Origin of the sequence: Micromonospora sp. NPDC049081 (assembly GCF_040648835.1) — a bacterium.
GTDB lineage: Bacteria > Actinomycetota > Actinomycetes > Mycobacteriales > Micromonosporaceae > Micromonospora > Micromonospora antibiotica.
On record NZ_JBEZEK010000013.1, the window covers coordinates 56,907 to 105,233 of the forward strand.

Below are 48,327 nucleotides of genomic sequence, written 5' to 3' on the forward strand. Positions count from 1 at the left end.
AGCGGGCCGCTGCCGGACCAACGAACACGGCACCGCGACCAGCGGGGCACGACGGGCGTTGCGCCGGTCGGACGGGCGGTTATCCGGGTCGGGCCGGGGGTAGGCAGGGGGACATGGCGGAACTGGGGGCGCTGTGGATCGTCCGGCACGGGGAGAGCACCGCGAACGTCGCCGCCTCGGCGGCCGAGTCGAACGGCGCGGAGCTGATCGACCTGACCCACCGGGACGCCGACGTGCCGCTGTCGGACACCGGCGAGCAGCAGGCACGGGCCACCGCCCGCTGGCTGGCCGGCCTGCCGGCGGACCGCCGACCCGACGTGGCGGTCGTCTCGCCGTACCTGCGGGCCGTGCGGACGGCGGAACTGGCGCTGGCCGACACCGGCATCCCGGCGAGTGTCGACGAACGGCTACGCGACCGTGAACTGGGCATCCTGGACGGATTGACCGGGCACGGGGTGGCCCGCCGGTTCCCCGACGAGGCGGCCCGACGGCACCGGCTCGGCAAGTTCTACTACCGGCCGCCCGGCGGTGAATCCTGGACCGACGTGGCGCTGCGGCTGCGTACCCTCCTCGGCGACCTGCGCCGCGACCACCAGGGGCGGCGGGTGCTGCTGTTCGGGCACGACGCCCTGGTGTTCCTGCTCCGCTACCTGGTGGAGGGGCTGACCGAGGCGGAGCTGATGGGGTTGACCCGGGAACACGTGATCGCCAACTGCTCGGTGACCGGCTGGTCGGCCGACGCCACCGGCCGGCTCACCCCGGACACCTTCAACGACGTCACCCACCTGCACGCGCAGGGCGCCCCACCCACCACGGAGGACGAGATCCATGCCGAACCGGTCTGACACCCGGGTCATCACCCCGGGACTGCTGCGCGACTGGGCCCTGCCGGTGCCGACCGGCGGCAAGGACAACCGGGGCACCGTCCTGGTCGTCGGCGGTTCCCGGTTCACCCCGGGCGCGGTGCTGCTGGCCGGGGTGGCCGCGCTGCGCGCCGGGGCGGGGGTGCTGCAACTGGCCACCGCCGAGTCCACCGCCGCCGCGCTGAGCATCCAGGTGCCCGAGGCGATGGTGGTCGGCCTGCCGGAGACCGCCGACGGCGCGGTCGCCGGAGACCCGGGCGACCGCCTCGGTGAGCTGGTCGAACAGGCCGACGTGGTCACCGTCGGGCCGGGCCTCAACGACATCGACCAGACCCGCGCCCTGCTGCGCCTGGTGCTGTCGGCAGCCGGGCCGCACACCGCACTGGTCTTCGACGCGTACGCGCTGGGCGCGCTCAGCCACGAACCGGACCTGCTGGTCGGCGCGGACCGGAAGGTGGTGCTGACCCCCAACCTCACCGAAGCCCGGCACCTGCTCGGCCGCGACCCCGGCGACGACCTGGACGCCGACTCCCGCGAACTGGCCCACCGGTACGAGGCGGTGGTCTCCCTCTACGGGCACATCGCCACCCCCGACGGCCAGAGCTGGCGGGAGGAGAGCGGCGACGCCGGGCTGGGCACCTCCGGCAGCGGCGACGTGCGGGCGGGGCTGCTCGCCGGGCTGCTCTCCCGGGGTGCGGAGCCGGCCCAGGCGGCCTGCTGGGCAGCCTGGGTGCACGCGGTGAGCGGGCAACGGCTGGTGCCCCGGTTCGGCCGCATCGGGTTCCTCGCCCGGGAACTGCTCGACGAGATCCCGCACACCATCGCCACCGTCTGAGCGTGCCGGACGTTCACCGGCCGCGATCCGTTTGCGCAGTTCGTCCGGGGGTACCGGGATTGCCGTCAGCCGATCAAGGAGGTCTGCCGGTGTCCACCGACGCCATCGTCCTGCTCAAAGAGGACCACAAGGAGATGCGCCGACTCTTCCGCGAGTTCGAAAAGGCGCAGGAGGGCCCGGCCGGTCGCCGCCGCAAGGTGGTCAACGAGATCGTGGCAGCCCTCACCACCCACACCTACCTCGAGAACGAGGTGATGTACCCGCAGGTCCGCAAGCTCCTACCGGACCTGGAGGACGACATCCTGGAGTCGTACGAGGAGCACCACGTCGCCGACGTGCTCTGCGCCGAGCTGTCCGCGATGGACGCCTCCGACGACCACTTCGTCGCCAAGACCACGGTGCTGATCGAGAACGTCGAGCACCACATCGAGGAGGAGGAGCAGGAGTGGTTCCCCAAGGTGCGGGAGGCGCTCGGCCGCAACCCGCTCCAGGAGATCGGTGAGCAGATGATCGCGCTGCGCCCGGACGCGCCCCGCTCCCCCAGCGACCCGAAGGCGATCAAGAGCGCCCGGCACGCCACCACCGCCTGACCCGCCCGTCCGACCCGAACCGCGTCCGAGGGGCCCGACCGTCCGGTCGGGCCCCTCGCCGCGCGCGAGGATGCCTGCGGTTGCGCCCCGGGTGAGGCAGGTCAGCGTGGTCTGGACGACGTCGCGGCGGTGACCGGGTGTCGGGCGGCGGCGAGTTCGGGCTCGTGGCGGACCGCCCAGTCGGCGAGGCCGGACAGCGGGCCGAGCAGGCTCTGCCCGAGCGGGGTGAGCCGGTACTCGACGCTGGGCGGGACGGTGGGATGCACCTCGCGCAGGACCAGGCCGGCCGACTCCAGACCGCGCAGGGTGCGGGTCAGCATGCGTTGGCTGATCCCGCCGATGGCCCGGTGCAGCTCGTTGAAGCGGTACGGCTGACGGCCCAGCAGGACCAGCACCAGCATCGACCACTTGTCACTGAGCAGCCGCAGCAGCCCGGTGACCGGACAGCCGTCGTACTCGTCGGCCGGGACGGGCGTCGGCAGGGCCGCCGCGACCAGGGAACGAACACCCGTGTTCGGTACGGACATGAGACTGCCTTCTTCCGCTGTCGCCGGCCTCCGCGAAGGATTGTGCCGGTCGTGGTCCACGGTCGACGTCCGGTGCCGAACGGGGGCCACCGGGCGGGAAAGGGGGTGGCATGCGGGTCATCGTCATCAGCGGCGGCACCGACGGCATGGGCCGGGCGACACTGGAGGCCCGGATCCGCCGTGGCGACGAGGTCGTCGCGATCGGCAGCAACCCGGCGAAGGGGCGGGCCGTGCGGGCGCGCTCCGGCCGGGTGCACTTCCTCCAGGCGGATCTGCGCTCGGTGGCGCAGACCCGCCGGGTCATCGACACCATCAGGGGTCGGTGGCCGAGGGTGGACGCACTGGCCCTGTTCGCCAACCGGCAGTCGCCCCGGCGGGTGGTCACCGACGAGGGCCTGGAGCAGACCTTCGCGCTGTACTACCTGAGCCGCTACCTGCTCAGCCACGGTCTACGCGAACAGCTCGACGCCGCCGAACGGCCGGTCATCGTCAACGTGGCGGGCGTCGGCACCACCAGGGGGTCGATCCGCTGGGACGACCTCCAGCTCACCCGGAAGTACGGCATGGTCGACGCGCAGTTGCAGGCAGGGCGGGCGAACGACCTGCTCGGGGTGGACTTCGCGCAGCGCTCCGGCTCCCGGGCACGGTACGTGCTCTACCACCCCGGCTTCACCCGCAGCGGTGACCTGTCCACCATGCCGGCGGCGGTCCGCGGGGTGATCCGGGCGGCGTCGGTCGTCGCCCGGCCGGTCGAGAGGTCGATCCGCCCCGTCGTGGAGTGGATCGACGATCCACCGGCGGACGCCCTGACCGCCAGCGACCGGGGCAGACCCGTCCCGCTGTCGGCCACGACGCTCGATCCGGCCGCCGCCCGCCGCCTCGGCACGGTGACCGACGCGCTGCTCACCCGCCTGCACGCCGGCTGAGCCGATGGCTCACCAGAGGGGTGCCGGCGTGCCGGTGGGCGCGGGCAGGATCTGCCGTACCCGCCCGGGGGGCACGCTGCGCTGACGCCACTCCCGGGGGTAGCCCACCGAGACCTCCTCGAACCGCACCCCGTCCTTCCAGGTGGTACGGGGGATGTGCAGGTGCCCGTAGACCACGGTGGTGGCGGCGAACCGGCGGTGCCAGTCGGCGGTCGCCTCCGTCCCGCACCACTGGGCGAAGATCGGGTAGCGCAGCACCTCGGTCGGGTGGCGGTCCAGCGGCCAGTGGTTGACCAGCACGGTGGGCAGCTGCGGGTCGCGGGCGTCCAGGCGACGGGCGGTCTCCGTCAGCCGGGCCGCACACCACTCCTGCCGGCTCGGGTACGGGTCGGGGTGCAGCATGAACTCGTCGGTGCAGACGATCCCGGTCCGGTACGCCTCGGCCAGCGCCGCCTCCCGGGTGTCGAAGCCCGGCGGTCGCCAGCTGTAGTCGTAGAGCAGGAACAGGGGTGCCACCAGCGCCGGGCCGCCCGGCCCTCGCCACACCCGGTAGTCGTCCTCGGGGGTGACCACGCCCAGGTCCCGGCACCGCCGTACCAACAGCTCGTAGCGCTCCACCCCGCGCAGGGTCACCGGGTCGGCCGGCGGGGTCCACAGTTCGTGGTTGCCCGGCGCCCAGATGACGGTGTCGAAGCGTTCGGCGAGCGTGCCGAGCGCCCACTCGATGTCGGCCACGGTGTCCGCCACGTCACCGGCGACGATCAGCCAGTCCCGTGGCGAGGTGGGCCGCAGCGCCTCGACCAGGGCACGATTCTCCGCGTACCCGATGTGCAGGTCGCTGATCGCGACCAGACTGCCCTCGGTGTCCTCCCCCAGCATCCGCCGATCGTACGCAGCCGACCGCCCGGCGTGGGGCCACCGCAACGGCCACCGCAACGGCGGTGGCCGGCCGACCGAGCTGTTACCGGGACACCGGAGCTCCGCACGATCGGAGAACCCGGCCGGCTGCCCGGCACCGGCAGGTACGCACGGGCAGCCCGAACGGCACCCGGTAGGATCGTCGGTGGGCCGTGACTGGCGCGTGGGGATGGAGCACCATCGGGAAGCGGCCCCGTCATGAGGACGCACGCCGAGCGCCTGGGCCTTCCGCACGTCACCTGGAGGTCGCATGTCGCGTAACGCCGAATCCACCGCTTTCCTCAGCGCGCTCGAGGTGATCCGGGCGGTCGAACCCCGGGTGGCCGACGCGATCGGCGCGGAGCTGACCGACCAGCGTGAGTCGTTGAAGCTGATCGCCAGCGAGAACTACGCCTCCCCGGCGACCCTGCTGACCATGGGCAACTGGTTCAGCGACAAGTACGCCGAGGGCACCGTCGGCCGTCGCTTCTACGCCGGCTGCCAGAACGTCGACACCGTCGAGGCGCTCGCCGCCGAGCACGCCAAGGCGCTGTTCGGGGCCTCCCACGCCTACGTGCAGCCGCACTCCGGCATCGACGCCAACCTGGTCGCCTTCTGGGCGATCCTGGCCGACCGGGTCGAGTCCCCCGCCCTCAAGAAGGCCCAGGTACGCCAGGTCAACGACCTGACCGAGGCGGACTGGTTCGCGCTGCGCCGCGAGCTGGGCAACCAGCGGATGCTGGGCATGTCGCTGGATGCCGGCGGGCACCTCACCCACGGTTTCCGACCCAACATCTCCGGCAAGATGTTCGACCAGCGCAGCTACGGCACCGACCCGGCCACCGGCCTGATCGACTACGACCGGGTCGCCGAGGCCGCCCGGGAGTTCAAGCCGCTGATCCTGGTCGCCGGCTACTCGGCGTACCCCCGGAAGGTGAACTTCCGGATCATGCGGGAGATCGCCGACTCGGTCGGGGCCACCTTCATGGTCGACATGGCGCACTTCGCCGGTCTGGTCGCCGGCAAGGTCTTCACCGGCGACTTCGACCCGGTGCCGCACGCGCACATCGTCACCACCACCACCCACAAGTCGCTGCGCGGACCGCGCGGCGGCATGGTGCTCTGCGGCCCGGAGCTGGCCGACCAGGTCGACCGGGGCTGCCCGATGGTGCTCGGCGGTCCGCTGCCGCACGTGATGGCGGCCAAGGCGGTCGCGCTGGCCGAGGCCCGCCGGCCCGACTTCGCCGACTACGCCCAGCGGATCGTCGACAACGCCCAGGCCCTCGCCGAAGGGCTGCTGCGCCGGGGCACCACCCTGGTCACCGGCGGCACCGACAACCACCTGGTGCTGCTCGACGTCTCCGGCTACGGTCTCACCGGCCGGCAGGCCGAGCAGGCGCTGCTCGACTCGGGCATCGTGACCAACCGCAACGCCGTCCCGCAGGACCGCAACGGCGCCTGGTACACCTCCGGCATCCGGATCGGCACCCCGGCGCTGACCACCCGGGGTCTGGGCACCGCCGAGATGGACGTCACCGCCGAGCTGATCCACACCGTGCTCAGCCAGACCACGCCGGGCGCCAACGCCGACGGCACCCCGTCCAAGGCCAAGTACGTCCTCGACCCGGCGGTCGCCGACAAGATCAGCAAGCAGGCCACCGACCTCCTCGCCGCCCACCCCCTCTACCCCACCATCAACCTGGGCTGACTGTAAGGCTGGCCCGGCCCCGCCGGGCCGGGCCCCGCCCCGCCCCGCCCCGCTCCCTCGCGTTGATCAAGAGGTTTAGGTCACGAAAGCCCTCATCAGTGACCCAAACCTCTTGATCACCGACCCTCACCACCGTGCCGACCCCACCACCGTGCCGACCCCACCACCGTGCCAACCCCGACCAGGGACAGCCGGAGGGTGTGGGGGCCCGGGGTGGGGTGCTGGGGTGATCAAGAGGTTTAGGTCAGGAAAGGTGGTTCTGGTGACCTAAACCTCTTGATCAACCGGGAGACCGGGGGTGGGGAGGGGAGGGACGGGGACGGGCGGGCGGGGTGGGGTCAGGGGAGGGGGCGCTTGAGGTGGTAGCGGTGGACTTCGGTGCTGCCCTGGATGTTGTTGACGTCCTCGGCGGCGGAGACCAGCTCCCAGCCCTCCCGACCGACCCGGTTGAGGTGGGCGATGGCGGTGTCGCCGTAGGCCGTGACGTCGGTGCGTGAGCCGTCCGGGCCGTACCAGACGAACGAGACGTGGAACTGGCGTCCCTGCCCCTGGTAGCGGCGGACCAACAGGGCGTACTCCCAAGCGATCATGCGTCCATTATGGCCACCGGCCCATCCGCCGCACAGCACGGGAGGTGGCGGTTCGATGACACGCGGTGCCGGTCGGCGCGGTGACCGGGTCGGCCGGAGCACGGCAACCGCGCGGTCAGCGGAGGCCGGTCAGTTCGTCGGTGATCAGGGCGGCCAACCTGTCCAGCCCGAGGTCGATCTGCTCCGGGGTGACGGCGCTGACCGACAGCCGCAGCGCGTCGACCGGGCGGCCGTCGTCATAGAAGTGCGCCATCGGCGTCCAGAGCACGCCGTACCGCTGCGCGGAGCGCCGCAGCAGCGTGTCGTCGACCGGGAACGGCACGGTGACCACCACGAAGAAGCCGCCGGCCGGGGCGTTCCAGCGCACCGGCGAGCCGGCCGGAAAACGTCGCCGCAGGCCGGCCAGCAGGTGGTCCCGGTTGCGGGTGTACGCCGCCCGTTCCCGCCGGTTCGCGGCCACCAGTGAGCAGGCGTGCTCCAGCAACGCCCCGCCGATCACGGCCTGGGCCAGGGGCGACGTGTTCACCGAGACCATACTCTTGATCTTGGCGAGCTGGTCGGCGAACAACCCCACCGCACCGTCGACCCCGCCGATCCGCTGGTCGGCCACCAGATAGCCGATCCGGGCCCCGGGGAGCACCGTCTTGGCGAACGAGCCGAGGTAGACCACCCGGCGTCGGGTGTCGAGCGCCTTGAGCGTCGGCACCCGGTCGGCGTCCCCGGCCGGGAAGAGGCCGTACGGGTTGTCCTCGATCAGCAGCAGGTCCTCCTCGACGGCCAGGTCGAGCAACCGCCGCCGGTCGGCCACCGGGATGCTGGTGCCTGACGGGTTGGCGAAGTCGGGCATCACGTAGCAGGCCCGGGGCCGCAACCCCTCGTCGCGCGCCCGACGCACCTGGGCCCGCAGGTCGGCCAGGTCGATTCCGGTAGGGCCGGCGGCGACCGGGCGCACCGGCAGGTCCACCAGCCGGGCCGCGCCGGTCAGCCCCACGTACGTCGGGGCGACGGCGAGCAGCACGTCGGTCGGGCCGGCCCGTAACGCCCGCAGCACCAGCAGCATCGCCTCCTGGCAGCCGACGGTCACCACCACCGCCTCGTCGTCGACGTGGACGTCCTCGTCGACGGCGAGGTTGCGGGCGATCAGATGGTGGATGATCCCCTTGGTCCGGCCGTACTGGAACAGGGTGCGGCGGACCTGGTCGGGGCTCTGCCCGAGGTCGTCGGCGAGGTGCCGGCGGAACCGGTCCAGCCAGCGGCCCGGCGCGTCGTCGTCGAAGAACTCCTCGTAGGGTCGCCCGGCGGCCAGCGACACCGCGTCGGGCCAGTGCTGGGACACCTCGTTGAGGAAGTTCATCGAGTTCAGCGCCGGATCGTCGACCGCCGGGTGCAGGGTCGCCAGGTCCAGGTCCACCAGATGCTCCAACGGGTCAGCCTCCGGTCAGGGTACGCAGCCGCCGGGCCTGCCCCGGGTCGGCGCAGCCGGTCAGGGTCAGCGCGTCGCGCAACTCGACGGCGAGCAGGTCGAGGGCGGCCCGCGCGCCGGCCCGGCCACCGGCCGCGAGCGCCCACAGCATCGGGCGGCCGAGCAGCACCCCCGTCGCGCCGAGGGCGAGCGCGCGCAGCACGTCCGTGCCGGACCGTACCCCGCTGTCCAACAGCACCTCGATCCGCTCGCCGACGGCCGCGACCACCTCGGGCAGCATGGTGGCGGTGGCCGGTGCACCGTCGAGCTGCCGGCCGCCGTGGTTGGAGACCACCACGGCGTCCACGCCGACGTCGGCGGCGCGGACCGCGTCACGCGGGTCGAGGATCCCCTTGACCAGCAGCGGCAGCCGGGTGCGTTCCCGCAGCCAGGCCAGGTCCGCCCAGGTCAGCGCGGGGGCGAAGGCGGCTTCGGTGTGCGCGGCGATGGCGGACACCCCGGGCGTGCCGGTGTGGGCCAGGTCGTCGCGGCCGGCAGGCAGGTTGGCGGCCGTCACCTCCGGCGGCAACGCGAAGCCGTTACGCACGTCGCGCAGCCGCCGGCCGAGCGCCGGCACGTCGACGGTGACCATCAGCGCGGCACAGCCGGCAGCCTGCGCCCGGTCGAGCAGATCGGCGACCAGACCCCGGTCGCGTAGCCAGTAGAGCTGGAACCAGACGGGCCCGTCGGTGGCGGCGACGACCTGTTCGATCGGGGTGCTGCTCAACGTGCTCAGCACATAGGGCACCCCCGCTGCGCCGGCCGCCGCCGCGAGCGCCGGTTCGCCGTCGGGATGCAGCAACCGTTGGTACGCCATCGGCGCGACCGCCACCGGCATCGCCTGTTCCCGCCCGAGCAGCACCGTGTCGGTGCGGGGCCGCTCCACCCCGGTCAGCACCCGGGGTAGCACGGCGACCCGGTCCAGGGCGGCCCGGTTGGCGGTGAGGGTGGTCTCGACGCCGCTGCCCCCGTCGAGAAAGTCCCAGACCCCGGGTGAAAGGGTCACCCGGGCCAGGTCGGCGAAGTCCGCCAGGCTGACCGGCGGCCGGTCCGCCCGGCCGGCCCACCCGGCGGTGGCTGACCCGGCACCGACCGACCCGACGGAATCCGAGCCGACGGTGGCCGAGCCGACGGTGGCCGAGCCGACGAGTGCCGAGCCGACGGAATCCGACCCGGCTGCGGCCGACCCGGCGGTGCGGGGGTGCTCCGTCACCGGGCGTCCCCGACCGTGGCGGTGGCCGGGGCATCCGCCGTCGGGGTGGGCAGCCCGAAGACCTCCCGGAGGAAGGCGGCGGCCTCGTCCTGGGCACGCCGACCGGCGTCGAAGACCCCGGGCATGGCGAAGAAGCCGTGGATCATGCCGGAGTAGCGGGTGGCCCGCACCGGCACGCCGGCCTCGCGCAGCCGCTGCGCGTACCGCTCCCCCTCGTCGCACAGCGGGTCGTGTTCGGCGGTGACCACCAGGGCCGGCGGCAGGCCGGACAGGTCGTCGGCGAGCAACGGCGAGGCCAGCGGGTCGGCCGCGTCCGCCGGGTCGGCCAGGTAGTGACCCCGGTACCAGTCGACGGAGTGCCGGTTGAACAGCAGCGGGTCCTGCTCGTCGGCGGCGGCCCGGGGTTCGGCGTCGGTTGCCGGGTCGGCGTCGGTTGCCGGGTCGGTGCCCCGGCCGGGGCGCGGGCGGTCGGCCCGCTGGTCGGTGTTCGGATAGACCAGCAGCTGCCCGGCCAGCCGGGGGCCGCCCTCGGCGCGGGCCAGCAGGGTCACCGCCGCCGCCAGGTTGCCACCGGCGCTGTCCCCGCCCACGACCAGTCGCTCCGGGTCCACCCCGAGGTCGGCGGCGTGCTCGGCCAGCCACCGGGTGGCGGCGTGGCAGTCCAGCACCGCCGCCGGGAACGGGTGCTCCGGGGCCAGCCGGTAGCCGACCGTCACCACCTGGCAGGGCGTGGCGTTGGCCAGCCGGCGGCAGATCCCGTCGGCGGTCTCCACGCTGCCCAGCGTCCAACCGCCACCGAAGAAGTAGACCAGGGTGGGCAGCGGGCCGTCGCCGGCCGGCCGGTGCACCCGGACCCGCAGGTCCCCGGCGGGGCCGGGCACGGTCGTGTCGCGTACCTCGTGGACCGGCTCGACGTCGCCGCCGCCGGCCCGGATCGCGGCGAGGTCGGCGGCGCGGGCCTCGGCGAGGGTCTGGGTGTACAGCGGTGGGGTGCCGGCGGCGGCCCGCGCGGCCCGGTAGGCCACCACCTGGGGATCGAGGGACATGGGATCGGCTCCTATCCGCCGGTGGTGACGAAGAGCTTGTCGATGCCGCGCAGGAACAGGCTCCCGCTGTAGTCGGGCCGCTGGCTGACCGCGAGCCCGGGGAACCGGGCGAACAGCCGGGGCAGGCCGATGCGGCCCTCCAGGCGGGACACCGCCGCGCCGAGGCAGAAGTGCGGGCCGACGCCGAAAGCCAACGACGGGGGGCCGTCGCGGCGCGGGTCGAACCGGTCCGGCTCGGGAAACCGGTGCGGATCCCGGTTGGCCCCGGCGATGATCAGCAGGACGTTCTCGTCCCGGGCGACCGGTACGCCGCCCAACACGGTGTCCCGGGGCGCGGCGCGGGCCAGGAAGTGCACCGGGCTCTGCAGCCGCAGCACCTCGTCCACGCAGCCCTGCGCCAGGGTCTCGTCACCCGGCAGCGCGGCCACGGTCTCCGGGTGGGCCAGCAGCACCGGCAGGCCGTTGCTGAACATGTAGACGGTGGTGACGAAGCTGGCGTTGAACAGCACGATCAGGTTGCTGATCAACTCCTCCTCGGTCAGGTCGACCTCACCGGAGTCCAGCGCCTCGACCAGCCCGGAGATCAGGTCCTCGCCCGGCTGGCGGCGACGGTGCGCGATCAGGTCCCGGTAGAGCGCCCGCAGCTCCTCGGCAGCCTGGTTGGCCAACGCCAGCCGCTCCGGGGTCTTGCCCGCCACGTCGAGGAACTCGTCGATCCAGTCGACCCGCTGCCGGTACCAGGCCAGCTCGCTCTCGGGCAGGCCGATGAACTCGGCCATCACCAGTGCCGGCACCGGGTAGGCGAAGTCCGCGACGAAGTCGACCTCGGAGCCGTCCGCCCCGGCGTCGGCCATCCGGTCCAGCAGGGCGTCGACCACCCGGACGATCACCGGTTCCAGCGCGCCGAGCCGGCGCGGGGTGAACGTACGGGAGAACACACCCCGCATCCGCCCGTGGTCGGGGGCGTTGACGAACATCATCGACGACTGGAAGGTCCGCAGGATCTCCTCGTCCTGCCAGCCCGGTGGGGCCTGCTTGTACCACTCCGGGTCGCGCAGCACCTGGTCGACCAGGTCGTAGCCGACGGCCACCGCGCTGACCGTGCTGTGCTCCGGGCGGTTCGGGATGACGCTGATCGGCCCGTGCTCGTGCAGGGCCGCATACCACGGATAGGGGTCCTGCCGGCCGGCCTCGCTGTAGAGACCGGTCAGGATCTTGTCGACGTCCACGATGGTGCTTCCTCCCCAGGAATGACCGGGGGGCGACGGGGTCACCCCCGCCGCCCCACCGGTGTCACAGACCGAGCAGTCGAAGTGGTACGGCATCCGCCAACGCCTGGTTGCCGGCGTCGTTCGGGTGGATGTGGTCACCGGCGTCGTACGCGGGCAGCAGCCGGCTCGGCTGGGCCGGGTCACGCAGCACCGCGTCGAAGTCGAGCAGCCCGTCGAACTCGGCCGCCCCCGGGCCCCGCAGCCAGGTGTTCACCGCCTGCCGGGTGGTCTCCTTCTCCGGCGTCCACACCCCCGGGTTGCCGTGCCCCTCGTACGGGGTGAGGGTGACGGCGAGGCTGCGCAGGCCGCGCGCCTTGGCCTGCTTGTTGATCTGCCGCAGCGAGGCGATGATCCGGTCGGCGGAGTCGTCGGACATCCAGATGTCGTTGATGCCGAGGTGGGTCACCAGGGTCTTCACACCGGTCTGCGGGAAGACGTCCTCGTTGAGCCGGGCCAACGCGTTCGGACCCAGCTCGTAGTAGCCGGGGAAACCGCCCGCGCCGGGCTCGGTGCCCTCGTGGTTGAGCCGGTTGCCGGCCAGGCTCAGGTTGAGCACCCCCGGGGTACGCACCTCGGGACGGGCGGCGACCAGCCGCCCGGCGAGCAGCTCCGGCCAGCGCTTGTTGGCGTTGACGGTGCTGCCGTTGGCGTCCCCGATCGAGTCGCTGAGCACCACCACCGCACCGGGGTTAGCCGGACGCAGCACGTCGATGCCGGACAGGAACATCCAGCAGCAGTCCGGACGGATGGTGAAGCCGGCGCCGTCGGCGGCGGTGGTCAGGTCGTTCGCCCCGATGAAGGTGGTCACCTTGGACTGGCCGTGGAACGTGACCGGCCCGGTGAGCACCGGGAAGTGCAGGGTGACGACCAGGTCCTCCTGCTCGGCCACCTGGTAGGTCAGCGGGTCGCTGAGCAGCTCGGCGCCCTTGTTCATGGTCGCCGAGGTGGCACCGCCGAACTTCAGCTCCCGCAGGGTGCCGGGCAGGATGTCCGACCGGTCGGTCAGGGTCGCGGTGTTCGGGCGGGCGACGGTGGCGTGCCCGACCTGCACCGCCTGCTCGCCGTAGAGGTTGCTCAGCCGGACCCGCAGCCGCTCCCCGCCCACGGTGGTGCGCACGGTCATCCGGATGCTCTGGTTGTTCAGGCCGGTGTTGGTCAGCCCGGCGGTGTTGCCACGGGTGACCGCCGCGGCCCACGTACCCGCCCACTGCGGCCGGGCGGCTGCCTCGCTGCCGGCGTCGGACGGTCCGGCGCTGGCCACCACCGCCGGGGCGCTCACGACCAGCAACACGGCCGCGGACGCTATGACCTGCCATCTCTTAGGGGTCGACATTGAACCTCCATGTTGGGCCGCCCAGGGCCGGCGCCCATTGACGGCACCGCCCGGACGATGGTCCAGAAACCTAGCGGCGACGTCTGACAGGCGTCAATCAACCCGATAGACATGATCAAAAGTCCATGATGGCCGGTCACTCGCCGTTCGGCTCTGTCCCCCGGCGACACCGTCGGCCTAGGCTCGCTAGCGGCGGCGGTGCGGTCGCCCACTTCCCGCACCCCGTCGCGGGCCGGGCTCTGAACTGCTCGGACGCCATCCCGGCCGGTCGCCACGGCGGGTCCCACCGGGCCGCCGACGACCCGCCGCATCGACCTGGGGGCTGTGCGATGACCGACGGGGCCGACCGATCCACCACCTACGTGCACGACGCGCTGGAGTTGTTCGCCGGGTTCGGCGACCGGGAGGCGCTGGTCGGCGACGGCCGGCGGCTGACCTACCCGCAGGTCGCCGCCGAGGTACGCGGGCTGGCGCACGCCCTCACCCGCCACGGGGTACGCCCCGGCTCGGCGGTGCTGGTGATGCTCGGCAACGCCGTGGAGGGCCCGCTGCTCCAACTCGCCCTGCACCTGCTCGGCTGCCGGACGATGTGGATCGCCCCGGTGACCTCCCGGCGGGAGATCGACGAGTTCGTCCGGCTGGCCCGCCCCGACGTGTTCGTGCACCACGCGTACGCCCCGGACGGGCTGGGTGACCAGATCGCCGCGTCGCTGCCCGGGGTGCCGGTGCTGCGACTGGGCATCGAGCTGACCGCCACCACCCCGCCGGCCGACCCGGACCCCGCCACCACCCCGGAGGTCGGCGTGGGCCTGAGCGCCGACGACCCGTCGGTCGGCCTGCCGGCCGGGGTGCCCGTGCCGGAGTCGTTCCTGCAGACCAGTGGCACCACCGGCACCCCCAAGCTGGTGCACCACCGGGAGAGCTTCTACCGGCAGGTGCTGGCGCTCGCGGCCGACTTCCGGGCCGCCGGCTTCCCCCTGCTGCGGCACCTGTCACACTCCCCGATGTGGCTGGCCAGCGGGCAGATCACCACCCTGTTCAACCTGTTCACCGGCGGCGTGCTCTTCCTGCGCCAGCAGTGGGACCCGGCCGCCTTCATCGCCACCGTGGACGCCGAGCGGCTCACCTCCACCTTCGTCACCCCGCCGATGCTCTACGAGGTGCTCGACCATCCGGCCCTGCCCGGCGCGGACTTCTCCGCCATGTTCATGTTCAACGTGGGTGCCGGGCCGGCCGCGCCCGCCCGGCTGCGCCAGGCCATCGCCCGGTTCGGCCCGTGCCTACGCATCGTGTACGGCCTCAGCGAGGCGGTGGTGATCTGCGCCCAGCCCGGCCTGACCGAGGACCCGGCACACCCGCAGCGGCTCGGTTCCTGCGGCCGGCCGTACGGGGACGTCACCGTGGAGATCCGCGACGCCGACGAGCAGGCGCTGCCGGCCGGCACGGACGGCGAGGTGTGGGTGCGGACGAAACTGAGCTTCCACGGCTACCACGGTCAACCCGAACTGACCGCCGAGACGCTCGTCGACGGCTGGGTACGCACCCGCGACATCGGCCACCTCGACGACGACGGGTTCCTCTACCTGGTCGACCGGTTGCAGGACCGCATCCTCACCCGGCAGCGCAGCTGGCCGATCTACTCCCGGCCGATCGAGGACGTCCTCGCCGGGCATCCGCAGGTACGCGCGGCGGCGGTGATCGGGGTGCCCGACCCGGTCGCCGGGGAGCTGCCGTACGCGTACGTGGTGCGGACGCCGGGGGCGACGGTGACCGGGGCGGAGCTGATCGACCTGGTCACCGCCGAACTGAGCGACACCTGGGCGCCGGGTGCGGTGGAGTTCGTCGACGCGCTCCCCCTGAACAGGTCGGCGAAGGTGGACAAGCGGGCGCTGCGCGAGCGGTACGCCACCGGCGCTCCCGCCGATCCGGTCGGCAGCCCATCGTGACCGCCGACGCCGACACCGGCCCCCGTACGGCCACCCACGCCGCCAGCGACCCGGCCGACGGCGACCCCCGCACTGCCACCCACGCCGACGGCTACCCGGCCGACGGCGACGCCGCCGGGGCTCCCGGCGGGGCGTCGGGCCTGCGGGCGGCAGCCGACCCGACCGGTCCCGGACCGGCCACCGGTGAGGAACACACCGGAGCGGGTGGCACCCAGGCGGGTAAGGCGGGGGCGGGCGACACCGGGTCACTCGCCGCGCCGCCGGGCCCCGAGCGGCGGGCCGCCCGGCGGGAACTGGTCACCCTGGTCGCCGCCGACCTGATCTCCAACCTGGGCAGCCGGATCTCGGTGATCGCGATCCCCTGGCTGGTGCTCACCACCACCGGCAGCCCGGCCAAGATGGGCATCGTCGCGGCAGCCGAGTTCCTGCCGTACATGCTGTCGAGTTCGTTGGCGACGCCGTGGGCGGACCGGTTCGGGGTACGACGTACCTCCATCACGGTGGACGCGGCGAGCGCGGCCGTGATCGCGGTGGTGGCGCTGGCCCCGTGGCTCGGCTTCGGGGCGCTCGTCGCCCTCGTCGCGGTGGCCGGCGGACTGCGCGGCATCGGCGACCGGGTCAAGCACGTGATGTTCCGGCCGGCCGCGCAGCGTGCCGGGGTGGAGCTGATCCGGCTCACCTCCGCCTACGACGGGCTGGCGCGCGGGGTGGCGCTGTTCGGCACGGTCATCGGCGGTCTGCTCATCGACTGGGTGGGGGTGACCCGGGCGATCTGGATCGACGCGGGCACCTTCGCGATCTGTGCGCTGCTGGTCGGGGTGCTGGTACGCCCACCCGCCAGCGACGCGCCCGCCGCACCCCGGGAAGGCTACTTCCAGGCCCTGCGCACCGGGTTCGGCTACCTGCGCACCGACCGGGTGCTGCTGACCATGCTGGTGGTGGTCTCCACGCTGAACATGTTCGCCGCCGCCAACACCGCCGTCTGGGTGCCGCTGTGGGTCCGCGACGAGTTCGGCGACCCGGCCGGGTTCGGCCTGGTGCTCGGGGTGTTCGGCGGTGGCGCGCTGCTCGGCAACGTGGTCTTCACGATGCTCGGCCCCCGGCTGCCCCGGACCCTGATCTTCGCGGCCGGGGCGGCGTTGAGCGGTGCGCCCCGGCTGCTGGTGCTGGCGCTGACCGACCATCTGGTGGTGGTGCTGGTGGTGACGTTCCTGTCCGGGATCGGCATCGCGGCGGTCAACCCGCTGCTCGGTGCGGCCCTCTACGAACGGGTGCCGGACGCGTTGCAGACCCGGGTGCTGGGGATCTCCGGCTCGCTGGCGTTCGTCGGACTGCCGGTGGGGGCGCTGCTCGGCGGCTGGTCGGTGGCGGCCCTCGGGCTGCGGCCGGCGCTGCTGGTGATGGCGGTGGTGTGCGCGGTGCTGACCGTGGCGCCGCTGGTCGCCGGGCCGCTGCGGATGGGGCGGTCCACCCCCGCGCCACCCACCGCCAAGGCCTGACCCGGGCCCAGAGGGTGTACGGCGTCGAGTGCCCGACCCAGGGCCCGGCTGACCGCCGTCGAGAGCCGACCGGGGCACGGGTGACCGCCGTCGAGGGCCGATCCGGGGCAGTGTGACCGCCGTCGAGGCCCCACCGGGGGCACGGGTGACCGGCGTCGACGCGAGTCGGCGCACCGGGACGACCATCAGGCGATCCGCCCGGTCGCAGTGATCGACCAGGCCGGTACGGTCGGCTAGATTGCCGGCCATGTCATCGATGTTGACCGAGGCCACCGATCCGTACTGCCTGCGTGAGGGGGAGAGTGCCGCGCTGCTGCGCGACCATCCGTGGCACCGGTTCGTGGTGCTCGGCGACAGCGTCGCGGAGGGCATGTGTGAGCCGGTCGAGGGGTACCCGGACGTGCAGTGGGCCGACCGGATCGCGGCCGAACTGGCGGCGGTACGCCCCGCGTTGGCGTACCTCAACCTGGGTCGGCGCGGGCTGCGGGCGCAACAGGTCCGGGCGGGCCAGCTGGACCGGGCGCTGGCCTTCTCCCCCGACCTGGCGCTGGTGGTCTGCGGCGGCAACGACGCCTTCCGCACGGCGTTCGACCCGGACGCGGTCGACACCGAGCTGACCGCGATCGTCGGCGCGCTGCGCGACGCCGGGGCCGACGTGATCACGGTGGGCATGTTCGACGTGTCGCACAGCCCGGCGGTCCCGGCGGCGCTGCGGCCCGGCCTCGGTGCCCGGATGCGGCTGCTCTCCTCGCGTACCGGCCGGCTCGCCGACCGGCTGGGCGCGCTGCACGTGAACCTGACCGACCACCCGGCCGGCACCGACCCCTCGATGTACAGCAGCGACGGACGGCACGGCAGCGCCCGCAGCGACGCCATCGCCGCCGCCGAAACCATCCGCCGCCTCGCCACCCACCTCGGCACCCACCCCTGACACCCCACCGCCCGCCAAAGCTCAACCGGCCCGCCGGGGCCAACCGGCCCGCCGAGGCCCGGCCTACCCGCCGGGGCCCAACCGGCATGCCGGGGTCGATCAAGAGGTTTACGTCATCCGAAGCCGCTATCCCGCCCTAAACCTCTTGATCACCGCACCCCAGCCCGGCCAGCGCCGGGTGATCAAGAGATTTGCGTCAACATTCCGCGATCTGGTGACGCAAACCTCTTGATCACCGGGGCCAGGGGGCGAGGGCGGGGCGAGGGGGCGAGGGCGGGGGGCGGGGCAGGCGGGGTGGGTCAGGTGGTGAGGAGGATGCCGGTGAGGAGGACGCCACGGGCCAGGTTGAGGACCTCGTCGCAGCCGGGGAAGCCGACCCGGGCCAGGGCACCCGAGCCGGTACGGCCGAACAGGTACGGGGCGATGCTGTAGGGCACCTCGGCGGTGACCGTCTCACCGGTCTCGATCTGGACGAAGTCCATCTCCACCCGGTCGGCGGGCCAGTACCGCTGGAGGATGTCGCCGCCCCGGTCGAGGGCGGCGCGCAGGCCCTCGGCCCACTCCGCGTCGCCCATCTCCCGGCCGATGAGCACCCCGTGGCCGGCCGAGCCGTCGGCCGGCTTGACGACCAGGTTCTCCCGGTCGGCAAGTGCCCGGTCCAGTTCGGCGGCGGTGAACGCCACGGTGTGCGGCACGTACCGGCGGACCAGGGCCTGGTCGTCGGCGGAGAGCAGGTCCAGGTCTTCGTAGAGCCAGGCGAAGTTGATTTTGTTGCCGAGCAGCCAGGCGGCGGTGCTGACGAACATCGGCAGGGTGCCGGCGTCGAGCGCCCCGGCCACCGCGTCCAGGCCGGCGCTCGGGGTGACCCGGTTGGGCACGAAGAGCCGGAACAGCGCGTCGACCGGTGCGCCGCCGACGACCAGCCGCTTCGCGTCGTCGAGGGTGGCCGTGGCGACCGGGGCGATCACCAGGTCGATGCCGAACCGGCGGGCCTGGTCGATCAGCGGCGAGAGGATCTTGATGAAGTCGTCCGGGGTCTCCAGGCCGGGGTAGTCGGCGTCGAAGTCGAGCAGCAGCGCCACCCGGGCCCCGTCGGGCAGGGACAGCCCGTCGCGGATCGCCACGAACCGCTGGTCCAGCAGGGAATCCGCCGGCCGCACCGGCAGCCCGTCGAGGATGCCCCGCTCCTGGTAGAGCGCCGCGTACCGGCGGACCACCGTGTCGGCGTCGAAACCACCACCCAGGCTGCTGTCGATGTTGTACTCGACGATCCTCGGCACCCCACCGGAGATCAGCACGTCGGGCCGGTAGGCGGCGAGCAGCTCCTCGGACAGCTCCTCGGACTCGTCGAGCAGCCGCGTCGCCCCCGCGGGCACCCCGAGCAGCCGCTGCAGCTCCCCGGCGGTGCGGGCCCGCCGCCGGCAGGCGTCCAGGATGAGCTGGGCGATCCGGTCGCAGACCTCGTTCAGCTCACGGAACGCGTCCGCCGGCATGACCGGGGGCCGGGCCAGCCGCCACTGCTTGTTGTACGTCGCACAGCCGTAGAAGATCTCCCGCCAGGCGGCGGCCCCGCTGGACACCATCGCCGTACGGGCCGGCTCCGGCAGCTCACGCCACGCCTGACCGGGCTCGGGCCAGAGGTAGTTCGGATCGGTCATGATCTGTCCTTCATGGTCAGTTGGATGGCGGCGGTGAGTTGCTCGCGGCCCGGCTGCACGGCCCGGTCGAGCACCGGCGCGAAGGGCAGCACCGCACCGTCCGGCCGGGTGACCCGGCGTGGCGGCGCGACCAGCGGCACCCGCTCCAACACCGAGGTGATGATCTCGGCGGCGATGCCGCAGGACCGGTTGGAGTCGTCGACCACCACCAGCCGGCCGGTGCGGGACACCGAGTCGACCAGGCCGTCGAGGTCGAACGGGTAGATCGTGCGCGGGTCGAACACCTCCACCGACACCTGGTCGGCCAGCTCCTCGGCGACGGCCAGCGCGTCGTGCACCAGGTGCCCGACGGCGACGACGGTGACGTCGTCGCCGGCCCGGCGGACCACCCCGCGCCCCAGCGGCACCGGGGCGAGGGTGGCGAAGTCGACGTCGTCGCGGACCTCCAGCGCGGCGGCCGGGGCGAAGACCACCACCGGGTCGTCGTGCCGGATCGCCGAGGCCAGCAGCCCGTACGCGTCGGCCGGGGTGGCCGGCACCACGGTGACGATCCCGACGTGCGCGAACAGCGAGTACGGGTGGTCGGAGTGCTGCCCCGCCCAGCCGGTACGGGAACCGGAGCCGGGCACCAGGTAGGTGACCGGCACCGAGCACTGCCCGCCGGTCATCATCGGGAACTTGTGCGCGTGGTTGACGATCTGCTCGAAGACCAGGAACAGCAGGGACGGGATCTGGAACTCCACCACCGGCCGCAACCCGGCCAACGCGGCCCCGGTGGCGAAACTGGTGAACGCCTGCTCCGACAGCGGGGTGTCCAGCACCCGGTCCGGTCCGAACCGCTTGAGCAGGCCCGGGGTGACGTTGGACGCGCCCACCCGGATGTCCTCGCCGAGCAGGAACACCGACTCGTCCCGGGTCATCTCGTCGGTCAGCGCCCGGGTGAGCGCCTTGCGGTAGGACAACCGTGGCATCTCAGGAGCCTCCCCGGGCGGTCAGCCCACTGGCGTACAGGTGGTCCAACGCACCGGCCGGGTCCGGTTCGGGGCCGGCCAGGGCGAACGCGACGGCCGCGTCGAGGGTGGTCTCCACCTCGGCGTCAACCGCCTCCCGGTCGGCCGGAGACAGCCGGGCACCCTGGATGTCCACCGGGTCCCGGGACCGGCCGTCGGCCACCTCCTGCGGCGTGCGGTACGCCAGGCGTACCGCGTGTTCGAAGGTGTGGTGGGCGTCGAACCGGTAGGTGCGGGCCTCGACCAGCTCCGGCCCGCCGCCGTCGCGCATCCGCGCGACGGCGGCGGCCGTGACCTGCCGGACCGCCTCCGGGTCCTGCCCGTCGACGACGACGGCCGGGATGCCGAACGCCTCGGCCCGCCCGGTGATGGTGCCGGCGACCGCGCCGGCCACCGGCATGGTGGTGGCGTAGCCGTTGTTCTCGCAGACCAGCAGCACCGGCACCCGCCAGAGCGCGGCCAGGTTGAACGCCTCCAGCAGCATCCCCTCGTTGACCGCGCCGTCACCGAAGAAGCTCGCCCCGACCACGGGGTTGCCGCGCTGCCGGTGCGCCCACACCGCACCGGTGAGGATCGCCGGGGACGCCCCGACGATGGCGTTGGCGCCGAGCACCCCGATGGAGAGGTCCGCGGCGTGCATCGAGCCGCCCCGGCCCCGGTTCAGTCCGGTTTCCCGGCCGCACAGTTCGGCCATCATCCGGGCCGGGTCGGCACCCTTGGCGAGCACATGGCCGTGCCCCCGGTGGGTGCCGGTGACCAGGTCCCCCGCGTCGAGTGCGGCGCACACACCGGCGGCGATCCCCTCCTGACCGAGGTAGGGGTGGATGCCGCCGACGATGTGCCCGGAGCGGACCAGGGCGATGGCCCGCTCCTCGAACCGACGGATCAGCCGTACCGTGCGGTAGAGCCGGGCCGGGTCGGCGTCGGTCACCGGTCGCGGCCCTCCTTGACGGCGGCGAGGATGTCGTCCCAGAGCTGCGCGCGGGCGGTCAGCGCCAGGTTGACCGTGTCGGCGCACTCCTGCCACTTGGTGTCGTCATCGCCGCACAGGTCGGCGAGCATCTGCATCGCCATCGGGGTGTGCTGCTCACCGTCGACCTCGATGTGCCGCTCCAGGTAGTCGACGAAGGTGTGCAGCCGGTTGCTGCGCTCGTTGACGGCGACGACCTGGGTGAACATGTCGGGGATCAGGTCCTCCCGGCCGAACGCGAACGCGGCGGCCTGACAGTGCACCGGCGTCGACTCGATGATCTTCCAGGTGGTGGCGGCGAACGCCCGCGACGGTGCGGGCACACCCGCCTCGACCAGCGCGTCGGTCACCGACGTGCCGGCGCGCAGCAGCTCGACCAGCCGGTCGACGGCGGTGGTGTCGGCGCCCGCCTCGCCCATCCCCCGCACGTACAGCTCGAAGTGGCTGATGAAGCCCTCGCCCAGCTCGTCGCTCTCCTCCACCATGACGATGTCGTTGATCAACCGGCGGCTGCCGGTCGGCCCGGTGGGGATCCACGGCACGTCGACGCAGGTGAGTTGCCGCTGCAACGACTTCAGCAGGGACATGAAGTCCCAGACCGCGAAGACGTGGTGCTCCATGAAGGTGACCAGCGCCTCGTGGGTGTCCAGGTTGGCGTAGAGCGGGTGCTTGACCACCACGTCGCGGCGGTCGGTCACCGCCTTCTCCAGCCGCTCGATGCCCGGGTGTGTCTTGCCCCAGTCGTACCGTGACATGTTTCTAGCCTTCCTGCTGGGCGCGCTCGCGCCAGATGACCGGGCAGTAGTCGGGGTCCGCGTAGTCCGGCCGACCCTCGGGGGTACGGCGGACCAGCACATCGTGGTTGTACGCGGCGAGGGTGCCGTCGGAGAGCGGGAACTCCCGGTGGGCGTTGTCGCCGTCCTGCAGGTGCAGCGAGATCGCCCGGCGCGGGCGTCCGCTGACGTTCGCGCCACTGCCGTGGTAGGTGCGGCAGTGGTGGAAACTCATGTGCCCCTTGGGGATCACCATCGGGATCTTGCGGATCTGTGCGCCGTTGTGCGCCGCGTTCTCGGCCAGCATCTCCTCGAGCTGGTCGCGGTCCCGATCGGCGAAGTGCCGGACCACGGTGTCGTCCGCGCCGATCTCCGACCACCGGTGCGAACCGTCGACCATGGTGATGGTGCCCATCTCCTCCCCGCAGTCGTGGAACGGGATGAACGCGGTGAGCATCCGCTCCGACGACGAGGACGACCAGTAGTGCTTGTCGAAGTGCCAGGGCACGATGTTCGACGGTTCACCCGAGATCGGCGGCTTGTAGATCAGCGTGGACTGGAAGATGCGGATCTCGTCGGCCTGCGCCAGCCGGGCGGCGACCGCGCCGATCAGCGGCTTGCGCAGGATCGCGGCGATCCCGTCGTGCTCGTAGTGGACGTAGTCGTTGTGCCGCTGCACCGGCCCCTTCGACGGGTCCCAGTAGGCCAGCTTCGGCGGACGCACCGGCAGGGTGCGGTCCCGCTCACCGTCGTAGTAGCGGTCGGTGGCCGCGGTCAGGGCGTCCACCTCGGCGTCGGTGAACAGCTTCTTCGTCAGGTACCAGCCGTGCTCGGCGTAGTGCCGCACGTCCTCCGCCGAGGGGAGCAGTGACTCCTCCTCGGCGGTCAACGTCGGATGTGTCGTGGTCATGCCCCTACTCCTCGTGCCGTGCCGACCGCGACGGCGGGGGTCGCCCCCGCCGCGGCCAGCTCCCGTTCCTTGGCCTCGTAGAGCGCCCGGATGTTGCCGCTGCCGAAGGTGCGCGCCCCCCGCCGCTCGATCAGCTCGAGGAACAGGGTCCGGCGGACGTGCATCGACTCGGTGAAGATCTGCAACAGCTGCCCGCCATGGTCGGCGTCGACCAGGATGCTGAGGTCCCGCAGCCGGTCCAGCGGCGCGTCCACCTTGCCGACCCGCTGCTCCAGGGTGTCGTAGTAGGCGGCCGGGGTGCCGGCGAAGCGCACCCCGCGGGCGCCCAGCGCGCCGACCGCGCCGACGATGTCGTCGGTGCGCAGCCCCAGGTGCTGCACCCCGGCCCCGTGGTGCTCGGTGAGGAACTTGTCGATCTGACCGGGCCGCCGACCGGCGTCCGGCTCCAGCAGCACCAGGGTGACCCGCCCGGAGGCGTCCTGCACCACCTTGGAGTTCATCGCCTGCCCGGCGACCTCGATGTGCTCCTCGAAGATCTGTGCGAAGCCGAACACCCGCTCGTAGAGCGCGACGGTGTCGTCGAGCTGACCGGGCGGCACGCAGACCGCCAGGTGGTCGATCTCGGCGAGCAGCTGCGGGTCGGTCCCGCCGGCCGGGGTCGCCTCGATCGCGCCGGGCAGGAAGTCGTCCCGGTCGCCGCGCCGCTCCACCAGCCGGTGCAGCACGTCACCGAAGCCGCCCACCTCGGCGGTCACCACCTCGGCGTCCGCGCCGGTCCAGGTGCGCGGCGGCGTCACCGGCGTCGCACCCCGGGCCACCAGCTCCGCGTACGCCCCGGCGGCGTCGCCGACCTCCACCGCCACCACCGCGATCCCGTCACCGTGCCGGGACACGTACGTCGAGGCGGGATGGTCGGCGGTGAGCCCGGAGGTCAGCACCATCCGGATGTCGGCCTGACCCAGCAGCAGGGAACGCTGCCCGACCAGCCCGGTCTCCGGACCGCCCTGGCCCCGCAGGGTGAAACCGACGGCGGTCCCGAAGTAGAAGGCCGCCTGTCGGGCGTCCCCCACGTACAGTTCAATGTGGTCTATGCCACGAATATCCATCTCTCCAGCCCTTCCCCATGTCCCCCCGTGACTGCCGTCCGGGCGCGTGCGGCCCGGGTCGCAGCGTCGATCACCTCCCCGGCCCGGCGGGCCGGACGCCAGCCCCGGTGGTACGCCGCAGCAGCAGGCTCACGTTCTGCCCGCCGAATCCGAAGGAGTTGGTGAGCGCGAATTCGGCCCGGCTCGCCCGTGGCACGTCGCGGACGTGGTCAGCCGGGCAGTCCGGGTCCGGGTCGTCCAGGTGGTACGTCGGTGGCAGCAGGCCGGCGCGCAACGCCAACGCGCAGGCCGCCGCCTCCACCACCCCGGACGCGCCGAGCAGGTGCCCGGTGAGCGCCTTGGTGGAGCTGACCGGCACCCCGCCGACCCCGAAGACCTTGCCCAGCGCGGTGCTCTCGGCGATGTCACCGAGTTTGGTGCCGGTGCCGTGGGCGTTGACGTAACCGACCTCGGCCGGCGGAACGTCGGCCCGGGCCAGGGCCTGCCGCATGCAGTCGGCCGCCCCCTCGCCGTCGGGCCGGGGCATGGTCGGGTGGTGCGCGTCGGTGGTGCTGCCGTAGCCGGCCACCTCCGCATAGCTGCGGGCGCCCCGGGCGGCGGCGTGCCCGGCCCGTTCCAGCACCAGCAGGGCGGCCCCCTCGGCGAGCACGAACCCGTTGCGTCGCCTGTCGAACGGCCGGCTCGCCTCGCTCGGGTCGGCCCAGCCCCGGGCCAGCGCGCGGGCGTTGCCGAAGGTGTCGGCGAAGGTCGGGAAGAGCGGCGCCTCGCTGGCCCCGCAGAGCACCACGTCGGCCTCACCGGCCCGGATCAACCGGGCCGCGTCGGCGACCGCCTGGGCCCCGGAGGCGCAGGCCGTGCCGACCGACGAGCTGTAACCCCGGATGCCGTGGGCGATGGCGATCCGCGCCGACGCCATGTTGGGCAGGATGCCGGTCAGCAGGTACGGGCTGACCGCCGCCCGGCCCCGCTCGGTGCGGGCGATCACCTGCTGCTCCAGGGTGGACATCCCACCGACCCCGCCGACGATGACGCCGATCCGCGCCGGGTCGACGTCCCGGCCCACCTCGATGCCCGCGTCGGCGAGCGCTTCGGCGGCGGTGATCAGGGCGAACAGCACGACCCGGTCGAGCACCTTGGTCTCCGGGCCGGTGGCGACCGTACGCGGGTCGATCGGCGGGAGCACCCCGGCGACCTCAAGTGACTCCCGGGCCGGGTGTCCCTCGGGTGGCCGGCTCAACCCGGACGTGCCGGTGGTCAACGCGGCGAAGGTGGCGTCCACCCCCCGCCCGACCGGGCTGAACAGGCCCATCCCGGTGATCACGACGGTCATGATGACGACTCGGCGAGGTAGCGTTCGCGCAGCGCCACCTTGCGGACCTTGCCGGTGACGGTGACCGGGATGTCGTCGGCGCTCACCGGCACCACCCGACGCAGGGTGGCTCCCACGTCCGCCCCGAGCGCGGCCCGGATCGCCTCGGTCCGGTCGACGGTCGGGTCCGCCCCGGCGGCCAGTTCCAGCAGCACGTCGGTGGTGACCGTGTCACCGTCGGCGACGATCAGCACCGTGCAGTCGGTGACGTCGGGGCAGGCGGCGAGCACCCGTTCCTCGGACAACGCGGTGAAGTAGCGCCGCCCGTCGGGCAGCGTCACCGAGTCGACCGCTCGGTCCAGGTGGTAGTAGCGGCCGTCGGCGTCGGCGTGGACCAGGTCACCGGTGAGGTACCAGCCGCGCAGCCGGAACCGGTAGCTGGTGACCGAGTCGTTCCAGTAGCCCCGGAACAGCGACGGCGAGTCGATGCCGAGGAAGCCGACCTGACCGGGAGGCAGCTCGTTGCCCTCGGCGTCGAGGACGGCCACCCGGGCGAACCGGTAGGGGCGGCCCACGCAGCGGCCGTACCGGTCGGTGTCGGTGGTGTGCGTGATGTGGAACATCGAGTGCCCCATCTCGCTGGAGCCGAGGCCGTCGATGAACACGGAACCGGGGACCCGGGTGACGCCCTGCCGGGTGAACACGTCCCGCGAGCCGACGGCGACGAGCCGGCGCACGTGCGGCTCGTGCGAGCAGTCGCCGGTGTTGAACCACAGCCGCACCGAGTCCAGGTCGTACCCGCTCAGGTCGAAGCGGGCCAGCTCCGCCCAGGTCATCGAGAAACCGAAGACCCCGTCGGGCCGCCACTGCTGGATGGCGTCGAGGACCCGCTCGCCGCCCTGCTCGGACAGCAGGAACATCTCCGCCTGGTTGCCCAACGCCTGGTTGACCATGAGCACCGTCGCGGTGTGCGGGGCGGGCAGCGCGTTGAGGATCCGCCGGGTGCCCTGCGCCTGCGGCATGGACAGCAGGTGCCGGGTGGCGGCGAAGAGGCTGGCGTGCGAGTGCAGCACCGCCTTCGGTACCCCGGTGGTGCCGGAGGTGTGGGTGATGACGATCGGGTCGTCGGGGTGGTGCCGGTAGTCGGCCGGGGCCTGCGCCGGGTCACCGCTGCCGGCCTCCTGCGGGGTGCCCAGCAGCGGTGCACCGAGGTCGTGCCCGGCCAGCAGCTCGGTGTGCGCGGCGTCGGCGAGCACCCCGGCACCGCGCAGCCGGCGGATGTACTCGGCGGCGATCTCGGGGCGCAGCTTGCCGTTCATCAGCGCCGGGATCGCGCCGAGCCGGGCCAACGCCAGGAAGCTCAGCACCATGTCGGCGGCGGCGGTGGCCCAGACGGCGACCGGGTCACGGGGCCGCACCCCCCGGTCGTGCAGCCAGGCCGCCCGGGCGGCGACCCGCTCGTCGAGCTGACCCAGGGTGAGCGGCTGCCCGGCGGGGTGCCGGTCGACCGGGGTGTCGAAGGTCAGCCCCGGCCCCTGCGGGTCCGCACCGTGGGCCAGCACCCGGGCCAGCACGTTTCCCGCGCCGAGCTGCGGATCGGCGGCGAGCGCACCCCGCAGTCCCTTCGTCCTCATTGACTGTCTCCTCCCCCCAGCAGCACCGCGACCGCACCGGTGGGCGTCGCGTCGGGTGCCTCGTCGATCAGGACCAGCAACGCCTCGTCGGCGTCACCGTCGTACAGCAGCAGTTCCCCCTCGGCGGTGGCGTCGGCCCGGGGGTCACCCGTCGGGCTCAGGCACACCACCGGACCGGTCAGTCCCCAACGGGCGGCGACCTGCCCGGCGACGCTGTTGGGCACCGACTGGAAGAAGAACAGTGGACCGACCCGCCCCCCGGCGGCGACGGTCGACCGGACGTGCAGGGCGCTGGGCCGGTCCCCGGCGGCGCTGACCAGCACCACCGCGCACCGGGAGCCGGCCGGGGCCGGGCTCGGGCGACGTTCCAGGCACCGCCCGGCCGCCGCCGCGACCAGCGGCGCGAACGCCGAGTGCACGAACCCGGGCAGCGGCGGTGGTGGCCCGTCGCCCGGTTCCGGCCAGCGCGCCTGCGCCAGCACCCGGGGTGCGCCGTGGCCGGCCGGACGGCCCGGGACGATCCCGTGCCCCGGGCCGCGCGTGCCGGTCACGGCGCACCCACCAGCAGTGCGGTGTTCGCGCCGCCGAAGGCGGCGTTGAGGCTGAGCGCGTACCGGCTGGTGACCGGGCGGGGCGCGGCGGTGACCACGTCCAGCGGGCAGGCCGGGTCGGGGCCGAGCCAGCCGGCGTTGACCGGCAGTTTCCCGTGCCCCAGCGCCGCCACGGTGACCACCAGTTCGAGCAGGCCGGACGCTTCCAGCGCGTGCCCGTGCAGCGCCTTGGTGGAGCTGACCGGCACCTGCCCGGCCTGCTCGCCCAGGGCCAGTCGCAACGCCGCCGCCTCGGAGGCGTCACTGAAACCGGTGCCGGTGGCGTTCGCGTTGACGTAACCGACCGCCCCGGCGGGCAGGCCGGCCCGGCCCAGCGCCGCTCCGACCGCCCGGGCCAGCCCCGCGCCCTGCGGATCGGGTTGGCAGGGGTGGTGGGCGTCGCCGGCCCGCCCCCATCCGACCAGCGTCGCCACGGGGCTGCCACCCCGGGCGCGCAGCGCGGCGGCGGACTCCAGCACGACCGCGGCCACCCCGTCACCGAGCAGCAACCCCTGCCGTCCGACGCTGAACGGACGTACCGCCCCGTCGGCGGCAAGCGCACGGCCGGTGTCGAAGAGCGCGAACTGGTCCGGTTCCACCAGGTAGCCGGCGGCCACCACGACCCGGTCGGTGTCCCCCCGGTGGATCATCGCGGCGGCGTCGGCCACCGCGCTGCTCGCCGAGACGCAGGCGGTGGTGTAGACCCGGGTGGGGCCGCCGAGGCCGCACCGCCGGGCCAACCGGACGGCCAGTGTGGGCAGCTCCGGCCAGGCCGGACCGGCGTCGTCGCGTTCCCCGTCGGCCCACCACGGGTCGTCGGTGTCCGCGACCGGCCGGTCGTCGGTGTACGGGCCGGCCAGGGTGGCCGGGCCGCCGTGGGTGGCCAGCAACAGCGCCGCACCGGCCCGCTGTGCCGGGTCGAGCCCGGCGGTGACGCAGGCCGCGTCGACGGCGTCGGCCAGCTCCTGCGGCAGGGTCGCCACGTCGGGCCGGGTGGCCGCGACGGTCACCCGGCGACCGGTGGTGGCGAAGCGGCCCACCGGCCGGAACGCCGGTACGCCGGACAGGACCCCGGCCAGCAGCGCGTCCACGCCCCTACCGAAGGCGCTGACCGCGTACGTGCCGGAGATCGTGACGGGTGCCCGCTCAACCATCGGCGGGGGCGGGTAGGTAGGTGTGGAACACGGTCAACGCGTCGTCGACGGTACGGATACCGGCGAGCTGGTCGTCGGTGAGGTCCAGCTGGGTGCCGTAACGCTGTTCGACGAGGTGCACCAGCCACGCCAGTTCCATCGAGCCGACCCGGTGCGGGACCTGCTCGACGGGTTTGCCGGTGAGTTCGGCGAGCATGCTCACCAGGTCAGCTCGCCCCAGGTCGGGCTGACCGGACATCAGCGGTTGTCGGTGGTCGCCCCGGCGACCCGGTCGGCGACCATGGTGGTGAACTCCCCCACCGTCATCAGGGCCAGCTTCTCCGACTCGTCGTCGGCGAACCGCAGCCCGTACCGGTCCTCCACCCGGACGGACAGGTCGGACAGGGCGAGGGATTCCAGGTCCACCCCGGACGGGCCGAGGGTGGTGTCGTCGTCGATCCCGTCGACGTCGTAGTTCATGTCCTGGAGCTGCTCGATGACGAAGGTTCGGACCTCGTCTCGCATGACGGTTACCTCTCTCGATGGGCGAGTTGCCGGCACCCGGTCGGGGCACCGTGCGGGGATGGTTCGGGCGTACCGCCGACGGTCGGCCGGTGGCGACGCGGTGGTGACTCCCCGGCGGTCCTCGGGGACCGGCCAGGGGGTGGGATGGAGCGGACCGCTCACGGGGCCGCCGTTCGCAGCACGTCCAGCGAGCGGACCAGTTTGCCGGTGGTGGTACGCGGCAGTTGCGCCACGAGGTGCAGGGTGCGGGGCCGCTTGTAGCCGGCCAGTCGTTCGGCGAGCAGCTTGTCCAGTACGTCCTCGGACAGCGGGCCCTCGGGCTGCACGAAGGCGGTGATCCCGTCGTCGTAGGTGACCACGGCGGCGGCCACCCCGGGCAGGCCGGTGAGGGTGGCCTCGACCTCGGTGAGGTCGACCTTCAGGCCCCCCACGGAGACCTGCGAGTCGAGCCGGCCCCGGACGGTGACCAGGCCGGTGTCCGGGTCGACGGTGCCCGCGTCGCGGGTACGCAGCCAGCCGTCGGCCCAGCGGTCGGGGTCGCTGAGCCCGACGTACGGCGAGGCGGGACAGCTGATCAGCAGCTCACCGTCGGACTCGCGGACCTCGATGCCGGGTGCGGGCATGATCGCCGGCCGGTGGCTGCCGTGCAGGTCGGTGCCGATGACACCGACCTCGGTCATCCCGTACATGTTGCCCAGTGGTACGCCGTGCCGGTCGGTGAACGCCTGCACGACGGCCGGCGGGACCAGTTCCCCACCGGTGGTCATCCGCTTGAACTGGGGCAGGGGCCCGTCCGGGCGGGTGGAGGCGAGCAGGCCGATGTGGAAGGGCACGCCGAGGACGGTGGCCGGGGTGTCCTGGGCGGCGATCGCGGCCAGCACGGCGTCGCCGCCGAGCCGCTGCGGCGGGACCAGCTCGACGCGGGCGTGCAGACCGTAGAGCAGCCCTCCGACCAGGCCGAGCACGTGCACCATGGACGGCAGCAGGACGATCCGCTCGCCGGGTAGCGCCACGCCGTCGATCCGGGTGTAGCGGTGCACCTCGGCGACCAGGTCGGCGGCGGTGCGTCCGATCACCTTGGACGGTCCGGTGGAGCCGGAGCTGAGCTGGATCACGGCGTGGCCGCTGACCGCCGGGCGGTCCGCGTAGCCGGTCACGCTCTCGGTGACGTCGACGAAGACCTTCAACGCGCCGCCGGTGGTGCGGGCCGGGGCCACCACCACCTGCGGGGTGAGCCGGTGCAGCGCGCGGTCGACCTCGTGGTCGGTGAGCCGGTGGTCGAGCAGCACCGCCTGGCCACCGCCGCGCCACGTGGCCAACAGATTGACCACATAGGACAAAGAGGGCGGCAGACGCAACGCGACGGCCCCGCCGGGGCGCAGTCCGGCGGCGCGTAGCCGGTCCTGTGCCTCGACGACCAGGCGGTGCAGGGTGACCCGGTCCACCGGCTCGGGCAGCCGGAGACAAATGTCGGTCGGACGGCCGCAGAACAACACGTCGTCCACCCAACCGGGGTCTTGCGCCGCAGGATCTTCCGTCGGGCGATACATGGTCACCGCCGGTCACCGTCCAGCATAGAATCGGGCAAAAGCGCCCATAAATGATGTCTCTTGGCGTGCTCACGGCACCCTACGACAGCCCGGAAGAGCATTTCTAGATGCGAATGGCTAGATCATAAAGAGCGGCCGGCCGGATTGCCGCCGCTCGATCGGCCGGGCAGGATCGGGCGCGTACGCCGACCCGGGACACCACCGGCGGCATCGCCGTGCCCGCCGATCCGATGTGGAACCGGGCGGCCCGACGACGCCCCACCCCTGGTCAGCACCGGTCATCATGGACGGTCGACGGGCCGCCGCAGGCGGCACCGGCGGATGCGGACAGCGGTGTGCCCGGCGACAGGTCCCTGCCGCCGGGCACACCCCGGGAGTGACGCACAGTGATCAGTCGGTGGCGCTCCTCTGTCGCGGTACGGCACCCCGCAACACCAGCGCGCTGTTGAACCCGTCGAAGCCGCGCGCGCAGACCAGCGCCACCCGACTGACAGGCCGACGCGGGGCCCGCAGGAAGTCCAGCTCGCAACCCGGGGCCGGATCGACCGGGCCGGCCGAGGCGGGCAGCGTGTCGCGGTGCAGGGCGAGCAGCGCGGTCGCCACGTCCAGCGCCGACCCGCCCTGGTGGGCCCGACCGGTCAACGACTTGTGGGTGCTCACCGGCGGCGGCCGGTCACCGAAGACCGCCCGCAGCGCCGTCGCCTCACTGCGGTCGTAGCGGGGCACCCCGAGCGCATCGGGCACGACCAGGTCCACCTCCTCGGCGGTGCTGCCGGCGCGGGCCAGCGCCAGTCGCATCGCCCGCGCGTACGTCGCCGGGTCGCCGGCCGTGTCCGGGCCGGTGTGCACCGCGTCGTGGGTGGCCGCCCAGCCGGTCACCTCCCCGTAGATCCGGGCACCCCGGGCCAGGGCGTGCTCCCGCTCCTCCACCACGAAGACCGCACCACCCTCGGCCGGCACGTACCCGCCGGCCACCCGGTCGAACGGCCGGTACGCCGCCGCCGGCTCGTCGACGGCGCTGAGCAGCCCGGAGCGGAGCTGACAGGCCAACGCGTACGGGCTCAGCGGGCACTCGGTCGCCCCGGCGATCACCACCGACGTGCCCCGCCGGATGGTCCGCACCGCGTGCGCGAGGCTGTCCAGCCCACCGGCGGCCTCGGCGACCAGCACCCCCGACGGTCCCTTGAACTGGTGGTGGATGGACAACTGCCCGACGCTTGCCGCATAGAACCAGGCGATCGACTGGTACGCCCCGACGGTGCGGCTCGAACCGCCCCAGAGCCGTTGCAGCTCCCGCTGCCCGAACAGGTTCCCCCCCGACGAACTGGCCAGGGTGACCGCCCAGTCGTACGGGTCGGGGGCGCGCGCGGGCAGCCCGGCGTCGGCGAGCGCCAACGCGGTCGCGGCGAAGCCGAGCTGGGTCCACCGGTCGGTCTGCACGAGCTGCCGGGTGTCCACGTACGCGGCCGGGTGGAAGTCGGGGACCTCGCCGCCGACCCGGGTGGGGTAGCCGGTCGGGTCGAACAGGGTGATCGGCCCGGTCCGCCGGATGCCCCCGCTCACCGTCCGCCAGTGCGCGTCCACGCCGATGCCGCTGGGCGCGACCACCCCGATCCCGGTCACCACCGCCCGCCGGTCCCCGTCCGGGTCACCCGGGGCGGTCGCCCGGGGCGGGCCGGAACCGGCAGCGGTCACCCCGGCAGCGGAGCGCGTCACCGCGTCACCGCCAGCCGACGGAACAGCATCGCGGACTGGAAGCCACCGAACCCGCTGCCCACCGACAACGCCACGTCGACCGGGGTCTCCCGGGCCACGTTCGGCACGTAGTCCAGGTCGCACTCCGGGTCCCGGGTGGTCCAGTTGGCCGTCGGCGGCACCACCCCGTACTCGATGGCCAGGGCGCAGGCGGCCATCTCGATGGCGCCGATCGCGCCCAGCGAGTGCCCGACCATCGACTTGATCGAGCTGACCGGCACCCGGTACGCCGTCGGGCCGAGGGCCCGCTTGAACGCCGCCGTCTCGTGCCTGTCGTTCTGCCGGGTCCCGGACCCGTGCGCGCTGACGTAGGAGACCGCCGACGGGTCGAGCCGGGCCTGCCGCAGTGCCGCCGCGATGGCCAACCCCATCTCCACCCCGTCGGGTCGCAACCCGGTCATGTGGAAACCGTTGCTGCGGCTGCCGTAACCGGCGACCTCGCAGTAGACGTGCGCGCCGCGCCGCCGGGCATGCTCCCACTCCTCCAGCACCAGCACCGCGGCCCCCTCGGCCAGCACGAAACCCTGCCGGTGGGCGTCGAAGGGTCGGCTGGCGTGCCCCGGGTCGTCGTTGTCCGGGCTGGTCGCCCGGATCGCGTCGAACGAGGCGACGGTGACCGGGGAGATCGGCGAGTCGGCGGCACCGGCCAGCACGATGTCCGCCTCCCCGTCGACGACGAGCTGGTGGGCGTACCCGATGGCGTCGATGCCGGAGGTGCAGCCGGTGGAGACCACCTGCGCCGGGCCGTGCAGCCCGTGCCGGCAGGCCACGTCGGCGGCGAGGCTGCTCGGCACCAACGCCTGATAGAGGTACGGCCCACCGAGGGCGTGGTCGACCAGCCAGTGCCGACCCGAGTCGCTGACCCGGACGTACTCCTGCTCCAGGGCGGTGGTGCCGCCGACGGCGGTGCCCAGCACCACCCCGGCGACGTCCCGCTCGGCGTCGGTCAGGTCGAGCCCGCTGTCGGCCAACGCCTCCGCCGCGCAGGCCAGCGCGAACTGCACGTACCGGTCGGAGCGTTGCCGCTGCGCCGGGGTGAGCCCGGCGGCGTCCGGGTCGAAGTCGCACTCGGCGGCGATCTGCGACCGGTACGGCGACGGGTCGAAGAAGCTGATCCGCCGGGTGGCCGTGCGCCCCTCGGTGAGGGTCTTCCAGAACCGGTCCCGGGTGACGCCGCCCGGGGCGACCACCCCGACCCCGGTCACCACCGCACGGCGGCCGGTCACGACGGGCCCCGCTGCTCGACCAGCTCGGTGTCCACATGGCCGAGTTCCGGGCGGGGGGCGAGCGGGCCGAGGTGGAAGACCACCTCGGCGGCGACGTCGCCGGTGTTACGCAGCCGGTGCCGCACGTTGCGCGGCACGAACAGCGCCTCCCCGGCGGCCAACGGCACCGGCACGTCGTCCAGGTCGACGGTGATCGCGCCGCGCACCAGATAGAGGAACTCCTCGCTGTACGGGTGGTAGTGCTCGGCCACCCGGTCACCGGGGTCCACCGTCACCACCCCCATGAACCCGGAGGTGCTGCCGACGGTACGCGGGCCGAGCAGCACCCGCAGCTCCCCGCCGCGCCGCCGGTCGGCCGGCACGTCCCGGGCGGTGACCAGTCCGGTGGTGACCTCACTCATCGCCGCCTCCCGCGTACGCCCGCTCGATCCGTTCCTTGATCACGGCCAGTTGCACCCGGCTGTTGGTGTTGATCCGCTCGGTCATCGCCGCGTCGTCCACCGGGGCGGTCGGCTTCATCGCGAAGTCCTGCACCCAGGTCATCCGGGTGCCCGCGGGCTCCGTGTCGTAGTACCAGTGGATCCGCATGTACTCGAACGGACCGGTCTCCACCCGGCGGGCCCGCACCTGCCAGGTCGCCGGGTCGGTGGTGCGCTCGCTGACCCAGCTCCACGCGACGCCGTTCTCGTCGGGGTGCATGGTGAGCCGGAACCGCACCGTGTCCCCGTCGCGGTGCAGGATCTCCACCACGGCGTACTCGGTGAACAGGTCCGTCCAGCGCGCCACGTCGTTGGTGATCTCCCAGACCAGCGGCAGCGGGGCGGCGATGAGGATGCTGTTCTCGGTGTGCCCGGCCGGCCCGGCGGCGGCCACCAGGTCGGCCACACCGCCGATGCTGAGCTGCCCGGCCTGCTCGGGGATGCGTACCCGCCAGCGGTCGGCGACCACGGCGGACAGCTCCAGCAGGGCCAGCGAGTCCATGCCCAGTTCCTCCAGGCTGGCGGCGGGCGCGCGGGCGGCGGCGGCGGCGTCGAGGCCGCACCGGGTCACCAGGATCTCGGTGATCTCACTGGTGAGTGCCGTGCCATGGGTGACGGTCATCTCGGGTCCTCCTCCACCGGGCGGCTCACCCCGGTAGCCGTCACCTTCCGGCCGGGCCCGTCACCCGGGCGTCACCCGCCGACCCGCGACACCCCCACAAAGTGGTGACGTTGCGTTGACGCAGGCTGTGTATCGGCTATGCGAGAGCTGTCCATTGTGATGGAGGTTCGCAGTTCAGAGGCAATATCGCCCAGTCACGATACCTACACTCTTGTTGACCGAGAGTAATCACATTGGTAGTGTTCGTGCCGGCCGGTCCGGTGGGAACGGCGGGTCCGGCAGCACAGCGGAGCGACCCGGCCGCCGCGTCACGACCGACCGCGTCGGGACACCGGACGATCTGGACCCAGGCTTGCGTGCAGGGGGTGCGCCGTGACCGGTCATGCCAGCACGCCGACCAGTGACGTCCCGGCCGACCCACCGGTACGCCTGCACCTGCTCGGCGGCTTCCGGCTGCTGCACGGCGACCACCCGGTGGTGGTCCCCCGGGGGCTGCAACGGGTGATCGCCGTGATCGGCCTGCGCCCCGGCGCCACCCGCAGCAACCTGGCCGGCCTGCTCTGGCCCGAGGTGCCCGAGGAACGGGCGTTGTCGTCGCTGCGCACCGCACTGTGGCGGCTGCGCCAGGACCCCTGCTGCCCGCTACTGATCAGCGGAGACACCGTCCGCCTCGACCCGACGGTCCGCCTCGACGTGGACGACCTCGTCGCCACCGCGGCCCGGGTCCGCGACGGGGGTGACCCGCGTACCACCGCCGTCGCGCTCGCCGCCGGCAGCCGTGACCTGCTCCCCGGCTGGTACGACGACTGGGTGCTGCTGGACCGGGAACGACTGCGCCAACTCCGCCTGCACATGCTGGAACAGCTCGCCGTCGACCACCTCGACGCCGGCCGGCACGGCGAGGCGTTGCAGGCCGCCCTGGCGGCGATGGCCGCCGAGCCGCTGCGCGAGACACCACACCGCCTGGTGGTACGCATCCACCTCGCCGAGGGCAACGCGTTCGAGGCGGTACACGCCTTCTACGTCTACCGGGACCTGCTCATGCGGGAACTGCGCCTGGAACCCTCCCCCACGATGTGCGCCCTGGTCGACGAGACCCTCGCCCCCATCCGGCAGGCCACCCGCCGCACCCCGGCGGCCCGCCGTCACGATCCGGACGAGCGGTGTGACGACCAGGTGACACCTCCTGCGCCAGGGTGGAGCCACCGAGAGCCCTGGACCGATCGGGGCGCACCACCGGCGAGAGGGGTCCGATGAGCCGTCTGGTGATCGTCAGCAGGATCATTCCCGGCGCGGAAGGGCGGGTCGCCCAGATCTTCGCCGAATCCGATGCCACCGAACTGCCCGGACTCACCGGGCTGCGCCACCGCTCCCTTTACCGCCTGCACGACCTGTGCGTACACCTGATGGAGACCACCGAGGTCGACCTGGACACCCTGGTCACCGCGTACAACCACCCGCTCTACCAACGGACCAACGAACGGTTGTCGGCGCACACCTCGGCGTACCTGCCAACCTGGCGCTCCCCCCGGGACGCGCCGGCCGGCTGCTTCTACAGCTGGGACGTCTCCGACGCCCCCAGCCCGGAGGCCCTGCGCTGAGCAGCGCGGACACCGCCTCGGGCCACCACCGGGCCCGGTCACCACCACCGGTGGGTACGGCGACGGCGACACCGTGTCGTGACGTCGCCACCGCCCGACACCGGTCATTTCACCTGCGCAACGAGGGGCGGTCCTCCCTGTCGTCCGACATTCGCGTGTGCAAAGCTGCGGCGGGTCTTCGCGTTTTCCTCGCGACTTCAACGACATACGCAATAGGGAGGTAGCCGTGCCGTCGACTTTCGGGCAATGGCTGATCGTGATCCTGGCCCTGCTGGTGGGCCTGGGCGGAGGCTGGGCGCTGTGGGGACGGCAGAAGCCGGCCGCCACCTCGCCCATCGTGGAGGGTGACCCGGTCGTCGGGCTCTCCGCCGAGGAGAAGGCCGCCGCCACGATCGACACACCGCGCCCGATCGCCACGGTCGACAACTCCCCGGCCCCCGCCGCCGTCGTGGACCACCCCACCCCGCACACCGCGCCGGACACCGACCACGCCGCCCCGGCCACCGACTCGACCACCCTGACCGCCGACTCGACCGACTCGACCGCCGGCTCGACCGACTCGACCGCCGACTCGACCGCCTTGACGACCTCGACCGCCGACGAGCACGCCAGCACCGCCGTCGACGGCACGCCCACCACGATCGCCGCCGAGCGGTCCGCCCCGCTGGCCGACATCGACGACGATTCGACCACCGCCGACCTGACCGGTCGTACCGTCTCGGACGAGAAGCCCGCGAGCACCGACGCCGACGAGACCGTCGCGCCGGTCCCCGCGCCCCGGGCGACCGTCGAGGACACCCCCGACACCCCGGCTACGGCGACCGCGCTGCCGCAGCCGACCACGGTCGACCCGGACGGCCCGGCCGCAAGCAGCACGGAGACCGGGGCCGACCCGCTCGCGGCTCCGAGCGCCGAGACCACGCAGCCCGCCGAGCCGGTCGCCACTGAGCCGGCCATCGAGCCGGTCGCCACTGAGCCGGCCATCGAGCCGGCCGTGGTCGAGCCGGCCGCCGCCGAACCAGCCGCCGCCGAGCCGGCCATCGAGCCGGTCGCCGCCGAGCCGGTCGCCGCCGAGCCGGCCATCGAATCGGTCGCCGCTGAGCCGGCCACGCAGGTCTCCACCGTGGCGGACGGGGAGTCGACGACGCCGGCGAGCGTGCCGGACCCGGACCTGTCGGGCGCGGACGACGTGGACACCGCCCCCGTGGCCGTCGCGCCGGCGGTCCCGGCGCAGCGCACCTCCGTCGAGGACACCGCCCCCGCCGCCGCGGACGCTCCGGTCCCGGCGGCCGCCCCGCTGTCGGACGCCTCCCCCACCCAGGGCGGGTCGGCGGACGACTTCCGCCGCATCCAGGGTGTCGGCCCGAAGATGGCCGCCGCGCTCCAGTCCGCCGGCATCCACACCTACCAGCAGCTCGCCGCGCTCGACGAGACGGGCCTGCGGGAGACGATCCGCGCCGCCGGACTGCGCGCCACCGCGAGCCTGGCCACCTGGCCGCAGCAGGCGAAGGTGCTGGCCGGTGCGGGCGCCGAGGCCGAGCGGGTGCTGCCCACGCCGACCGGTGGCGACACCCGGGACTGATCCAGCTCACCCGACAGGGCCGGTGGGCGGGCGTCATTCGCACCCACCGGCCCTGTCGCGTTTTCGGCCGGAACCCCGCAATTCGGCCTGAACCCCGGCTCCTGCGGTCGCGCGACCGCACCAGACTCGGCACCGCGCCGAAACCCGTGGCCTTCCACAGTGCCCAGCCGCACGGGCGTCCCCGGTGCCGGGTCGACCTTCAGCCGGCTGGGTGGGGTCACCGACCACCGTCGCGTCGGGTCGATCGCCGGAGAATCCAGCATCATCGCGCTGACCGTTCCGGAATACCGTTTATCCGGTCCCGGCCGGTGGGTACATGGGCGTCACCTCGAACACAACACAAGCCGGGAGGCACCCCCATGCGCGGTTCGTCGATCCTCGGAGTCATCGTCGTCATCTGGCTGGTCATCGGCGCCATCGCCGCTGGTCAGCGAGGCTATTACGGAAACGATGACACCAACTGTGCCGAGGCCGGCACCATCCTGGTGACCATCGTGGCCGGGCCGCTCAACTACATCGGCGCCAACCCGAAGATCGACTGCAAGCTCCCCGAGCCGTCGAAGTAAACCGTCGCACCCCGGCCCGCGCCCACCCCTCGGGGCGCGGGCCGCATCATGTCCGCTCCAGATCACCCCACCCACCCCCACCCTGAAACCCCCCACCCAACCCCTAAACCATCCTAGGAGCCTATCCCACCACCCCCCTCCCGCACTCCCACCCCAACCCCCTCCCACCCAGACCACCCCAGCCCGGTGATCAAGAGGTTTACGTCACGCCGACGGGGTTTTCTGACGTATACCTCTTGATCACCTGACGCAAAGCTCTTGATCACGGGCGGGAGGGCGGGAGGGAGGGCGGGCGGGCGGGAAAGAGGGGCGGCGGGAGGGGGTGGGTCAGCCGCCCACGTGGATGCCGGGGCGGCGGGAGGGGTCGGGTTCACTCTTGCGGATGATCTCGCGGACCACGGGTGGGGTGTCGCCCCGACCGAGGATCAGGTAACGCAGCAGGTGAGCGAGCGGGTTGCCCTCGGACCACTCGAAGTGGGCGTGTGGTCGGACGCCGGTACCGTCACGCAACGCCAGCAGGATCGCGGCGATCGCGTTCGGCACCGCCGGGCTGCTGGCCCGCAGCACCCGGAAACCGCCCACCTCGACCCCGTGCACCCGCAGCACCCGGCTGAACTCCGACGGGTCCACCACGTCGATCTCCAGGAAGAGCACGTCGGAGGCGCCCGGCACCGGGTTCATGCCCCGCTGGACCCGCTCCTTGACCCGGTACTCCTTGAGCGCGCCGGTGTCCCGCTTGTTGGCGATCAGGTGCAGCCGACCGTCGTGGGCCAGTGACTCGGCGACGAACCGACGGGCCGGCCCGTCGAAGTCGATCCGCTCGGCCCGCAGTTCGGTGGTGCGGGTGATCCGGGAGACCAACGAGACCACGACGATGCCGGCGATGAACAACCCGGAGATGGCGATCCCGTCCGGCTTCTCGATGACGTTCTCGACCAGCGCGTAGAGCAGCACCGCGGTCAGCACGGCGAAGCCGGACGCGGCGAACCGGTGCCGGGCCCGCAGGGTCGCGATGGTCACCGCCACCGCCCCGGAGACCATCATCGCCAGGATGCCGGTGGCGTACGCGCCGGCCTGGGCGTTGACGTCGGCCCGGAAGGCGACAGTGATGACGATGCTGATCAGGGTGTAGACCAGCACCACCGGCCGGACCGCCCGACCCCACTCCGGCGCCATCCCGTACGACGGCAGGTAGCGCGGCACGATGTTGATCAGGCCGGCCATCGCCGACGCCCCGGCGAACCAGAGGATCAACACGCTGCTGATGTCGTAGAGCGTGCCGAACCCCTCCCCGAGGCGGGCGTGGGCCAGCCAGGCCAGCGCCCGGCCGTTCGCCGCGCCACCCGGCTGGAACTCCCGGGGCGGGATCAGCACGGTGGTGACGAAGGTGGTGGTCAGCAGGTACCCCGACATGATCAGCGCGGCGGCGGTGAGCAGCCGGCGGGTGTTGCGGATCCGGGCGGCCAACCGCTGCTCGCGGTCCGCGCCGGCCCCGCGTACCAGGGGCATCATGCTCACCCCGGTCTCGAAGCCGGACAGGCCCAGGACCAGCAGCGGGAAGGCCAGCACCGCCGGGCCGAGCAGATCCCCCACCCCGGAACCCCCGGCGGTCAGGGCCGCCGTCCAGTCCCGCACGGTGCCCGGATCGGCGGCGATCTCGGCCAGACCGACGGCCACCACCACCGCGTTGAGACCGAGAAAGACCACCACCAGCGGTACGGCCACCAGCACCGCCTCGCTGAACCCGAGCAGGAAAACCCCGCCGAGGACGAGCAGCAGCGCCACCGTCACCAGCACGGCCACCCCGTCACCGTGCGGTGCCGACGACGGCAGGTACGGGTTCTCCAACAGGTGCACGGTCGCGTCGGCGGCGGAGAGCGTGATCGTGATGATCCAGGAGGTGGCGACGAAGCCGAGCAGCACCAGCACGAACAGTTTGCCCCGCCAGAACGGCAGCAGCCGCTCCAGCATCGCCACCGACCCCTGCCCGTGTGGGCTCTCCCGGGCCACCCGCCGGTACATCGGCAGCATCCCGAGCAGGGTGAGCGCCACGATCAGCAGGGTGGCCAGCGGGGAGAGCGCCCCGGCAGCCAGCGCCGCGATGCCCGGCAGGTAGGACAGGGTGGAGAAGTAGTCGACCCCGGTCAGGCACATCACCTGCCACCAGGGGTGCCGGCGTTGGCTACCCTCCTCGGTCTCCGGGCCGACCGGCTGCACCCGGTACGCGAACAGCCACCGGCGCAACGCGCCACCGGGCTGCGCCGGCCGGGCGTGGCTGTCCACGCACTCCGGGAGCCCCACCGGCCCCGGCCGGGTGCGTTCGCCCTGCCCGGCGGCCCGTGCCTCGCGCAGCGCCCGCCCATGCCCCGGCGGCGGCGTGCTCCCCCGCCGTTCCCGGGTCCGCCGCTCCCGCGCCCCGTCCCGCCCGTCCGCCATCCCCCGACCGCCCTCGTAGGCCCTGACCCGACGGTAGGCGCTGAACCGGCCCCCACCGGCCGGAACAGGGGAAGCCGGGCGGACCGGACCGGCGACGCTACCCGGGCCGGCCGGGCAGGACGGCCGGGCAGGGCAGGACGGCCGGGTCAGGGCAGGACGGCCGGGTCAGGGCGGTCAGGGCAGGACGGTCGGGCCGGGACCTGCCGGCCGGACCGGGTGGATGGTCGGTCGGGAGCCCGGGCGCGGCCACCGGGGCGGGTAGTCAGGTGCGGCGGGGATGGCCGGCCGGCACGCGGCGCAGGGCCGCCAACAGGGCCGCCGGGTCGGTCACCGTGACCGTGGCCGCCGGATGGCGCAGCCACCGGCCGGGGGCCAGCCCCGACACCGGTGTGCCGAAGCGCAGGCACACCCCGGCCGTGGTGCCGGTACCGAAGGTCACCCCCCGGTCGGCCAGGGACAGGTGCGGCCCGACCGCCCGCCACCAGCGGTACGGCCCACTGCGCTGCGCGTCGACCACGTTCGCCCGCCCGGTCCGCAGCTGCCAGCGGCCGAACCGGATCACCAGTTCCTCGTCGTCGAGCAGCACGGCGCAGGTCTGCGGACGGATGCCGAGCAGCGCCAGCGGAACCCGGAACCCGGGGTCGAACCGGAAGGCGAACCGTTGTACGGGCATGACCGACGGGTACCCCGCGCGCGTGGCCCGACACCCGAACGGGCCGAACCGGTGGGGCCGACCGAGGGCCGCCCGAGGATTGCCCGAGGATTGCCCGAGGGCCGCCCGTAAACCGCGAGAGGGCCGCCCGCGCACCGTGCGAGAGGGCCGCCCCGGATGCCGCCCGCCGGGTCATTCCAGGGCGCGGGTCCAGTCCTCGACGTGGGTGCCCAGGTGGTCGGCGACGGAGCGCCAGTAGGGGCCGTCCTCGGCGTGGATCCGGACCCACGGCTGCACGCCGTCGCGGGCCCCGGCGCACAGCAGGTCGTACATCGCCCGGGCCCGCGGGGCGAGGGTCGCGGCGAGCGCGGGACGCTCCGCTGCCGGTAGGTCGTACCCGTCGACGAGGGTGCGCAGCCGGTGGGCCGACTCCGCGACCGGCCGGTCGGGGCGCATCCCGGCCATCGCCTGGGCGGCGTACGCCAACTCCCAGCGGCGGGTGCCGGGGCCGGCGCCGTCCCAGTCGATCAGCACCCAGCCGCGTGGGGCGCGGACCAGGTTCCACGGTGCCGCGTCGTGGTGGCAGAGCAGGTCCGCGCCGTCGGGTCGGATCGGCACCTGCCAGCGGGCCGGCCCGGGGGGCGTGAAGTCGGCGACCGCGCGGTGCAGGTCGGCCAGCAGCCGGCCGATCGAGGCCAGTTCCGCCGTGCGGTAGAGACCCGAGGGGTGACCCAGCTCCCCCGGCACGTACTCCAGCACCTGGCGGCCCTGGTCGTCGCGGCCCAGCGGGCGGGGCGCACCGTCGAAACCGACGGCGTGCAGGTGGGTCAGCAGGGCGTCGACGGCGTCGGTCCACGGGCCGACCGGCCGGCGGACGGTGTCGCCGATGCGGACCACACCGGTGGTGACGTTGCCGGGCAGCGGTTGTTCGATCGGGCTCACCCGGCCATCCTGGTCCAACGGACGCGTCCCCGCGCGCCGGTTTCCCGGCGCGCGGGGACCCCCCGTCCCGGCTGCTACTGCAGGAACGCCCCCAGCGGTGAGAGCAGCAGCCGGCCGAGCGCCGCGGCGTTGTCGTCCAGCCGCGCGCGCTCGCCGTCTCGGGCCTGCGGGTCGTGCCGGCAGCGCCAGATCTTCTGCGCGTTGCGCCAGGCCACGTCCCGGGTGTACTCGACCAGTTCGCCCTGGTACCAGTCGTCGATGTCGCCGTTGAGCATGTCGAGCAGCAGTTGCCACCGCTCCAGGTAGCCCCGCCGCAGCGACGGGATCTTGTCGGCGAAGATATCGTTGATCTTGAGATAGTCACGGTGCTGTTCGGTGCCGTCCACCGGCTCGGACTCCAGGTGGTCGAACGTGGTCACCAGGGCGAACGGCAGATCGAAGTTGATGTGCGCGTTCACTCCCGCCGCCGCCGACGGCAACGGCCGGGCGTCCGGGCCCCTCATCCGCTTGAACAGGCACGACCAGGCGCGCGGGGTGGTCGGGCTCGACTCGGTCCACAGCCGCATCGCGTCGAAGTAGCGGGCGGCGAACTCCACGTCCAGCCGGGACAGGAACACCGGGTCGGCGAAGTAGTCGTCGTAGAGCCCCTCCAGCACCCGGCTGGTGATGGTCAGGTAGAGCCGGTTGAAGTCGGCCAGCGGGCAGCTGCCCTCCAACGGCGGTAGCCGGACCAGCAGGTCCTGAAGTTTGGTGAGGTGGTCGACCACCGCCGGGACGTCCTCCGGGTGGTCGGCGAGCAGATCGACGATGTCCACGTGGACGGGGCCCCAGACCGGTTCCGTCATGTCTCCTCCACAGTGGTCGGGGCAGCGCCGTGCCGTCGTTGACGAGGGACAGCCTGGCAGCGTCGACCGGGCGCGGGATCAGTAGAACGACGTATTCGACCGCGCCGTACGTACGCTCACTCGCCCCGGTTCCGCAGGTGGATGGCGCTGGCCTGGACCCGGGTGCGCACCTGGAGCTTGTCGAAGATGTGCGACACGTGCACCCCGATGGTCCGCTCGCTGATGAACAGCCGCTGACCGATCTCCTTGTTCGTCAGACCTTCGGCCACCGCGGCGAGCACCTCGCGTTCCCGCGCGGTCAGCGTGGTCAGCTCGTCGACGACCGGCCCGGCTACGACGGTGACCGACCCCGACCCCGACCCCGCGGGCCGGCGGTGCCCCACCCCGGTCGACCGGGGACGGCCCTGCCGGCGGTCGACCCCGGCGGGTTGGGCACGGTCGGTCAGCTCCACCCGCGCCCGGCCGGCCAGCGTCCTGATCTCGCTGGTCAACGGCACCGCCCCCAGGCTCAACGCCATCTCGTGGGCCTGTCGCAACAACGTGCCGGCGGTGCTGCTGCGACCACGCCGGGCCAGCAACGCCTCAGCCTGACGCAACCGCGAGTAGGCCGCCGGGTAGGGGTGGTTACGCTTGTCCCACTCGGCTGCCGAACGGGCCCAGGCGTCCGGGTCACCCCGGCCGTCGAGCCGGGTCAGCTCGGCCGTGCACAGCGCCAGGAAACCGTCGGCGACGACCCGTACCGGCCCGGCCGCCGTCGCGCTCTTGGCCGTCACCCGGTCGACCGCGTCGCGCAGCCGCCGCACCGCCGTCGGGTCCACCGCCACTGTACGGCTCGCGTGCGCCTCCGCCTCCGCGCGCAGCCCGTGCCAGGCCAGCGTGCCCAGCAGCACCACGTCGTCGGAGCGGCTCTCGGTCATTCCCCGCTGCACGGCCTGCCGGGCCACGTCGTGCCGGCCCTGCCACATCGCCAGCCCGGCCCGCAGGATCAGCATCGGCAGGACGTGCCGGGGCGCACCGCCACCGGCGAGCATCGTCGCCACCGCCTCCAGGTCCCGGTCGGACGCCTCGACGTCGCCGTACCCGACGGAGAGCCGGCAGCGGGCCAGCAGCAGCTCCACCGCGTCGGCCCCGGACGGGCGGTGCCGCAGCGCCGCCGCGACGACCTTCTCCGCCTCCGCCCACTGGCCGACCCGGAACAGCCCGTTGGTGGCGATGGCCAGCAACCGGGTCTCGTAGGTGCGGCCCAGGCCCAGCTCGGCGACCCGCTCGGCACCCCGGCGGGCCACCACCACCCCCTCCTCCAGGATGTTCAGCGGCCCGGTCAGCAACTCCGCCAGGTGCAGGTACGCGCAGGCCACGTCCTCCGGGCCACCGGAACGTTCGGCGGTCTCCAGGGCCCGGCGGACCACGGCCAGGCCCGAGTCCGGGTCCTCCAGGAACGCCTCGCTGAAGCCGAGCGCCGCGCTGGCCAGCACCACCGAGTTGGTGCTCCCGTCGACCGTCGCGGCCAACTCCAGGGCCTCCCGGGCGCGCTGCCCGGCGTCGGCGTAGCGGCCCTGGAGCACCAGCAGATGGGCCAGTTGGGCGGCGGCGGCGGCCCGTTCCCCCGCGGTGCAGTCGACGGACTCCAACACCCCCCGGTACTCCGCCTCGGCGGGCGCGGACCGGCCGGCGGCGGCCAGGTAGCGGGCCCGCCGGATGCGCAACCCGCAGGACGGATCGAGCGGTTCACCCCCGGCCAGCTCGGCCAGCAGGGACAACGCCCGGGCGTGCTCGCCGCTCTGGTGGGCGGTCTCGGCGGCGTGTTCGAGCAGCACCGCCTGGTCGACCTCGGGCGGTACGCCCCCCGGCCCGCTGGTCGGGGTCGCGGCCAGCTGCAACGCCGCCGACCAGTGCCGGTGCGCCTCGGCGAAACCGTGCAGCCGTTGTGCCTCCCGGGCGGCGGCCATCGCCGCCGGCAGGGCCCGGGCGGGCTCGCCGGCCAGCCGCCAGTGATGGGCCAGCCGGGCCTGGTGCAGCTCCGCCGGGGCCTGGGTGAGCGCCTCCGCGTAGCGGCGGTGCAGGCCGGCGCGCTCCGCCGGGAGCAGTTCGTGGGCGAGCACCTCGGCGACCAGCCGGTGCCGCAGCCGGTAGCCGTCGTCCGCGCCGACGAGCAGCCGGTGGGCCACCGCCTCCCGCAACGCCTCGATCAGTTCCGGCTCGGGCAGCCCGAGCACCTCGGCCAGCAGCCAGTGCTCCACCGGCTCGACCCCGGCGGCCACCGCGTGCACCGCCGCGTGCGCCTGCCGGGGCAGCACGTCCACCCGGGACAGGAAGATCTCCCGCAGCGTGTCGGACAGCCCGTCGCGGCCGTCACGCAGGTCACGGGCCAACTCCTCGACCACGAACGGGTTGCCGCCGCTGCGCTGCCAGACCTGGTCGGCGGCTTCCGGGGCGAGGGGTGTGCCGACGATCTCGCCCGCCAACCGGTCGGTGTCGGCCCGGTCGAGCGGGGCCAGGTCGAGCACCCGTACCGACCGCAGCCGGCGTAGCTCGGTGAGCACCCGGCGCAGTGGATGGGCCCCCTGCAACGACTCGGCCCGCACCGCCGCCAGCACCGACAGTTGCAGGTCACCCAGGCCGGCGAGCAGGTAGAGCAGCAGTTGCCGGGTGGTCCGGTCCACCCACTGGAGGTCGTCGAGGACGAGCACCAGCGGCCGGCCCTCGGCGATCAGACTCAACCCCCGGGAGACCCGTTCCAGCAGCGCCCCGGCGCTGTCCGCGCCGCTGCTGTCCTCGGCGAAGGTCCGCAGCAGTCCGCGTACCGCCGAGGAGGTGCGGGCCTGCGCGGCGGTGAGGTCGGCGTCGAAGCGGCGCAACGCCTGGAGCACCGGATGCAGCGGGGAGGCGTCGCCGATGTCCAGGCAGGAGCCGGTGAGCACCACCGCTCCCGCGTCCCGCAGCCGTGCCGCAGCCTCGGTCAGGAGCCGGGTCTTACCCACCCCGCTCTCCCCGGTGACGAAGACGGCGGCGGTCTGCCCGGGGCCGATGTCGTCGTGGAGCGCGGCGCGCAGCGTCGCCAGCTGGTCGGCACGGCCGACGAGCGGCGCGCTGTCCACTTCGCTGGCCATGTCCGCAGCCTAGTCACAGGTCCCCGCACCGTTCTACGGGCTTGATTCGTCTCTGGTACCTCTCGCGTCGAGTTTGCGACTAAAGGTGGTCGCCCGCCGACATACGTCGTTCGGCAGATCCCCCGTCCTACCGGTGGTGACACTCTCCGGAAGTCATCAGACCACTGCGGAGGAAGGGTGGGTGGGATGCCACTGTCCACGGTCGGTACCGGTCGGGAAGACGTCACCACGACGCCCTGGCCGGTCCCGCAGGAACGCCGAACGCTGACCGTGCTCTTCGCCGACATCGTCGGCTCGACCGCGCTGACCGAACGGCTCGACCCGGAGGACGTCCGGGCGGTGCAGTCCGCCTACTTCGACACCGTCGCCGGGGTGCTGCGCCGCTGGCAGGGCACGGTCGAGAAGTACGTCGGCGACGCGGTGATGGCGTTGTTCGGGGCGCGTACCTCCGATGGCCTCGACGGTTACCGGGCGGTGCGGGCCGCCCTGGAGATCCAGGCCGCGTTGGAGCGCCGGGAGCTGCCCGGTGGGGTGACGCTGCGGGTCCGGGTGGGTGTCGCCACCGGCGAGGCGGTGGTCGACCTGGCCGCCGCCCGCGACGGTGGCCACGGCATGGCCTCCGGCGCCGTCCTCACCACCGCCGCCCGCATCCAGGAGTACGCCCCGCCGGGCGGCGTGGTCGTCTGCGCGGCCACCCACCGGGCCACCGCCGGCCTGGTCGAGCAGCACGCCCTCGCCCCCGCAGCGCTCACCGGCAAGGCACGGCCGGTCGACGTCTGGCAGGTCACCCGCACGGCGAACCCGCGCCCGCCCCGCCACCACGGTCCGCTGGTCGGCCGACGCCGTGAACTCGCGACCGCCGTCGAACAGCTCACCCGGGTCGCCCGGGAACACCGTCCACGGTGGGTGGCCCTGGTCGGCCCGGACGGCATCGGCCGCAGCCGGCTGCTGGCCGAGCTGCGCCACCGGCTGCCGGCGGTCGACGGCACGCCGGTGCGCTGGGCGGTGGGGCACTGCCCGCCGTACCCGGAGCAGGTGTTCGGGCCGGTCGCGGAGCTGCTGCGGGACCTGCTGGGGCGACCGGCCGACGACGCGGCGGGGACCGTCGCGGCACGGCTGGCCGCCCTGGTCGACGGACTGGTCCCGGCGGGTCAGGTCCCGGCGACGGTGGCGGCGCTCACCGCGCTGCTGGACGCGCCGGACCGGTCGGCGGTCGCCGGGGCGGCGGCGGTGCGCCGGGTGCTGCTCGCCCTGGCCGCCCGCCGGCCGGTGGTGGTCGGCGTGGACGACCTGGACCGGGCGGCCCCCGAACTGGGCCACTTCCTGCACTCGCTGTTCGCCGCCGCGACCGCCCGGGGACTGCCGCTGGCGGTGCTGGCCACCCACCGGCCCGACCGGGCGGACCACGTCCCCGCGCCGGCGGGCGGACACCACCGGGTGGAGTTGGCGCCGCTGGGCACCCTCCACAGCGGCCGGTTGCTGCGTCTGCTGCTCGCCCACGCCGGTCAGCCGGTCGCGTCGGCTGCCCGGATGGTGCCGCTGGTCGCCGGCCGTCCCGGTTACGCAACCGCCTACGTCCACGCGTCGGCGCTCCCGACCGGTGACCCGTCGGCGCTCCCGACCGGTGACCCGTCGGCGCTCCCGACCGGTGACCCGTCGGCGCTCCCGACCGGTGACCCGTCGGCGCTCCCGACCGGTGACCCGTA

43 protein-coding genes and 1 riboswitch are annotated in these 48,327 nt (G+C 73.4%); of the genes, 13 read left to right on the top strand and 30 right to left on the bottom strand.

The window, feature by feature from the left end; all coding sequences use genetic code 11:
* Positions 1–113: 113 nt before the first annotated feature.
* The 3 genes from AB0B63_RS19675 to AB0B63_RS19685 all read left to right on the top strand — a co-directional run bounded on the left by AB0B63_RS19675 (position 114) and on the right by AB0B63_RS19685 (position 2,288).
* Positions 114–845 (top strand): histidine phosphatase family protein, encoded by a 732-nt coding sequence (locus tag AB0B63_RS19675; RefSeq protein WP_208570681.1) that lies wholly within the window; start codon positions 114–116, stop codon positions 843–845.
* Positions 829–1,698 (top strand): NAD(P)H-hydrate dehydratase, encoded by an 870-nt coding sequence (locus AB0B63_RS19680; protein ID WP_357020563.1) that lies wholly within the window; start codon positions 829–831, stop codon positions 1,696–1,698. The genes AB0B63_RS19675 and AB0B63_RS19680 overlap by 17 nt, the downstream gene beginning before the upstream one ends.
* 89 nt (positions 1,699–1,787) lie before the next feature.
* The gene (locus AB0B63_RS19685; RefSeq protein WP_357020566.1) at positions 1,788–2,288 is read left to right on the top strand and encodes a hemerythrin domain-containing protein; all 501 of its coding nucleotides are present in this window, start codon (positions 1,788–1,790) and stop codon (positions 2,286–2,288) included.
* Positions 2,289–2,389: 101 nt separating this feature from the next.
* Here the strand turns inward: AB0B63_RS19685 and AB0B63_RS19690 are convergent, their stop codons facing one another.
* Positions 2,390–2,815: a helix-turn-helix domain-containing protein gene (locus AB0B63_RS19690; protein WP_357020569.1), complete on the bottom strand. Its 426-nt coding sequence runs from the start codon at positions 2,813–2,815 to the stop codon at positions 2,390–2,392.
* 110 nt (positions 2,816–2,925) lie between these two features.
* Between AB0B63_RS19690 and AB0B63_RS19695 the strand changes: the two genes are divergently transcribed.
* Positions 2,926–3,741, top strand: a complete 816-nt coding sequence (locus AB0B63_RS19695; RefSeq protein ID WP_357020572.1) for an SDR family NAD(P)-dependent oxidoreductase — start codon at positions 2,926–2,928, stop codon at positions 3,739–3,741.
* 9 nt (positions 3,742–3,750) lie between these two features.
* Here the strand turns inward: AB0B63_RS19695 and AB0B63_RS19700 are convergent, their stop codons facing one another.
* Complete coding sequence (locus tag AB0B63_RS19700) at positions 3,751–4,620, bottom strand: metallophosphoesterase (protein WP_357020575.1); 870 nt, start codon at positions 4,618–4,620, stop codon at positions 3,751–3,753.
* 181 nt (positions 4,621–4,801) lie between these two features.
* A riboswitch (ZMP/ZTP riboswitch) is annotated at positions 4,802–4,891 on the top strand.
* A gap of 18 nt (positions 4,892–4,909) precedes the next feature.
* On the opposite strand from AB0B63_RS19700, the gene AB0B63_RS19705 reads away from it, so the two are divergent.
* Positions 4,910–6,346, top strand: coding sequence for a glycine hydroxymethyltransferase (locus AB0B63_RS19705; protein WP_219462414.1), 1,437 nt, complete (start codon positions 4,910–4,912; stop codon positions 6,344–6,346).
* Positions 6,347–6,684: 338 nt separating this feature from the next.
* Here the strand turns inward: AB0B63_RS19705 and AB0B63_RS19710 are convergent, their stop codons facing one another.
* From AB0B63_RS19710 to AB0B63_RS19735, 6 genes are all read right to left on the bottom strand, one after another.
* Positions 6,685–6,936 carry a hypothetical protein gene (locus tag AB0B63_RS19710; protein ID WP_089003913.1) on the bottom strand — a complete coding sequence of 84 codons (252 nt, stop codon included), beginning with the start codon at positions 6,934–6,936 and terminating at the stop codon, positions 6,685–6,687.
* Between the two features lie 115 nt (positions 6,937–7,051).
* A complete protein-coding gene (locus tag AB0B63_RS19715) occupies positions 7,052–8,359 on the bottom strand; it encodes a PLP-dependent aminotransferase family protein (RefSeq protein ID WP_357020580.1) in 1,308 nt (435 codons plus the stop codon).
* 4 nt (positions 8,360–8,363) lie between these two features.
* A complete protein-coding gene (locus AB0B63_RS19720; RefSeq protein ID WP_357020776.1) occupies positions 8,364–9,431 on the bottom strand; it encodes an alpha-hydroxy acid oxidase in 1,068 nt (355 codons plus the stop codon).
* A gap of 176 nt (positions 9,432–9,607) precedes the next feature.
* Positions 9,608–10,657, bottom strand: a complete 1,050-nt coding sequence (locus tag AB0B63_RS19725; RefSeq protein WP_357020583.1) for an alpha/beta hydrolase — start codon at positions 10,655–10,657, stop codon at positions 9,608–9,610.
* Positions 10,658–10,668: 11 nt separating this feature from the next.
* Complete coding sequence (locus AB0B63_RS19730) at positions 10,669–11,889, bottom strand: cytochrome P450 (protein WP_357020779.1); 1,221 nt, start codon at positions 11,887–11,889, stop codon at positions 10,669–10,671.
* A 61-nt stretch (positions 11,890–11,950) separates the two neighbouring features.
* Positions 11,951–13,234 carry an SGNH/GDSL hydrolase family protein gene (locus AB0B63_RS19735; protein ID WP_357020782.1) on the bottom strand — a complete coding sequence of 428 codons (1,284 nt, stop codon included), beginning with the start codon at positions 13,232–13,234 and terminating at the stop codon, positions 11,951–11,953.
* A 356-nt stretch (positions 13,235–13,590) separates the two neighbouring features.
* On the opposite strand from AB0B63_RS19735, the gene AB0B63_RS19740 reads away from it, so the two are divergent.
* The 3 genes from AB0B63_RS19740 to AB0B63_RS19750 all read left to right on the top strand — a co-directional run bounded on the left by AB0B63_RS19740 (position 13,591) and on the right by AB0B63_RS19750 (position 17,637).
* A complete protein-coding gene (locus AB0B63_RS19740) occupies positions 13,591–15,207 on the top strand; it encodes an AMP-binding protein (RefSeq protein WP_357020586.1) in 1,617 nt (538 codons plus the stop codon).
* Positions 15,208–15,500: 293 nt separating this feature from the next.
* Positions 15,501–16,706 (top strand): MFS transporter, encoded by a 1,206-nt coding sequence (locus AB0B63_RS19745; protein WP_208566802.1) that lies wholly within the window; start codon positions 15,501–15,503, stop codon positions 16,704–16,706.
* Between the two features lie 247 nt (positions 16,707–16,953).
* Complete coding sequence (locus AB0B63_RS19750) at positions 16,954–17,637, top strand: SGNH/GDSL hydrolase family protein (RefSeq protein ID WP_208566500.1); 684 nt, start codon at positions 16,954–16,956, stop codon at positions 17,635–17,637.
* A 299-nt stretch (positions 17,638–17,936) separates the two neighbouring features.
* Here the strand turns inward: AB0B63_RS19750 and AB0B63_RS19755 are convergent, their stop codons facing one another.
* The 17 genes from AB0B63_RS19755 to AB0B63_RS19835 form a co-directional block, all read right to left on the bottom strand.
* Positions 17,937–19,295, bottom strand: a complete 1,359-nt coding sequence (locus AB0B63_RS19755; protein ID WP_357020590.1) for a hypothetical protein — start codon at positions 19,293–19,295, stop codon at positions 17,937–17,939.
* Positions 19,292–20,266 (bottom strand): transketolase C-terminal domain-containing protein, encoded by a 975-nt coding sequence (locus AB0B63_RS19760; RefSeq protein ID WP_357020593.1) that lies wholly within the window; start codon positions 20,264–20,266, stop codon positions 19,292–19,294. The genes AB0B63_RS19755 and AB0B63_RS19760 overlap by 4 nt, the downstream gene beginning before the upstream one ends.
* A gap of 1 nt (position 20,267) precedes the next feature.
* Positions 20,268–21,236 carry a thiamine pyrophosphate-dependent dehydrogenase E1 component subunit alpha gene (locus AB0B63_RS19765; protein ID WP_208566503.1) on the bottom strand — a complete coding sequence of 323 codons (969 nt, stop codon included), beginning with the start codon at positions 21,234–21,236 and terminating at the stop codon, positions 20,268–20,270.
* Positions 21,233–22,030, bottom strand: coding sequence for a DUF3050 domain-containing protein (locus tag AB0B63_RS19770; protein ID WP_357020597.1), 798 nt, complete (start codon positions 22,028–22,030; stop codon positions 21,233–21,235). The genes AB0B63_RS19765 and AB0B63_RS19770 overlap by 4 nt, the downstream gene beginning before the upstream one ends.
* Positions 22,031–22,034: 4 nt before the next feature.
* The gene (locus tag AB0B63_RS19775; RefSeq protein WP_208566505.1) at positions 22,035–22,958 is read right to left on the bottom strand and encodes a phytanoyl-CoA dioxygenase family protein; all 924 of its coding nucleotides are present in this window, start codon (positions 22,956–22,958) and stop codon (positions 22,035–22,037) included.
* Complete coding sequence (hppD, locus tag AB0B63_RS19780) at positions 22,955–24,064, bottom strand: 4-hydroxyphenylpyruvate dioxygenase (RefSeq protein WP_357020599.1); 1,110 nt, start codon at positions 24,062–24,064, stop codon at positions 22,955–22,957. Before hppD ends, AB0B63_RS19775 begins: the two co-directional genes overlap by 4 nt.
* Positions 24,065–24,134: 70 nt before the next feature.
* Positions 24,135–25,394: a beta-ketoacyl-[acyl-carrier-protein] synthase family protein gene (locus tag AB0B63_RS19785; protein WP_357020602.1), complete on the bottom strand. Its 1,260-nt coding sequence runs from the start codon at positions 25,392–25,394 to the stop codon at positions 24,135–24,137.
* The gene (locus AB0B63_RS19790) at positions 25,391–27,007 is read right to left on the bottom strand and encodes a class I adenylate-forming enzyme family protein (protein WP_357020605.1); all 1,617 of its coding nucleotides are present in this window, start codon (positions 27,005–27,007) and stop codon (positions 25,391–25,393) included. The genes AB0B63_RS19785 and AB0B63_RS19790 overlap by 4 nt, the downstream gene beginning before the upstream one ends.
* Complete coding sequence (locus tag AB0B63_RS19795) at positions 27,004–27,528, bottom strand: beta-ketoacyl synthase chain length factor (RefSeq protein ID WP_357020787.1); 525 nt, start codon at positions 27,526–27,528, stop codon at positions 27,004–27,006. The genes AB0B63_RS19790 and AB0B63_RS19795 overlap by 4 nt, the downstream gene beginning before the upstream one ends.
* Before the next feature lie 26 nt (positions 27,529–27,554).
* Complete coding sequence (locus AB0B63_RS19800; RefSeq protein WP_357020608.1) at positions 27,555–28,751, bottom strand: beta-ketoacyl synthase N-terminal-like domain-containing protein; 1,197 nt, start codon at positions 28,749–28,751, stop codon at positions 27,555–27,557.
* Positions 28,744–28,989, bottom strand: a complete 246-nt coding sequence (locus tag AB0B63_RS19805; RefSeq protein ID WP_208566510.1) for an acyl carrier protein — start codon at positions 28,987–28,989, stop codon at positions 28,744–28,746. Before AB0B63_RS19805 ends, AB0B63_RS19800 begins: the two co-directional genes overlap by 8 nt.
* A complete protein-coding gene (locus AB0B63_RS19810) occupies positions 28,989–29,255 on the bottom strand; it encodes an acyl carrier protein (protein WP_208566511.1) in 267 nt (88 codons plus the stop codon). The genes AB0B63_RS19805 and AB0B63_RS19810 overlap by 1 nt, the downstream gene beginning before the upstream one ends.
* Positions 29,256–29,413: 158 nt before the next feature.
* The gene (locus AB0B63_RS19815; RefSeq protein ID WP_357020790.1) at positions 29,414–30,805 is read right to left on the bottom strand and encodes a class I adenylate-forming enzyme family protein; all 1,392 of its coding nucleotides are present in this window, start codon (positions 30,803–30,805) and stop codon (positions 29,414–29,416) included.
* Between the two features lie 390 nt (positions 30,806–31,195).
* Complete coding sequence (locus tag AB0B63_RS19820; protein ID WP_357020793.1) at positions 31,196–32,431, bottom strand: beta-ketoacyl synthase N-terminal-like domain-containing protein; 1,236 nt, start codon at positions 32,429–32,431, stop codon at positions 31,196–31,198.
* Between the two features lie 86 nt (positions 32,432–32,517).
* A complete protein-coding gene (locus AB0B63_RS19825) occupies positions 32,518–33,786 on the bottom strand; it encodes a beta-ketoacyl-[acyl-carrier-protein] synthase family protein (RefSeq protein ID WP_208566512.1) in 1,269 nt (422 codons plus the stop codon).
* Entirely contained in the window at positions 33,783–34,187 is a 405-nt protein-coding gene (locus AB0B63_RS19830; protein WP_357020613.1) for a cupin domain-containing protein, read from the bottom strand. The genes AB0B63_RS19825 and AB0B63_RS19830 overlap by 4 nt, the downstream gene beginning before the upstream one ends.
* Positions 34,180–34,887, bottom strand: coding sequence for an SRPBCC family protein (locus AB0B63_RS19835; RefSeq protein ID WP_208566514.1), 708 nt, complete (start codon positions 34,885–34,887; stop codon positions 34,180–34,182). The genes AB0B63_RS19830 and AB0B63_RS19835 overlap by 8 nt, the downstream gene beginning before the upstream one ends.
* 372 nt (positions 34,888–35,259) lie before the next feature.
* On the opposite strand from AB0B63_RS19835, the gene AB0B63_RS19840 reads away from it, so the two are divergent.
* From AB0B63_RS19840 to AB0B63_RS19855, 4 genes are all read left to right on the top strand, one after another.
* Entirely contained in the window at positions 35,260–36,144 is an 885-nt protein-coding gene (locus AB0B63_RS19840) for a BTAD domain-containing putative transcriptional regulator (protein WP_208566515.1), read from the top strand.
* Positions 36,141–36,488, top strand: a complete 348-nt coding sequence (locus AB0B63_RS19845; protein ID WP_208566516.1) for a TcmI family type II polyketide cyclase — start codon at positions 36,141–36,143, stop codon at positions 36,486–36,488. Before AB0B63_RS19840 ends, AB0B63_RS19845 begins: the two co-directional genes overlap by 4 nt.
* A 226-nt stretch (positions 36,489–36,714) precedes the next feature.
* Complete coding sequence (locus AB0B63_RS19850) at positions 36,715–38,070, top strand: hypothetical protein (protein WP_357020616.1); 1,356 nt, start codon at positions 36,715–36,717, stop codon at positions 38,068–38,070.
* Positions 38,071–38,429: 359 nt separating this feature from the next.
* Positions 38,430–38,636: a hypothetical protein gene (locus AB0B63_RS19855; protein ID WP_145919792.1), complete on the top strand. Its 207-nt coding sequence runs from the start codon at positions 38,430–38,432 to the stop codon at positions 38,634–38,636.
* Between the two features lie 327 nt (positions 38,637–38,963).
* On the opposite strand, the gene AB0B63_RS19860 is transcribed toward AB0B63_RS19855, so the two are convergent.
* The 5 genes from AB0B63_RS19860 to AB0B63_RS19880 all read right to left on the bottom strand — a co-directional run bounded on the left by AB0B63_RS19860 (position 38,964) and on the right by AB0B63_RS19880 (position 46,621).
* A complete protein-coding gene (locus AB0B63_RS19860) occupies positions 38,964–41,072 on the bottom strand; it encodes an amino acid transporter (RefSeq protein ID WP_357020619.1) in 2,109 nt (702 codons plus the stop codon).
* 262 nt (positions 41,073–41,334) lie between these two features.
* Positions 41,335–41,745, bottom strand: a complete 411-nt coding sequence (locus AB0B63_RS19865; RefSeq protein ID WP_357020622.1) for a hypothetical protein — start codon at positions 41,743–41,745, stop codon at positions 41,335–41,337.
* A gap of 171 nt (positions 41,746–41,916) precedes the next feature.
* Positions 41,917–42,666 carry a phosphotransferase gene (locus tag AB0B63_RS19870; RefSeq protein ID WP_357020625.1) on the bottom strand — a complete coding sequence of 250 codons (750 nt, stop codon included), beginning with the start codon at positions 42,664–42,666 and terminating at the stop codon, positions 41,917–41,919.
* Between the two features lie 74 nt (positions 42,667–42,740).
* Complete coding sequence (locus AB0B63_RS19875; protein WP_208566520.1) at positions 42,741–43,511, bottom strand: DUF5995 family protein; 771 nt, start codon at positions 43,509–43,511, stop codon at positions 42,741–42,743.
* A gap of 116 nt (positions 43,512–43,627) precedes the next feature.
* Positions 43,628–46,621 carry an AAA family ATPase gene (locus AB0B63_RS19880; RefSeq protein ID WP_357020628.1) on the bottom strand — a complete coding sequence of 998 codons (2,994 nt, stop codon included), beginning with the start codon at positions 46,619–46,621 and terminating at the stop codon, positions 43,628–43,630.
* Positions 46,622–46,807: 186 nt separating this feature from the next.
* On the opposite strand from AB0B63_RS19880, the gene AB0B63_RS19885 reads away from it, so the two are divergent.
* On the top strand, positions 46,808–48,327 hold a 1,520-nt coding region (locus tag AB0B63_RS19885), incomplete at its 3' end, for an adenylate/guanylate cyclase domain-containing protein (protein WP_357020631.1).

What these genes read in the sequence shown, in the direction of transcription:
- AB0B63_RS19855 (WP_145919792.1), top strand. Translation starts at nt 38,430, where the DNA reads ATGCGCGGTTCGTCGATCCTCGGAGTCATCGTCGTCATCTGGCTGGTC.
- AB0B63_RS19770 (WP_357020597.1), bottom strand. Translation starts at nt 22,030, where the DNA reads ATGTCACGGTACGACTGGGGCAAGACACACCCGGGCATCGAGCGGCTG.
- AB0B63_RS19755 (WP_357020590.1), bottom strand. Translation starts at nt 19,295, where the DNA reads ATGACCGATCCGAACTACCTCTGGCCCGAGCCCGGTCAGGCGTGGCGT.
- AB0B63_RS19740 (WP_357020586.1), top strand. Translation starts at nt 13,591, where the DNA reads ATGACCGACGGGGCCGACCGATCCACCACCTACGTGCACGACGCGCTG.
- AB0B63_RS19760 (WP_357020593.1), bottom strand. Translation starts at nt 20,266, where the DNA reads ATGCCACGGTTGTCCTACCGCAAGGCGCTCACCCGGGCGCTGACCGAC.
- AB0B63_RS19815 (WP_357020790.1), bottom strand. Translation starts at nt 30,805, where the DNA reads ATGTATCGCCCGACGGAAGATCCTGCGGCGCAAGACCCCGGTTGGGTG.
- AB0B63_RS19775 (WP_208566505.1), bottom strand. Translation starts at nt 22,958, where the DNA reads ATGACCACGACACATCCGACGTTGACCGCCGAGGAGGAGTCACTGCTC.
- AB0B63_RS19700 (WP_357020575.1), bottom strand. Translation starts at nt 4,620, where the DNA reads ATGCTGGGGGAGGACACCGAGGGCAGTCTGGTCGCGATCAGCGACCTG.
- AB0B63_RS19725 (WP_357020583.1), bottom strand. Translation starts at nt 10,657, where the DNA reads ATGTCCCTCGATCCCCAGGTGGTGGCCTACCGGGCCGCGCGGGCCGCC.
- AB0B63_RS19810 (WP_208566511.1), bottom strand. Translation starts at nt 29,255, where the DNA reads ATGCGAGACGAGGTCCGAACCTTCGTCATCGAGCAGCTCCAGGACATG.
- AB0B63_RS19690 (WP_357020569.1), bottom strand. Translation starts at nt 2,815, where the DNA reads ATGTCCGTACCGAACACGGGTGTTCGTTCCCTGGTCGCGGCGGCCCTG.
- AB0B63_RS19880 (WP_357020628.1), bottom strand. Translation starts at nt 46,621, where the DNA reads ATGGCCAGCGAAGTGGACAGCGCGCCGCTCGTCGGCCGTGCCGACCAG.
- AB0B63_RS19750 (WP_208566500.1), top strand. Translation starts at nt 16,954, where the DNA reads ATGTCATCGATGTTGACCGAGGCCACCGATCCGTACTGCCTGCGTGAG.
- AB0B63_RS19695 (WP_357020572.1), top strand. Translation starts at nt 2,926, where the DNA reads ATGCGGGTCATCGTCATCAGCGGCGGCACCGACGGCATGGGCCGGGCG.
- AB0B63_RS19680 (WP_357020563.1), top strand. Translation starts at nt 829, where the DNA reads ATGCCGAACCGGTCTGACACCCGGGTCATCACCCCGGGACTGCTGCGC.
- AB0B63_RS19830 (WP_357020613.1), bottom strand. Translation starts at nt 34,187, where the DNA reads ATGAGTGAGGTCACCACCGGACTGGTCACCGCCCGGGACGTGCCGGCC.
- AB0B63_RS19790 (WP_357020605.1), bottom strand. Translation starts at nt 27,007, where the DNA reads ATGAGGACGAAGGGACTGCGGGGTGCGCTCGCCGCCGATCCGCAGCTC.
- AB0B63_RS19865 (WP_357020622.1), bottom strand. Translation starts at nt 41,745, where the DNA reads ATGCCCGTACAACGGTTCGCCTTCCGGTTCGACCCCGGGTTCCGGGTT.
- AB0B63_RS19705 (WP_219462414.1), top strand. Translation starts at nt 4,910, where the DNA reads ATGTCGCGTAACGCCGAATCCACCGCTTTCCTCAGCGCGCTCGAGGTG.
- AB0B63_RS19800 (WP_357020608.1), bottom strand. Translation starts at nt 28,751, where the DNA reads ATGGTTGAGCGGGCACCCGTCACGATCTCCGGCACGTACGCGGTCAGC.
- AB0B63_RS19835 (WP_208566514.1), bottom strand. Translation starts at nt 34,887, where the DNA reads ATGACCGTCACCCATGGCACGGCACTCACCAGTGAGATCACCGAGATC.
- AB0B63_RS19710 (WP_089003913.1), bottom strand. Translation starts at nt 6,936, where the DNA reads ATGATCGCTTGGGAGTACGCCCTGTTGGTCCGCCGCTACCAGGGGCAG.
- AB0B63_RS19675 (WP_208570681.1), top strand. Translation starts at nt 114, where the DNA reads ATGGCGGAACTGGGGGCGCTGTGGATCGTCCGGCACGGGGAGAGCACC.
- AB0B63_RS19875 (WP_208566520.1), bottom strand. Translation starts at nt 43,511, where the DNA reads ATGACGGAACCGGTCTGGGGCCCCGTCCACGTGGACATCGTCGATCTG.
- hppD (WP_357020599.1), bottom strand. Translation starts at nt 24,064, where the DNA reads ATGGATATTCGTGGCATAGACCACATTGAACTGTACGTGGGGGACGCC.
- AB0B63_RS19805 (WP_208566510.1), bottom strand. Translation starts at nt 28,989, where the DNA reads ATGTCCGGTCAGCCCGACCTGGGGCGAGCTGACCTGGTGAGCATGCTC.
- AB0B63_RS19785 (WP_357020602.1), bottom strand. Translation starts at nt 25,394, where the DNA reads ATGACCGTCGTGATCACCGGGATGGGCCTGTTCAGCCCGGTCGGGCGG.
- AB0B63_RS19860 (WP_357020619.1), bottom strand. Translation starts at nt 41,072, where the DNA reads ATGGCGGACGGGCGGGACGGGGCGCGGGAGCGGCGGACCCGGGAACGG.
- AB0B63_RS19845 (WP_208566516.1), top strand. Translation starts at nt 36,141, where the DNA reads ATGAGCCGTCTGGTGATCGTCAGCAGGATCATTCCCGGCGCGGAAGGG.